This window comes from Elongatibacter sediminis (assembly GCF_037892215.1).
GTDB classification, from domain to species: Bacteria; Pseudomonadota; Gammaproteobacteria; order Xanthomonadales; family SZUA-36; genus Elongatibacter; species Elongatibacter sediminis.
This window is the reverse complement of record NZ_JAZHOG010000004.1, coordinates 1-57,671: the sequence shown is the minus strand read 5'-3', so window position 1 is coordinate 57,671 and position 57,671 is coordinate 1. Positions and strand designations below refer to the sequence as shown.

The following is a 57,671-nucleotide window of genomic DNA, read 5'->3' as shown; positions in this document are numbered from 1 at the left end:
GTCGGACCCGTCCCATTCCAGAGCGCAGGTCCGCATGTAATCGAAGGCCTTGATCACGGCCTCGCTGGATTCGATCAGTTCCAGCATCGATCCATTGTGGCCGCCCATATCCAGGTACGCAAAGCGCACGCCAGCGGCGGTGCGGCCCTGCTGCACGACACGCCCGTGCAGGTCATGCTGGCGCAAAACGCCGTCCACCTCTTCAACCATTGCGCCAACGTGCTGCAATCCCGGTGGATTGGATCCCAGAAAATCGGTGTAGATCGACGGCGCATCGTTGTGCTGCTGCACCAGCTCGATCTGGTAATTACCGGTGTATGCAATCCCGACGGACAGGTCGAGTTCCACGGCCTCGCCGCGATACTCGCACCAGTCGAATTCAATGTGCTCCATGGCGAAAAACGGCCCGACACCGTGCGCGTCCGACCATTGCGCCGCCGCGGCCCGCCAGTCCGGCACCGCGTATCCATTCTGCATGATGCGACCGAAGAAGCGGCTCACGAGCGGATCAGGCGCGCTGATCGAATCGCCGGCCGATCAGGGCACTGGCGATGTTGATTTTCTGGATGTCGATGGCACCGCCGGCGATGCCCCAGCCCCAGGCGTCACGAAAACGCCGCTCCACGGGGTATTCCTTCGAATAACCGTAGCCGCCCATCAATTGCAACGCGTCGCCGGTGACGCTTCGGGCGATCTCGTTGGCGTAGCACTTCGCGACACTCGACGCGCTGATACTGGGAAAGCCCTGCTCCGCATCCACGGCGGCGCGCCAGATCAACAGGCGTGCCGCCTCCACCTTCATCTGCATTTCAGCGAGCTTGAGTTGCACCGCCTGAAATTCCACGATCGGTTTGCCGAACTGCTGCCGCTCCTGAACGTAGGCGCACACGTCATCGAGCGAGGCGGAGGCCTGGGCCAGCGCCATGGTCGCGTTACCGCAACGCTCCAGGTCGAAGGCAGCCATCAGTTGTTTGAATCCGCCTTCAGGGACGACCACATTACGCCGCGGAACGCGGACATTGTCGAAGTACAGGTCGCAGGAAGGCACCCCGCGAAAACCCATCAGATGCTCGGGACGGCCAAAGCTCAGGCCCGGCTCGTCCTTTTCCACGTACACGGCACCAATGCCGCGGGCGCCGGGCTGATCCGAGAAACGGCACCACACGACATAGCCATCGGCATGCCCCCCCCCCGAACACCAGCGTTTGGCGCCGTTGATGATCACCGTGTCGCCTTCGACCGCGGCGCGCGTGGTCAGATCGGTCAATGCCGAGCCGGCCGCCGGCTCGGACATCGCGATGGCGACGATTTTCTCGCCCGCGCACACGGCCGGCACGACCGCCTGGACCAACTCGGGATCGGCGAAGCGCTCGATGGCCCGAACCGGGCCGACGCAGGACTCGAAAACGGGAAAACCGACCGCCGACGAAATCCGTCCCAGTTCCTCGATCACGATCAGGGCCTCGAGATTGCCCAGGCCCTGCCCGCCCAGTGACTCGGGAATGTTGATCCCGAGATAGCCCATGCCGGCGAATTCCTTCACCAGTTCGGCCGACGGTGCCTCGCCGCTGCGTTCGATTTCCCCGGCCACGACGGTCAGGCGCTCACAGGCATAGCGGCGCACGCTGTCGCGCAATTCACGCTGTTCGTCGCTGAGCTGAAAATCCATGGAGACTCCGCCGGGTCTGATACTCTGCCCTCGCACCGGTGTCGGTTACCGGCACCGGACGTGCCCGAGTATACTCGTCCACATCACAAACAAACAGGCGTGCTTGTTTTTTTATGAAAGCCATTCTCGAAGGTATTCGCGTTCTGGATTTCGGGCGTTACGTCGCGGGGCCGTACTGCGCCACCCTGCTCGGTTATCTTGGCGCCGACGTGATCCGGATCGAAAAACCCGGCGGCGGCGAGGACCGGTTCATCGCGCCATTCGAAGGTGTCGCCAGCGGCGGGCTGTTCATGCAGACCGGCTGCAACAAACGATCCCTGGTCCTGAACCTGCAGGCGCCCCGGGCCGGCGAAGCGGTACGGCGCCTGCTGGGCGACGCGGATGTCGTGGTCGCCAACCTGCCACGTGCGCAGTTGGAACGCCTGGGACTGGATTGGCCGGCGGTCCGCGAAACCAACCCGAGGGTGGTCCTCGCCACCCAGACCGCATTCGGCGAAAGCGGGCCGCTGGCCGGACGCGGCGGTTTCGATGGAGTCGCCCAGGCCATGTCGGGCGCGGCCTGGATGACGGGTACCCCGGGTGAACCGGTCAAGGCGGCGGCACCCTATGTCGATTTTTCGACCGCCATCTTCGCTGCATTCGGAGTGCTGGCGGCACTGCTCCAGCGTGCGGAAACCGGTCGCGGACAGCACGTCGAGGCCAGCCTGCTGGGCACGGCGCTGGCCGCCTTCGGATCGCACCTGGCCGAACAGGGAACCACCGGCGTGAACCGGTCGCCCAGTGGCAACCGGGTGCAGACGTCCGCGCCGTCCGATGTCTTCTCCACGCGGGATGGTCATGTACTGACTCATGTCGTGGGACAAGGAATTTTCCGGCGCTGCACGCTACTGCTGGGGCACGAGGAATGGCTGGATGAGCCGGCCCTCCAGACCGATCAGGGCCGCGGCGATGCCCGCGAGCGCCTGTGCACGGCGATGGCCGCCTGGTGCGCCGAGCGGTCCACCCAAGACGCCCTCGACCAACTGGCCGAAGCCGGAATTCCGGCCGGTCCCGTTCTGGATCTGCAGCAGGCCATCGACCATCCCCAGGTTCACGCCATGGAATGGCTGAGGCAGGTGACCTACCCCGGCGCATCCCGATCCAGCCCGGTGCCGGATCTGCCCCTGCGCTTCTCCGAGGCCGACGGCGGCATCACGTCTCCACCACCGAGGCTGGGCGAACACAGTGCGGAACTCCTCGCGGAACTGGGTTTCACCGCCGACGAAATCGCGCACCTGACGGGCGAACAAGCCGCTTGACGGCACTTGCCCGGCAAATTGGCGAATAAAACAAACAGTCATGACTGTTTATTTAAATCACAAGCCACTCTATAATCGGATGTTGGCGCAAAACCACCGCAAACCCGCGACCGGTTGAGCACTCCCGGCGGAACCGGGGCAAGGCAAAGGCATGGACCAGGCTTTCATCGACCGCGTTTACGACGGAATCGCCTACGAGCAGTCCCGCAAAGGACCGCCTGAGGATTTTCCCGCGCTTCCTCCGATACCCGGCGGCCGTTACACCGATCCGGAATTTCTGCGGCTGGAACACGAGTCGCTGTGGAAAAAGTCGTGGTTGTACGCGTGTCACGTCGACCAGGTGCCGGAGCCCGGCCGTTTTCTGCTGTGGAAAAACACCGGCTCGCCCATCATCATCGTGCGCGGCGCGGATCAGGCGGTGCGCGCTTTCTACAACACCTGCCGGCACCGCGGGGGGCCCCTGGTCAAGCAGGATTCGGGTGACACCGGCGGCGGGTTTACCTGCGGTTACCACGGCTGGGCCTACGATCTCGAAGGCAAGCTGAAAGGCATGCGTGACCGCCGCGATTTCGTCGATCTGGATTTTGACTGCCTGGGCCTGGTCCCGGTGCGCTGCGAGCGGCTGGGAAACTGGGTGTTCATCAACGAGGATCCCGAAGCCGCTCCGCTGACCGATTCCCTCGGGCCCATTGCCCGCCAGATGCAGCAGTTCGACCTGGAAACGATCCGGCACGTGGATACTCACGGCTTCGAAGTGGCCTGTAACGTCAAGGTGCTTCTCGACGCGTTCCTGGAGGTCTACCACCTCAAATCCATTCACCAGGATACCGTGGACCGTTTCCTCGACCACCGCGGAACGACCATCGTCCTGTGGCGCAACGGACATTCCCTGATGGTCACTCCGAACCGCCGGCCCGGCTGGGTCGATCCCGGCACTCGCGGCATGATCGAATTCCCGCATGTCACCGAATTGCCGGTAAAAACCAATGTGTCCTACAACGTTTATCCCAACCTGATTACACCGGTTGCCCCGACGGGCATGCCTTTCATAAATTTCTGGCCCATCAGTGAACGGTCCATGTACGTGGAATGTCACTGGTTTTCGCCGGACTGGGGCGAGAACGGCCGGCACGAACTGTGGGATACGCGCATCAACAACTTCGACCGTATTCTCGAAGAGGACACCCAGTTCGCACCGCAGATTCAGCAATCCGTGGAATCGCCGGGATTTCGCGGCATCAAGCTCAACTACCAGGAACGGCGCATCTATCACTGGCACGAAGAGCTCGACCGGCGCATCGGGCCCGAGCGCATTCCCGATCACCTTAGGGTCGCACCCCGGCTCGACGGGCTGGTGGAGGACTGACCAGCCATGTCGGCTTCGGGCAAAGACGGGGAATGCGGCATCCTGGCCTGCGCGGCCTATCTTCCGCGCGGCCGCATCGCCCGCGAAACCCTGGAAGAGGCCACCGGCTGGGTCACCGGCATGGGCCGGCGCTCCAGTGGCACGCGTCACTTCGCCAACTGGGACGAGGACAGCATCACGATGGCGGTGGAAGCAGCGCGTCATGCGCTGCAGCGGATGAGTGACGAGCCGACCTCCGAAGTTGCCAGCCTCAATCTCGCCACCACCACCGCGCCCTTCGCCGACCGCAGCAATGCGGGCATCGTACGCGAGGCACTCAACCTGAACGCCGACCTGTCGCCCGCGGACCGCGGCGGCAGCCGGCGGGCGGCGACGTCGGCGCTGATCGACCTGTGGGCGAGGCGCCAAAGTGGCCCCCACCTGTTGTGCGCGGCCGACTGCATCGACGCCCTGCCCGCCAGTGACGGCGAGCGCGACCTGGGACACGGCGCGGCCGCCGTCGTCATCGGCGCCGGTAATCCGGTGGCCAGGATCCGGGCCGCCGCCGCGCGGCACGAGGATTTCGTCGACCGCTACCGCGAATCCGGCACGCGTTTCGAGTACCGTCTGGAACCCCGCTGGACACGCGATGCAGGCACCGTGTCCCAACTGCACGACCTGATTGGCCAGGTGCTGGCGGAGGCGGATACCGCCGCGACGGACATCAAGGCTTTCCTGTCACCCCTGCCCCCGGATGCCGAACGTGCCGTATTGCGTGCCGCCGGGCTGACGCAATGCGTGACCGCAGCACCTCTGAGGGACTCCGTCGGAACCTGTGGTTCCGCGCACCCCCTGGTCATGCTGAGCTGGGCGCTGGAGTCGGCCGAGCCCGGCGACCAGCTGCTGCTGATCGGGGCCGGACAGGGTTTCGACGTATTGCTGATCGAAGCCAGCGGTGGAGCGAGTGACGACCCGATGTCCGTGGGCCGCCAGTTGGCCGCGGGGCGGACCGAGTCCAACTACGTCCGTTATGCCGCGCTGAGGGGTCTTCTGCCGGTGGAGACCGGCCTGCGTGGTGAACGCGACACACGCACCGCGCATTCGGCACATTACCGCCGGCACTCGGACCTGACCGGATTCAACGGCGGCCGCTGTGTTGCCTGCGGAAAACTCCAATTTCCGCGAAGCCGCATCTGTGTGCACTGTCATGCAGACGGCATGCAGACACCCGAGTCACTTGCCGGACTGACCGGGACGGTGAACTCCTTTACCGAGGATTGGCTGGCTTATTCGCCGCGGCCACCCCTGATGTTCGGCAACATTCATTTTCCGGACGGCGCGAACGTGATGATGGAGTTCAGCGATTTCCTGCCGGGAGAAATCGAAACCGGTCAGTCCGTACGGATGGCCTTCCGCATCAAGGACATCGATACCCGCCGGCACTTTCGGCGCTATTTCTGGAAGCCGGTACCGCTGGCCGGGGAGCAGTCCGGTGGCTGAAGGAATCCGCGACCGGGTAGCCATCATCGGCATGGGGTGCAGCCGCTTTGGCGAACGCTGGGACTGCGGGCCGGAAGAACTGATGCAGGAAGCGTTCCACGAGGCTCGCGAAGACGCGGGCATCGAACCTGCACAGATCGGGGCCGCCTGGCTCGGCGTCTTTTTCCAGGAACAGAGCACCGGAAAATCCGGCCTGCCGCTGAGCCAGGCCCTGCGACTGCCCAATGTGCCGGTGACCCGGGTCGAAAACCTGTGCGCGACCGGCACCGAAGCGCTGCGCGGGGCCGTTTACGCGGTGGCGGCGGGCGCCTGTGACATTGCGCTGGCCATGGGCATGGAGAAGCTCAAGGACACCGGCTACGCCGGCCTGCCCGAACGCACCCGGGGGTCGTTCGAGGATCTGTGGCAACCGGCTTCGACGGCGCCGGGCTCATTCGCGCAACTGGCCAGCGCCTACGCCCGCCGGCACGGCATTTCGATGGATGAAATCCGCCGTGCGATGGCCCACATTTCGGTGAAGAGTCACCAAAACGCACTGCACAACCCCAAGGCCCACCTCCACCGTGAAATCACCGAAAAGCAGGTACTCGAGGCCCCGATGGTGGCCTGGCCGCTGGGTGTTCTGGACTGCTGCGGCGTCAGCGACGGCGCCGCGTGCGCCGTCGTGACGACGGTCGACAACGCTCGAAAAATGGGTCATCGCGAACCGGTCGTGGTCAAATCCCTGCAACTGGCGCCAAGCAACGGCTGGGAACTCTCGAGCAATGAATGGGACGGTGCGCATACCGTCACCACTCGCCTGGCGGCCGAGCGGGCCTACCGGGAAGCCGGCATCACGCGCCCCCTGGAGGAATTGTCGCTGTTCGAGGTCCACGACTGTTTTTCCATTACCGAACTGGTGGTCATGGAAGATCTCGGATTGTCTGAACCGGGCCGGGCGGTCGCCGACGTACTCGACGGCCGTTACGACATCGACGGAGTCTTGCCCTGCCAGACCGATGGTGGCCTGAAGTGCTTCGGCCATCCGATCGGAGCCAGCGGACTTCGCATGGCCTATGAAATCTACCTGCAACTGTCGGGCCGCGCCGGCGAACGGCAACTCGACGCCCCCCGCCTGGGGCTGACCCACAACCTGGGGGGCGTCCCCAACCGCAACGTGGCCAGCGTGTCGATATTCGGGCACGCGGACGGTTGACGGGCGCATGAGGGAAACCAAGAAAATGAATGGATCACCTGAACGCGCACGACCCGCGGAAGACCCGGCCGACTGGGGCTTCTCGGACGAGGAACTGGCCCGTCACCCCACGGTATTCGCACCCGGACTTCTGGACGGCAAGGTCGTCGTCATATCGGGTGGGGGTACCGGCCTCGGCAAGGCGATGACCTTTCTGATGACCCGGCTGGGTGCCCAGGTCGTCATCTGCGGAAGACGCGAAGCCAAGCTGGCCGCGACGGCGCAGTCGGTCAAGGACCGGCTCGGCGGCCGGGTCGACTACGAAGCCATGACGATTCGCGACCCCGAGGCCGTGGAGAAATTCCTGCGCGAGACCCGCGAAACCCATGGCCGTATCGACGTGCTGATCAACAACGGCGGAGGGCAATTCCCCCAGGCCGCGATCGATTTTTCGGTGAAGGGCTGGCACGCGGTCATCGACACCAACCTGAACGGTTCGTGGTACATGATGCAGAACGCCGCCCGCCTGTGGCGGGACCACGATGATTCCGGATGCATCATCAACATCGTCGCCAACGTATGGCGCGGCATGCCGCAGGTGGCGCACACCTGCGCGGCCCGGGCCGGAGTCATCTATCTGAGCAAGACCCTGTCCACCGAATGGGCGCCGCTGGGCATTCGCGTGAACTGCATCTCTCCGGGAAGCATCGAGACCGAAGGTTTCGAAGTGTACCCGGACGGCGCCGCCGACCGTTTCAAGGATTCCAATCCCATGCGGCGCACCGGAGATGCCTGGGACATTGCCGAGGCGGCCGTCTACCTGGCAGCGCCATCCGGCAAGTTCATCACCGGCGAAGTTCTGGTCGTTGACGGCGGCAATCAGCAATGGGGGGCCGTGTGGCCGGATGGAAAACCGGACTACTTCAAAACCGACTGAACGGGAGCCGACCGCTTCCAGGGAGATCGACATGCCTGACACACTGCTATCACGGGTTCCCCCGGACCAGATGCCGGAAGGTGTGCGACTTGCCTGGGATGCATTGAACGAGCTGACCGGGGAAGCCACGTTCGTGGAGGTTTTCGCCAAGGCGCCCGAGCTGCTGGACTTCACCATGGTGAAGTTCTACCAGGAAATTTTCTTCAACGGCCGCGTCGACGAACGCTACAAGCAACTGGCCCGGTTGCGGCTGAGCATGAACCACGGCTGCCGCACCTGCAATCTGCAGAACCTGGCGGGAGTGGCAGAAACAGGCTACAGCCCGGAGCAAATTGACGCCATGTGGCGGCAGGACTACTCCGACTTCGGTGACGACGAGGCAGCCGTCATGGAACTGGCGGACGAAATCGCACTGAACAACGACCAGGGCAAACTCACCGAAGCCCTGCATGAAAAACTGCGGTGTCATTTCAGCGAAGAGGATATTCTCGAGCTCGGCCTGTGCCTGGCGGTGATTGTCGGCCTGGTCAAGCTTTCATTCGTATTCGGACTGGTTCAGAAGGAAGAATACTGCCGCTTCAGCACGCAATGATTGTCAGAGAGGTGTGAAAGATGTGGAAGAATCCCGTTGAATCCTGGCGGATCGATCCGGACGCGAATGCTGGTCATCCCGAAGCCAAGCAACCCTGGGTGGACAACGGACTCGACATCCACGATCCCTCCCGCTATTACGACCCGGCCTTCATGGAACATGAATGGAAGCACCTGTGGACCCGCTGCTGGCTGATCGCGGGCGTGGAGACGGACATCCCGGAGCCGGGCGATTACTCGGTATTCAGGCTGCGCCGCGAGAGCATCGTCATCGTCCGCCAGGATGACGGGTCGGTGCGGGCCTTCTACAACGTCTGCGCCCACCGCGGCAACCAGCTCGTTCTCAACGACCGGGGCAGCGTCGCCCGGTTCACTTGCGCGTTTCATTCCTGGCAATACGGCCTGGACGGAGTCTGCACCCACATCACCGACGAGGAAACCTTCAATCCCGCGCTGTTGAAAAACCGCCCGCGCATGGGCGAAATCCGCTGCGAGACCCATGCCGGCCTGGTTTTCATCAATCTGGATGACGAAGCACCACCGCTGGAGGAACGCCTGGGTCTGCCCGACGGCTACCTCGAAGCCTACGAGCTGGACAAAATGTATTGCGTGCGTCACGTGGTCAGTGAGTGGGCCGCCAACTGGAAAACCGGCGTCGACGCCTTCTACGAAACCTATCACCTGCATGCGGTGCATCCGGAAACCCAGGATGTGATGGACGACCTGGGCGTGCAGGTGGACCTCTACCCGCACGGTGGCAGCCGCATGATCGTACCCATTGGCGTCAAAACACAGCGCCAGCCGGACCCCCAGGCCATGAATGCGAGCCTGGAATACATGATGGCGGAGGCCAGCATGGACCCGTCGGAATATCCGGATGACGCGCGCGAGGTGCGCCGGGCCATCCAGCAGGCCAAGCGGCGACGCTCGGATACCTACGATCTCGGCTACGAACGCTTCACCGACAACCAGCTCACCGACAGCTGGGCCACCGGCATCTTTCCCAACGTCCAGATCGGCCTGCATGCCGAAGGGGCCTTTCTGATGCGCTTCATGCCGCACCCGACCGACCCGGAACGCTTTTTCTACGACACCATGACCCTGATTCGCCCGGTGGATGATCCGGATTACCGCACGCCCGGCTGGATGGGCCTGCCGGAAGACACCGACACCTCCGGCGAGATTCGGCCCGATACCGAATACGTACCGCTCGGCGAGCCACCGCACCTGGGCCTGGTGCTGGACCAGGATTCCGAACTGCTGCCCGTGGTGCAGCGTGGTGTGCGATCGCGGGGATTCAACGGCGCCATCTGGGGTGAGCAGGAACAACGCCTGCGCCATTTTCACCGCGAACTGCAACGCTATCTCGACGGCGAAAAGTGACTGCCGGACGCCATAAGCTGCCGACACCCCCGGCATCGTGACGGCACCGGAACCCCACCGCTACTGGGAGGACCTGGTCATCGGGGAGGAGTTCATCTCTGCACCGCGCGCGGTGACCCAGGAAGAAATCGTCGATTTCGCCAGCCGCTACGACCCACAGTACTTCCACATGGACCCGGAACAGGCGCGCTGCAGCCACTTCGGCGAGGTGGTCGCCTCGGGCATCCACATCCTCGCCCTCTGGCGCATCCTGGATCATGAAATCCTCGGCGACGTTCGCTGGATGTGCGGCATCGGCTGGGACAAGCTGCGGTGGAACCGTCCCCTGAAGGCCGGCGACACGGTACGCGCCTACGCGCGCTGCCTGGACAAGCGGCCGTCCGATTCCAACCCGGAACGCGGTGTCGCGGTCTACCGTTACGCCCTGCTCAACCAGGATGACGAGCGGGTGTATTTCTGCGACAGCACCAACCTGGTCGAGCGCCGACCGGCGGCCCGGGAGGAATGATCCGGGCAATGAAGGTAACAACGTTTAGCCGGCAACGCGTCGCGGCCAGCCCGCTTCGACCGGGCTGACCTCCCCGGGACCCCCGTGCGCCGGAGCGGAGAACCGCCCGGGAAACGGGTTGCCGGGCCGGCGTGAGAGCCGGCGCAAGAACCGGCCGTCGCGACTACCAGTCGAACCGGGCACCGAACTCCAGGCCATAGTATCGCGGCGGTCCGTAGGCCGACATGATCCACAAGGTCGCCACCGACAGGGAACCCGTCTTGTAACGCTCGTCGGTCAGATTCTGGCCCAGCAGGCGCACGTAGTAGCGGTCCTGCGGATCGCGGTAGGTGATGCTGGCATCAACCAGGGTACGTTCGTCGAGCAGGGTGTTGAACGCGGGATCGACGTCGGAATAGGCCTGCACGGATTCATCCTCGTAGGACACCCGCAGTTTCCATTCGATCTGCCCCCAGTCCAGGTTCTGGATGTAGGTTCCATCCATCCCCGCCATCCATTCGGGCGCGCGTGTCACCGGTTGGCCACTCAGATTGATGTCGATCACGCCATCGAAATTGGTGTCGGCCTCGAATTTGTCGAACTTGGCATCCATCCACGATGCGTTGTAGTGCAGAGTGAAATTATCCGATACGGCGAACGCGCCCTCGGCCTCGATGCCCTTGACCGTCATTTCCGCGGCGTTGAAGAACAGTGTTTCCTGCCCACCACCCGGGAACGACACATTGAAGGTGCGCTGGGCGTCGGTGTACTCGACGTAGAAGGCATTGAACGAAACGTTGGCGCGACCCTGCAGGAACGTGGACTTGATGCCGCCCTCGAACGAATCGGCGATTTCCGGCTCGGTAGGCTCGGCCGCCAGGTCGGTGATCGGATCGAGCTGGGTGCCGAGCTGATCGTTGTACCCGCCGCTCTTGAAGCCGCGCGAATATCCGATGAATCCGAACACCTCGTCGGTGAAGTCGTAGCCCAGGATCAGGCGGTAGGTCGGTTCGCTCCAGTCGTTGTCGTTATACACGACCCCTTCCGGGAATCGATCGAAATCGACCGCATCCAAGGGTTCGTCGAGGATATCGACCAGGGGCACGCCGTCGAGTGCGAAACGCATCGGGCGGCCGGCCCAGGCCTTGTCCTCCCAGGTGAAGCGCAGACCCGCCGTGATGTGCAGCCGGTCCGTCAGATCGTATGTGCCGTCCGCGAACAACGCCATCGCCTCGGCATCCTGACGGTTGCACAGGATTCTGGGGTTGGTGTTGAAAAAGTCGGGTGGCGTGCCGAGGAAAAATCCGTCCAGGAAGCCGACCACCTGGGCCACGCAGAATTCCGTGTCGTCCTCCTGGTAGAACGCGCCGGCCGTGAAATTGAAACGACCCGGCAGGTTGGACCCGATGCGCACCTCGATCTGGCTGGTGTCGCGATTGTCGTCGCGGGTCGCGTCGAAAATCGATATGGGTCCGGCCACGCCCCCATAGGAACTGGGCAGACGTGATTCCTGCTCGCGGTATCCGGCGTTGAAATACATCGTGTAATTTTCGTTGAACGCATAGTCGCCGTTCAGGTAGAAACCATCGATGTCGACCCGGTGACCTTCGGTCATCTTCAGGAAGAGATCGTCACGCAGCGTATTCCCGGCTCGATCCAGCGGATCGCCTCCGGTGACCGGAAAGCCCCACAGCGGCACGAAGTAACCGGCCTGGGAATCCTGCACGATGGGCGGCGAGTCGCCGTCGTCACGCACCATTTCGTACTGGAACAGCAGATTCAGCCGGTCATTGGGCGACCACAGCATCTTCGCCCGCCCGGAAAATACATCATCGCCACCCAGATCCCGGCCATCACCCTGGCCGGACTGCCCGGTAAACGTCGAGTTGATCGGCACCGGCGATCCGATGGGACCCCAGACCGCTCCGTTCTTGTAGTAACCATCCGAGTTCAGATACATGCCGGAAAATCGGAAAGCCAGCGTCTCGCCAGCCGCCAGGTTAAGCGCCAGGTTTGCCTTGCGCGTCCCCCAGTCACCGATCTGTCCCTGCAGATCCAGGCTGTTCTCTTCCAGCACCGGCCTCTTGGTGCGCACATTGATAACGCCGCCGGTGGTGTTTTTTCCAAACAGGGTCCCCTGCGGACCGCGCAATACCTCGATCGCTTCGATGTCGAACATCTCGAGATTGGAGGTCTGAATGTGCGGCACGACGAATTCGTCGATGGTCACACCGACCGGCGATTCCTTGTACAGGATAATGGTCGTTTCCGACACGCCGCGCATCGCGAACTGGGCCGACTTGAATCCCGACACCGTTCCCGACGACAGGCCCGGCACGGACACGGCGATATCATTGAGGTCCCGAATGGCATACTTGGAGACCTCATCACCGGAAAGAGCGGTGATCGAAATCGGCGTCGCCAGGATATCGGTTTCACCGCGACGGGTTGCGGTGACCAACACCTCCTCGAGGACACCCGGTGCTGCATCCTCGGTGGGACCGGATTCCTGGGCTGCCGCGGGGAGAACAAAGCTCAATGCGGAAGCAATCACGGCGACTGCGGGAACAGACCGATTCTTCATGGTGCCTCTCCAGGATATGTTGTCGTGTCCGGCTCATGGTCCGGACTGTTACCTATTACAACCTTGTTAAAACAAAAAATCAAGCCGTCCTGTTTTTTTTATATACCACCCGGGAAACGATGTCGCCGCGGGATTTCCTCGTCCCGATTGGCTAGAATTTTCCCGGCAGTCGCTCCGGCGGTTCCCGGCCGGCGCGCGGTGCGAGGGACAACGACATGAGCAAGCTGGCGAAAACCCTGGTCACTGACGTACTTTCACGGGCCGGTATCAGCATCGACGGGCCCAGGCCCTGGGACATCCGGGTGAACCACCCGCGTTTTCATGGCCGGGTCCTGACCGGCGGCTCGCTCGGTTTCGGTGAAGCTTACATGGACGGTGACTGGGATGTCGGGGAAATCGACGCCCTGTTCCGGCGCCTGATTCGCTCTGATGCCACCCGCAGTCCGCTGGTGCTGCTGAACCGCCTGTGGCTGGACATGAAGTCGCGGCTGACGAATCTCCAGTCGCGCCGCGGCTCCCGGGCCATCGCCGAGACCCACTACGATCTCGATCACCGTCTGTACGAACAATTCCTCGGCCCCCACAACCAGTATACGTGCTGTTTTTTCAACCGCGCCTCGACGCTGGCCGAGGCCGAGGTCGAAAAACTCGAAATGATCTGCGACAAGCTCGGACTCGAGTCCGGGCACGAGGTGCTGGATATCGGTTGCGGCTGGGGCGGTTTCGCCCGTTACGCGGCCGAAACCCGCGGCTGCCGCGTGACCGGCATCAGTATTTCCAGGGAACAGGTGAGCTACGCGAGGAAATACACGTCCGGTCTTCCGGTGAATATCATCGAGGCCGACTACCGGGACCTGAACCGCCTGTTCGATGACCGCCGCTTCGACCGGATCGTCATCATCGGCATGATCGAGCACGTGGGCTACCGCAATTACCGCCGACTGTTCGGCATCATCCATCGCCTGCTCAAGGACGAAGGCAGCTTTCTGCTGCACACGATCGGCAACAGCCATACCACGACCGTGGTCGACCCGTGGATCGAGAAGTACATATTCCGCAACTCCATGGCACCATCGACGAGCCAGCTCGCCGCTGCCGCCGAAGACCTGTTCACGGTGCACGACTGGGAGAACTGCGGGCACTATTACGCACCCACTCTTGCCGCATGGCAGCGCAACTTCGAGGCCAACTGGGAGAAAATCGCCGCCATCGATGCCGAGCGGCCGTTCGACGAGCGTTTCCGGCGCATGTTCAATTACTATTTTCTGTCGTGCAAGGCCGGGTTCGAAACCGAGAACATCCTGCTGTGGCATCTGGTCATGCGCAAGAAAGGGCTCAGCCCGTCGGTCTACCCCCGGGTGAACCTCAGGCAGACCGACGTTGCAAACCGTACTGAATCCGGCACAATCAGGCATTCCGCCCAATGAGTGAATTCCATGACTGATACCTGCGGCCTGGATGTCAAACCGGTCCTGGCGACTTTTGTCGAAAACGAAGCCCTGCCGGGCACCGGCGTAGAGCCGGCCGTATTCTGGCGCGGACTGGCCACATTGCTCGAGGAGTTCGGTCCGCGCAATCGCGAATTGCTTGAAATCCGCGACCACCTTCAGGAGAAGATCGACCTCTGGTTGAAGGACGAGCCCGGGGCCGGTCGCGATCCGGACCGCCAGCGGGAGTTCCTCACCGATTCCGGCTACCTGGTGCCGGAACCGGAATCGTTTGAAATCACGGTAGACGGCAATGACCCCGAAGTCAGCACCCTGGCCGGAGCGCAACTGGTGGTTCCCGCGAGCAACGCGCGGTATGCCCTGAATGCGGCCAATGCCCGCTGGGGCAGCCTGTACGATGCCCTCTACGGCACCGACGCCATCGACGAGGAAAACGGCGCGGCGCGCGGCGGCGACTACAACCCCGTCCGCGGCGCCCGGGTCATCGCGCGGGCCCGTGCCCTGCTGGACCGGGTGGCGCCACTGACGAACGGCAGCCATGGTGAAGCTCGTGCCTACACCGTGACCGGCGGAGCCCTTGGGGTCGAATTGCCAAACGGCACGTCGGCTCTGTCCGATCCGCAGACCTTCGCCGGTTACCGCGGCCCTGCCGCGGCACCCGAGGCCGTGCTGCTGCGCCACCACGGCCTGCACGTGGAAATCCGCATCGACCGCGAACACCCGGTCGGCGGCACCGATCCCGCCGGCGTGGCCGACGTTTACCTGGAGGCGGCGCTCAGCACCATCATCGACTGTGAGGATTCGGTGGCCGTGGTCGACGCCGAAGACGAGGTGGGCGTATACCGCAACTGGCTGGGCCTGATGCAGGGCACCCTGACCGCGGACTTCCAGCGCGGAGGCCAAACGGTTTCGCGCGAGGCCGCCCCGGACCGTGGCTACACCGCTCCCGACGGCGAGTCTTTCGAACTGCCGGGTCGCGCTCTTCTGCTGGTGCGCAACGTGGGTCTGCACATGTACACGGATTCGGTTCGCGATGCGGCCGGTAACGAAATCCCGCAGGGATTTCTCGACGCCATGGTGACCGTCGCCGCCGGCATTCACGACCTGAAGCAGACCGGCCGGCTGCGCAACAGCCGGCGCAACGCCATCTACGTGGTCAAACCCAAAATGCACGGGCCCGAAGAGGCTGCATTCGTCGCTTCGATGTTCAGCCGCATCGAGGAAATCTACGGCCTGCCACAAGGCACGGTACGCATCGGCGTCATGGACGAGGAGCGGCGCACCTCGGCCAACCTGGCCGCCTGCATCCACGCGGTCCGCGACCGGCTGTTTTTCATCAACACCGGGTTTCTCGATCGCACCGGCGACGAAATTCATACCGCCATGCACGCCGGCCCCATGGTCCCCAAGAACGACATCAAGCACACCGCATGGATTGACGCATACGAGGCGCGAAACGTGCAGATCGGTCTGCAATGCGGTCTCAGCGGGGAGGCCCAGATCGGCAAAGGCATGTGGGCCGCCCCCGACCGCATGGCCGACATGCTGGAGCAGAAAGGCGCTCAATTGAAGGCCGGCGCCACGACCGCCTGGGTGCCGTCGCCGACGGCGGCCACCCTGCATGCGCTGCACTACCACGATGTGGACGTGTTCGCCGTGCACCAGCAAATCGATCCACAAGCCCGGTCGCGGCTCGCGGACCTGCTCACGCCGCCGCTGGCCGACGATGACGATTTCGGAGAAGAAGCGATCCGGCGCGAACTGGAAAACAATGCCCAGGGCATTCTCGGCTACGTGGTGCGCTGGATCGACCAGGGCGTGGGTTGCTCCAAGGTACCCGACATTCACGACATCGGCCTGATGGAAGACCGTGCCACCCTGCGCATTTCCTCGCAGCACATCGCCAACTGGCTGCGGCACGGCATCGTCAGCCAGGAGCAGGTCCTCGAAGTTTTCCGGCGCATGGCGGCCGTGGTCGACCGGCAGAACGCCGGTGATCCGGCCTACCGGCCGATGGCGCCCGATTTCGACGGACCCGCGTTCAAGGCAGCCTGCGACCTCGTGTTCAAAGGCGCCACGCAACCCAATGGTTATACGGAATTCCTGCTGCGCCATTGGCGCCGCACCGCAAAAGCTGCCGCCGGGAACCACTCGTGAATTCTTCGGATCGCGCCATGATGAACGAGGATCCGCGCGTCATCCTGGACCGTTCGCCGATGAGTCGCATGCAAGTCGCCGCGGTGGCCATGTGCATCATGCTGACCGCACTCGACGGTTTCGATGTACTGTCGATCAGCTTCGCGGCGCCCGGTATCGCCGACGAATGGGGCATCAACCGCGCCGCGCTGGGCATCGTACTGTCCATGGAACTCATTGGCATGGCCTTCGGATCCGTGCTGATCGGTGGCCTCGCCGACCGTTTCGGCCGCCGTCCGGCCATCCTCGGTTGCCTGGGGCTGATGACGGTCGGCATGTTTCTGGCCGCGATGGCCGGAAACGTCATCACCCTGTCGATCTACCGGTTCGGAACCGGGCTGGGTATCGGCGGCATGCTGGCCTCGACCAGTGCGATGGCGGCGGAATTCTCCAACGCGAAGCGGCGCAACTTCTCGGTCATCCTGATGGCCGGCGGCTACCCGTTCGGCATTCTCATCGGCGGCACCTTCGCCTCGATGCTACTGGCGAGTTTCGACTGGCGCTCGGTGTTCGTGCTTGGCGGCTGCATCACGGCCGTGTTCATTCCGCTGGTCTGGTGGTTGTTGCCCGAGTCCATCAGCTACCTGATGCACCGGCGCCCCGGCAACGCGGTCGAGCGCATCAACCGGACCCTCAAGCGCATGGGCCACGCCGTCATCTCCCGCCTGCCGGATCTGCCCGAGACAACGGAACAGGCCCGCGGCGGCATCGTCGCCCTGTTCTCGCCCAAACTGGCGCGCACCACCATCCTGCTCACCGCCGGCTACTTCGGTCACATCATGACCTTCTACTTTCTGGTCAAGTGGATTCCCAAGCTGGTCGCCGACATGGGCTACGCGCCTTCGCTGGCCGGCAGCGTGCTGGTCTGGACCAGTGCCGGTGGGGCGGTTGGCTGCGTGCTGATCGGCTTCCTGGCCCTCAGGTTCAACGTCAGAAAGCTGGTCATCGGCTCGCTGATCCTCGCCGCCGGCTGCGTGGCCTGGTTTGGACAGGGGCACGAGGAACTCGCCACCCTGTCCCTGATCGGCGCGATCGCCGGTTTCACCACCAACGCGGCCGTGGTCGGAACCTATGCCCTGCTCGCGCGCTCTTTCCCGACCGCGCTGCGGGCCAGCGGCACCGGTTTCGGAATCGGGGTGGGCAGAGGCGGATCCGTGGTCGGTCCGGTGATCGCCGGCTTCCTGTTCCAGGCCAATTTCACCTTGTCGACCGTGGCGGTGCTGCTGTCGATGGGCTCGATACTGGCCGCGATACTGTTCGCCTTTCTACCCCCGCCGCCACAGGAAGGCGCCGCACCGGATTGACAGCGCCGCGGTGAACGCCGTCATTCCGGCGTGCAATCTCTGCACCGGGCGCCGGATCAGTTGAACGACGCGTAAGGCAGGAATTCGACCCGGTCACCCTCAGCGATGTCGGTATCGACCGGCTGGCGGACCAGACCGTCGCTGCGACTGGTCGACATCAGCACACCGCTGCTCTGATTGCCGAACAGTTCCACCCCGCCATCCGTGTAACGGGCACGCAGATAGCCCTCACGGGAGGAACCGGGGGTGTTGAACCGCGCAGGCAGCCAGGCCGGGATCGGTGGCGAAGCCGCCATGCCCTGCATTCGAAACAGAAATGGCCGGCCAATGATCAGCAGGGTTACGAATCCGGAGACCGGATTGCCGGGCAGGCCGATGAAGGGCTTGCCGCACACCGAGCCGAATGCGAACGGTTTGCCCGGTTTGATGGCAATGCGCCACAGATCCAGCGAACCGAGTTTCTCGACGACCGGCTTGACATGGTCTTCTTCACCGACGGAGACGCCGCCGGAACAGACCAGAACATCCGCCGCTTCGGCGGCCTCGCGGAACAGGGCTTCGATGCGGGCCGGATCATCGGGCGCCACCCCCAGGTCCACGACGTCCATGCCCCAGTCCTGCAGCAGGCCGGTCATGGTATAGCGGTTGGAGTTGTAGATCTGGCCCGGCCCGACCGGCTTCCCGGGCTCGACGAGTTCATCACCGGTGGACAGAACGGCGGCGCGCACGCGCCGGTAGACATTGATCGTGCCGAGACCCTGGGATGCGAGCAGACCCATGTCCTGGGGCCGCAGCCGGTGGCCGGCCGGCAACAGGGCATCTCCGGCCGCGATGTCCTGCGCCCGCGGCCTGATGTTCTGTCCGGGCTCCGGCATCTGGCGAATGATCACGTTTCCGTCTTCGGCGTCGCAGTTTTCCTGCATGACAACAGCGTCGGCACCCGGTGGAATCTCGGCGCCGGTGAAGATGCGCGCGGCCGTTCCGGGCTTCAGCGGTGACGGCGCTTGTCCGGCCGGGACGCGGGTACTGACCGGCAGGGTTCCTCCCGCCGCACGGGCGTCTTCCACGCGAACGGCGTAACCGTCCATGGCGCTGTTGTCCGCGGGCGGGACGTTCAGTACCGCGACCACGTCTTCGGCCAGCACCCGGCCGGTGGCCTGCAGCAAATCGATCCGCTCGCACTCCGGTCCCTCGAACGATGCCGACAACAGCCGTTCGATGGCCTCCTGAACCTGCAGCATGCTCACCGTGGCTTACCCATTGCCGTGCTGCCCGTGAACCTGGTGACCGCTGCCGGCACCGGTAACACCCACAAAATTGCAGGGCCGGTGCCGGGAATCGAGTTGTTCGGCCAGTATCCGGTTCCAGCCGGTGCGACAGGCGCCGGTCGAACCCGGCAGACAGAACACCACGGTCCGGTTGGCCAGACCGGCGACCGCACGCGACTGCACGGTCGACGAGCCGATCTCTTCGTAGGACACCTGGCGGAAGGTCTCACCGAACCCGTCGATAACACGATCAAAAAGCGGGATCAGAGCCTCGGGTGTGGAGTCCCTGCCGGTCAGCCCGGTGCCACCAGTGCTGATGATGGCATGGATACCGGGGTCGGCGATCCATTGCGAAACCACGGCACGCATCCGGTACACGTCATCCGGAATCAGCTCGCGCGCCGCCAGTTGATGACCGGCATCGGTCAGCAACTCGACCAGCGCGTCGCCGGACGTGTCGGTTTCCGGCGTGCGAGTGTCCGAAAGGGTCAGCACGGCGATGTTGAGCGGGGTGAATTCGGCGGCAACGGACATCATCAGTTCCTCGATCGGGAGGTATTCCCTTTCACATGCGGTCCGAATGGCGGCGGAGCAAGGCCTCGGCCCGTTCCAGCGCTTCCGGTGTGTTGATATTGAAAAATGGCGGCGGGTCCGACTCCGGCCAATCGACCGCCGGCAGTGGCACCAAGTCCAGAAACTGTTTGAACCCGCCCAGTCCCCGCTCCACCACGGCGCGCCGAATCTCCGGCTCCAGGCTTCGGTGCCACAGGGAAAAGGTCGGTTGCAGTTCGCCCTGATAGCGAGCCAACGCACCCGGCCTGCTCTGCTCGACGGCGGAGCGCAGCAACCGGCTGCCCAGGTCCGGCGGCAGAAAGGGCGCATCGCACGGCGCCAGCAGCAACCAGTCGGATCCTTCGGGCAGGCAGCTCAACGCGGCCAGCAGTCCGCCCAGAGGACCGCCGCCCCCGGGATTCGGATCGGGAACCTGTTCGAGCCCGAACCGCTCCAGGTTCTCGTCACGGCATTCCACCGACAACACCAGACCGTCGACCTGCGGCGCCAGCCGCTCGATCACGTGGCCGAGCAGCGGCTTTCCGGACAGCGACAACAGGGCCTTGCCGCATCCGCCCATCCGCCGGGCGCGCCCGCCGGCAAGAATGACTCCTGACAAGGTTGAAATCGCCGGCACCTCCGGTCAGTCGCGCAACTCGCGCACGGCCTCGACCACCGCGGCATCCAGTTTCGGAGCCTGTGAATCGACCCGCTCCAGTAACATTTGACGCATCGAAGGCGCCCAGAAACGCCGGATATGGTCCGCGATCCGTTCCACGCAATCGTCGTGAAACCGAAAATTGGCCGCGATCTGGTTCGCCATGCTGATCAGGTGTTCCGATTCATCCATGGATTCAATCCGTGATGCGCTGTTCGAAGGTATAAACGTTGTGGCGTCCCGGCCGCCCGAAGCCCACCAGGGTCACGCCGGCACGTTCGGCGAACTCGATCGCCAGCGTGGTGGGCGCCGATACCGCGACGATGAGTTCCATGCCGACCGCGGCCGCCTTGTAGACCATTTCATAGCTGGCCCGGCTGGACACCAGAACGAAACCGTTTTGCGGATCAAATCCCTGGCGTGCCAGCGCCCCGATCAGTTTGTCCAGCGCGTTGTGCCGGCCCACGTCTTCGCGCAGCAGGCCAATGTTTCCCTGCAAATCGCACCAGGCCGCGCCGTGTGTCGCGCCCGTCACGCCCTGCAGGGGCTGATGTTCACGCATCGTCGCCAGCGCCTGCTGCACCGCCGCATGGGTCACCCGAACCCGGTCACCCACCGGCTCCGGATAACGCAACGCCTGCTCGATCCGCTCCGCGCCACACAATCCACAGCCCGTTCGGCCGGTCAGGTTACGGCGCTGGGTGGCCAACCGGTCGAACCAAGGCTCGGTGATGCTCATCGCCACTTCGATTCCGCCCTCGCGGGGAATAACGCGAACCGCCAGCAGGTCATCGGGCGCCCCAATGAGACCTTCGGTCAGGCTGAAGCCAAGGGCGAAGTCCTCGAGGTCGGCCGGCGTGACCATCATGACCACGTGAGGCTGGCGGTTGTACGTCAGCGCCACCGGGGTTTCGACCGCGATATGATCGGTGCCACCCGTGTGCTCGGCCGGTTTCCAGTTGCGCACGGCAACAACGCGCGAAGTAGTCATGTCAGTCGCTCATCCCGACCGCCCCGCATCAGGCCCGGGCCTTGTCGAGAAGTTCCTCCTGCCGGTCGGCGAAAGCGCGATACTGTTTCTGCCAGTCCGAGCGTTCCGACACTTTTGCCACCTGAACCGCGGTGACCTTGTACTCCGGGCAATTGGTCGCCCAGTCGGAATTATCCGTGGTGATCACGTTGGCACCGCTGAACGGAAAATGAAACGTCGTGTACACGACCCCGGGCTGAACCCGGTCGGTCAGCAAGGCACGCAACACCGTGTCACCGGCCCGGCTGGAAATACCACACCAGTCACCTTCCGAGATGCCACGGGCTTCCGCGTCGAAGGGGTGGATCTCGAGCACGTCTTCGGCGTAGAACCGTGAATTCTCGGTCCGCCGCGTCTGCGCGCCTACGTTGTACTGGGACAGGATGCGACCGGTGGTCAGCAACAGCGGATACTTGCGGCTGCTGCGCTCGTCGGTCGGCACGAATCCGGTGATCGCGAAATACCCCTTGCCACGCACGAATTCATCCACGTGCATGGTCGGCGTGCCCTCGGGCGCAGCCTCGTTGCACGGCCACTGGATACTGCCCAGTTCATCGATTTTCTGATAGGTCACACCGGCGAAGGTGGGGGTAAGCCGGCCGATCTCATCCATGATTTCGGACGGATGCGAATAATTCATTGCGTAGCCCAGGGCGTTGCTCAGCAGTTGGGTGACTTCCCAGTCCTCGTAGGTCGCCATCGGCTCGACCGCCTTGCGTACCGGCGAGATCCGGCGCTCGGCATTGGTGAAGGTGCCGTTCTTTTCCAGGAAGGAAGATCCCGGCAGGAACACGTGGGCGAACCGGGCCGTTTCGTTCAGGAACAGATCCTGCACGATGAGACATTCCAGCGAACGCAGCGCATGTTCCACATGCTGGATGTCCGGGTCCGACTGGGCAACGTCCTCGCCCTGGCAGTACAGGCCCTTGAAGCGTCCGGAAATGGACGCGTCGAACATGTTGGGGATCCTCAGGCCCGGCTCCGCCTGCAGCTCAACCTGCCATTCCTGCTCGAACAGTCCGCGTACTCCAGGATCCGACACGTGCCGGTAGCCGGGCAATTCGTGGGGGAAGGAACCCATGTCGCACGAACCCTGAACGTTGTTCTGTCCGCGCAACGGATTGACGCCCACCCCTTCACGCCCCAGGTTGCCGGTCAGCATCGCCAGGTTGGCGATCCCCATGACCGTGGTGGAGCCCTGGCTGTGTTCGCTGACACCGAGGCCGTAATAAATCGCCGAATTCGGTCCGGCCGCGAACAGCCGCGCGGCGGCACGCAGTTCGGCTGCCGGAATGCCGGTAGCCTCCTCGGTCGACTCCGGTGAATTTTCTTCGCGCAGGATGAAGGCCCGCCATTTCTCGTAGGCTTCCCGCTCGCACCGCTCGCCGATATAAGCTTTCGCCTCCAGGCCTTCTTCGACGATGGTATGCGCCATCGCGTTGATGCAGGCGACGTTGCCGCCCGGGCGCACCGGCAGGTGGTGAGTGGCGCGAACGTGCGGGCCGGCCACGAGATCGATGCGGCGGGGGTCGATCACGATCAGCTTCGCACCTTCGCGCAACCGGCGTTTCAGGCGCGAGGCGAACACCGGGTGCGCGTCGGTGGGATTGGCGCCCATAACCAGGATCACGTCGGAGCGCTCCACCGATTTGAAGGACTGGGTACCGGCCGACTCACCCAGCGTGGTTTTCAGGCCATAGCCCGTCGGCGAATGGCAGACCCGGGCGCAGGTATCGACGTTGTTGTTGCCGAAGGCCGCACGCACCAGTTTCTGGACCAGATAGGTTTCCTCGTTGGTGCAGCGCGACGAGGTGATCCCGCCGATACTGTCCGGCCCGTATTGGCGCTGGATGTCGCGCAGGCGCCGCGCAGCGTAGGCGATGGCTTCTTCCCACGAAACTTCGCGCCAGGGATGGTCGATGGAATCGCGGATCATGGGAGTGGTGATGCGATCCGCGTGGGTCGCGTAGCCGTAGGCGAAGCGGCCCTTGATACAGGCGTGCCCCTCGTTGGCGCTGCCGTCCTTGTTCGGGGTCATGCGCACGACCCGGTCGTCCCGGATTTCGGCGTGAAACGAACAACCCACCCCGCAGTAGGCACAGGTCGTCGTCACGGAACGTTCCGGCAGACCGTGCTCGATGATGTCGTTTTCCACCAGGGCCGTGGTGGGACAGGCATTGACGCAGGCGCCGCAGGACACGCACTCGGAATCCATGAAAACCTCGGCCTGACCGGCCGTGACGACGGATTCGAAACCACGGCCCTCGACCGTCAGGGCGAAGGTGCCCTGGATGTCGTCGCAGGCACGCACGCAGCGGTAGCAGACAATGCAGGCGGCCGGGTCGAACGTGAAATACGGGTTGGAGTCGTCCCGGGGCAGGTCCAGGTGCCCGGCGCCGCCGCGGCCATAGCGCGGCGCATCGATGCCCATGGATTCGGCCATGTCGTGCAAGGCGCACTCACCGTCGGGCCGGCAGTCTTCGGGATGGTCTGACAGGTACAGTTCGACGATGTTGCGGCGCAGCATGCCCAACTTTTCCGACTCGGTCTTCACCGCCATGCCGTCCTCGGCTTCGGTGGTGCACGAGGCCGGATAGCCCTTGCGCCCTTCGATCTCGACCAGGCACACCCGGCAGGACCCGAAAGCATCGAGAGAATCGGTGGCGCAGAGTTTCGGTACCGTGGCGCCAGCCACGGCTGCGGCCCGCATGACCGATGTGCCCCGGGGCACGGTCACGTCCCGGCCGTTCACGGAAAGGGTCACGGGCTGTCCGATGGTGATCGGCACGGGCGTACCCATATCCGTGGAAGTGCGGGTATCGACAGGCAGGTCCATGTCCTGATTATTACGGGAAACCCGCGGAATGTCTAAGCCGCCGCCCCCCGGAATGCCATGAATTCGCGTCTCACATGACCCAGGTACCGGTCTGGCCGCTCACCGGACCGTCAGCGTTCGAAGTCCTCGGAAAAGTGCTGCAGCGCGCTACGCACCGGGTGCGGCGTCAGGCCGCCCATGGCGCAGAGCGATCCGTGGATCATGGTTTCACAGAGCTCGTCGAGCAGTTCGCGGTTCCCGGCGCGATTCACATTGGCGACGATGCGGTCGATCACCTCCACCCCGCGCACCGAACCCACCCGGCAGGGCGTGCATTTACCGCAGGACTCCACCGCGCAGAATTCCATTGCGAAACGGGCCTGCCGCGCCATGTCGACCGAATCGTCGAACACCACGATGCCACCGTGGCCCAGCATGCCGCCGGCTGCGGCCAGTGCCTCGTAGTCCAGCGGGGTATCCAGCAGGGCTGCCGGCAGGTAGGCTCCGAGCGGGCCACCCACCTGAACGGCCCGCAGCGGGCGTCCGGTGGCCGTTCCGCCGCCGAACTCCTCGATGAGCTCGCGCAGCGTATGGCCGAAAGCCAGCTCGATCAGACCACCGCGCGCGATATTTCCCGCCAGCTGAACCGTCAGGGTGCCGCGGGAACGTCCGGCGCCGAACTCCCGGTAGTATTCCGCACCGTGCGCCAGAATCGTCGTGACCGCAGCCAGGGACAACACGTTGTTGATGACCGTGGGCTTGCCCAACAGACCTTTAATCGCGGGCAGCGGCGGCTTGAACCGCACCAGTCCGCGCTTGCCTTCCAGGCTGTCGAGCAGGGATGTTTCCTCACCGCAGATGTACGCGCCGGCGCCGATCCGCAACTCCAGCCGGAAAGCCTTGCCACTGCCGGCGATGTCGGAGCCCAGCCAACCGGCGGCTTCAGCCCGCGCGATCGCCTCGGTGAGCACTTCGCGCGCCACCGGGTATTCCGAACGCAGATAAATGAATCCTTCGGTGGCCCCGACCGCCAGACCGGCGATGATCATGCTTTCGATAAGCTGGAAGGGGTCCGCTTCCATCAGCAGGCGATCTGCGAACGTGCCGGAATCGCCCTCATCCGCGTTGCAGACGATGTACTTCTGGTCCGCTTCGGTATCCAGCGCGGTCTGCCACTTGATGCCGGTCGGAAAGGCCGCTCCGCCCCGCCCGCGCAGCCCGGACTCCTTGACGGCATCGACAATCGCCTGCGGGGTCATGGCCAGCGCCCGCTCCAGGCCGTCGAAGCCGCCCAGGTCCCGATAATCCGCCAGCGACAAGGGGTCGGCCAGGCCGGCACGAGCGAATGTCAGCCGCTGCTGGCGCGCCAGCCAGGGAATATCCTCGGCGGGACCCAGGGCCAGCGGATGGCCGTTCGCCGCGGGAAAACCGGCATCGAACAGCGACGCCACGTCACCGGGCGCGACCGGGCCGAAGGCGCGGCGTCCGTTCGCGTCCTCGAACTCCAGCATCGGTTCGAGCCAGAACGCACCGCGCGAGCCGTTGCGTACGATGTTCACTTCGATACCGCGCCGGCCCGCTTCGTCGGCCACCGCCGAGGCCACCGCTTCGCCGTCCAGTGCTCGCGTGGTGGTGTCCAGGGGAATGAAAATTCGCGGCGTCACGGGGCGGCGTTCTCCAGTTCCGCGATCAACGCGTCGAACCGTTCCGGTGTCACGCGAGCGTGTATGGCGTCACCGATCCGTATCGAAGGAGTGCAGGCACAGTTGCCGAGACAGTAAACCGGTTCCAGGCTGAAACGACCATCCGGCGTGGTTTCACCGTAATCGATTCCCAGCCGAGCCCTGGCATGCCGTTCCAGTTCGGACGAACCCATGGCCTGACAGGCTTCGGCACGGCATAGCTGGACCACGTGGCGGCCGGCCGGTTGATCGCGAAAGTCATGATAGAAATGCATCACGCCGTGAACCTCGGCACGCGACCGGTTCAGGGCGCGGGCGATCAGTGGCACGGCTTCCGCCGGAACATGCCCCAGGCGCTCCTGGACACCGTGGAGCACCGGCAGCAATGCACCGATTCGGCCGGCATTTTCGCCGATGACCGTTGCGACGGTCTTTTTCAGCATTTCTTCTGTCGTTTCCACCGTTCAGCCCAGTTTGAAGTCCGCGAATTGCCGACGCAGGTCCAGCTTGCTGATTTTACCGGTCGCCGTGTGCGGAATCTCGTCGACGAATGCCACGTCGTCCGGCATCCACCAGTTGGCGATTTTGCCATCCAGGTACGCCAGCACCTCATCCTTGCCGACTTCGGAGCCGGGCTCACGCACAATGATCAGCAGTGGCCGTTCGCTCCACTTCGGATGCGGCAGGCCGATGACCGCCGCTTCGGCGACGCCGGGGCAGCCCACGGCGACGTTTTCGACCTCGATGGACGAAATCCACTCGCCGCCGGACTTGATGACGTCCTTGTCGCGGTCGGTGATTTGCATGTACCCGAGTTCATCAATGGTGGCGATGTCGCCGGTATCGAACCAGCCATCGGCATCCAGGATATCCTCGTCGTGGCGGAAGTACGCCGATGCGATGGCCGGGCCCCGGACCAGCAGGTGACCGAAACTCTCGCCGTCACGCGGCTGTTCCGCACCGTCACTGTCGACGACCTTCATTTCCACCATGAATGGTGTGCGGCCCTGTTTTTCCTTGAGCTTCAGCTGGGCCTCGTGATCGAGGCCCATCGTCGCCTGCTTCATTTTTCCGGTGGTGCCCACCGGCGACATTTCGGTCATGCCCCAGCCGTGGCAGACTTCAACGCCGAAATCCTCCTCGAAGCGGCGAATCAGTACGGGCGGACAGGCCGCGCCACCGATCAGCAGCCGATTGAGGTAGGGCAGTTTCTTCTGTTCCTGGTCAAGGTACTGCAACAGGCCGAGCCACACGGTCGGTACCGCCGCCGAATTGGTGACCTGTTCGGTATCCAGCAACTCGTACAGGCTGGCCCCGTCCATGCCCGCGCCCGGCAACACCATCTTGGCGCCAGCGGCCGGCGCGGAATAGGCGATCGCCCAGGCGTTGGCGTGAAACATCGGCACCACCGGAAGAATGGTGTCCAGCGAGGTGAGTCCCAGCACGTCGGGCTGGTTGCACATCATGCCGTGCAGCACGTTGGACCGGTGCGAATACAGCACGCCCTTGGGATGACCCGTGGTGCCCGAGGTGTAGCACAGTGCCGCCGCGGTATTCTCATCGAATTGTTTCCAGGCGTAGTCTTCATCCACACCCTCAAGCCAGGTCTCCATGTCCACGGCGCCCCTGAGCGGCGTTTCGGGCATGTGCTCCGCGTCTGTGAGGACGATGTATTTCTCCACTGTGGGCAGTTGGTCGGCAACGGCCTGCAGCACCGGCACGAAGGTGAGATCGACGAAAACGATCCGGTCTTCGGCGTGATTGACGATGTAGACGAGCTGGTCGGCGAACAGTCTCGGATTGAGGGTATGGCAGACCGCGCCCATGCCCATGATCCCGAACCACGCTTCCACGTGCCGGTCGGTGTTCCAGGCCATGGTGGCGATTCGATCGCCGGACTCGACGCCGTCCCGCTCCAGTGCCTTGGCGACCCGCAGGCTGCGTCGCCGCAGGTCGGCCAGGGTGTAGCGCCGGATCGGCCCCTCGACGGATCGGGTCACGATTTCACGTTCACCGTGATTGAGTGCGGCGTGGTCGAGAATTCTGGAAACGAGTAATGGCCAGTCCTGCATCAATCCCAGCATGTATTCTCCTCCGCGTTTCGGATGTCACCGGTCACCCGGCCGATCCAATTCATGATGGCATGAAATTCCGGGGGCTGCATCGCGGCGCCCGCCCCGGTTATCATGACGCGCCGCATCAGGAACCCGGCACCATGCGCATCGTCGTCGCCTCGAACAATCCGGTCAAGCTGCGCGCGGTCGAGCTCGCGTTCGGCCGGTGCTTCGCAGGCTCGGCCCTGGAGTTGCAGGCGGTATCCGTCGCCTCGGGTGTCAGCGAACAACCGATGAGCGACCAGGAAACCCGTCGGGGGGCGCGGAACCGGGCCGCGGCCGCCCGCGACGCCATGCCCGATGCGGACTACTGGGTCGGACTCGAAGGCGGCCTGGAATCCCTGGGCGATGCACTCTACGCCTCGGCCTGGATGACGGTGATCCGTGCGGACGGCGCCAGCGGCAACGCCCGCACGCCCACCCTGCCACTCCCACCGGCAATCGCGGATCTCATTGCCTCGGGCATGGAACTGGGCGACGCCAACGATGCCGTGTTCGGCACCACCAACAGCAAGCAGGGCAGCGGGGCCTTCGGCCTGCTGACCGGCCAGCGCCTGACCCGGGAAAGCGTTTACGCCGAAACCCTGACCCTGGCCCTGATTCCGCTGATCCACGAATTGTGGTCCGGCGGCACTGGACACCGGCGGGTACCGCCCCCATCCTCAGATACTGACGGGGTCTGATGGCCCTTTGGCGGTTTTCCGGAATGCATCTGCGAGGAGCACCCATGTACGACTGCAGCCGACACTTCATCAATGGCCAGTGGGTCGAGTCCGACTCCGGCGAGACTCACGACATTATCAATCCGGCCACCACCGAATCCGTGGGCCGGGTGGTCTTCGGCACCGCCGAAGACGTCAACCGCGCTGTCGGCGCGGCACGCGCGGCTTTTCCCGCGTTTGCCGCCTGGACGGTCGAGCAGCGCATCGAACTGCTCGAGCGGATCGTTGAGGGCCTGAAGGCGCGGCACGACGACATCGCCCGGGCCATTTCCGAGGAAATGGGGGCACCGATCCGGCTGGCGCGGACGGCACAGGCGGGTTCGGGACTGCAGCATTTCGGCGCCGCTCTGGAAGCGCTGAAAAACCTCGAATTCCACGAAAAAGTTGGCGATTCGATGATTTATCGGGAGCCGATCGGCGTGTGTGGCCTGATCACGCCGTGGAACTGGCCCATCAACCAGACCGCCGTCAAGGTGGCGCCCGCACTGGCCGCCGGGTGCACGATGATTCTCAAGCCCAGCGAGATCGCACCGGTGGACGCCACCATCCTGGCCGAGGTACTGGATGCCGCCGGCGTTCCGCCCGGTGTCTTCAACCTGGTCCACGGCGACGGCCCGGGCGTGGGTGCGCCGCTGTCCGCCCACCCGGACGTCGACATGATGTCATTCACCGGCTCCACCCGGGCCGGCGTCCTGGTGGCCAAGGCCGCCGCCGACACGGTCAAACGGGTCGCCCAGGAACTGGGCGGCAAGTCGGCCAACATCATTCTCGAAGACGCTCCGCTTGAGGAAGCGGTGACCGACGGCGTTCGCGCCGTCATGATGAATACCGGCCAGTCCTGCAATGCACCCACCCGCATGCTGCTGCCGGCCAGCCGCTACGAAGAAGCGGTGCGGATTGCCGCCGCGGTGGCCGATCAGACCGTCGTTGGCGATCCGGCCGATGAAAAAACCCACATGGGCCCGCTGGTCAGCGAGGCCCAGTTCGACAAGGTGCAGGGCCTGATCGAGGCCGGCATCGAAGAGGGCGCCCGGGTGGTGGCTGGAGGTCCCGGCCGTCCTGACGGACTGGAGCGCGGCTACTACGCCCGGCCGACCGTCTTCGCCGACGTGAACAACGACATGACGATCGCGCGCGAGGAAATATTCGGTCCGGTGCTGGTCCTGATCCCCTACGAAACGGTCGACGAAGCGGTCCGTATCGCCAACGATACCGTTTACGGGTTGTCCGGCTACGTCTGGGGCGGCAGCCGCGAGGCCGCACTGGACGTTGCGCGCCGTCTGCGCACCGGCATGGTCCACATCAATGGCGCCAGCCTGGATTCGCAGGCACCGTTCGGTGGCTACAAGCAGTCCGGCAACGGCCGCGAATGGGGTGGTCACGGTATCGAGGAGTTTCTCGAAACCAAGTCCGTGATGGGCGCCTGACCGCCACCCGAACCCACTGTGACCGAACGCGCGCCGACACCGGAATCACTGAACCTGCCGCCGGACTGGCGTATCGCGGTACTCACCGGAGCCGGCATATCCGCCGAAAGCGGTATCCCGACCTACCGGGGCAAGGACGGCTTGTGGACCACCGGTTCGCGGGACTACCGTCCGCAGGACCTGGCCACCCTGCGCGCATTCCAGGCCATGCCGCGCGACATCTGGCACTGGTATTTCTACCGCCGCTGCGGCTGTCTGAAAGCGCGGCCCAATGCCGGGCATGCGGCGCTGGCCGATCTGGCCCGCCGGCTGGGCCCGGACCGCTTCACGCTGGTGACCCAGAACGTTGACGGCCTGCACCTGCGCAGCGGCATCGATCCGGACGCGATGATCGAAATCCACGGCAGCCTGCACCGCATGCGCTGCACCCTGCCCTGCGGCCCGGAGCACTTTCCCCTGGGTGACGACCAGGTGCTGGCGGATCGGACCGAACCGCTGACAGACGATGCATGGTCACGCCTGAAGTGCCCCCGCTGTGGCGCGATGGCCCGGCCTCACGTGCTGTGGTTCGACGAATGCTATGACGAGAATCTTTACCGCTCGGAAACGGCTCTGGACCGCGTCGCCAACGCCCATCTGCTGCTGGTGGTCGGCACCTCGGGCGCCACCACCCTGCCGCTGATGATGGTACGTACCGCGCTGCGGCGGAACCTGGCCGTCATCGAAGTCAATCCGGAAGCCTCGGCGTTCACGCCGGCCGTTCGCGCGCATGACCGCGGGGTCTGGCTGGAAGAGAATGCCTCCACCTGCCTGCCCCGCCTGGCACAGGCACTGGCGCCGGTAGCGGAAAAACGGCCCGCAACCCCTTCACGGGCCGTTCGTCCGTGAACGACACCGCATCCGCCCAACAGGAAATGCCGGCGCGCACCACGGCCTGGAGCCCGTTGCGCATCCCCCTGTTCCGTGCCTTGTGGCTGGCCACCATCGCATCCAGCATCGGCACCTGGATGCACGAAATCGGCGCCGGCTGGCTGATGACTTCACTGTCGCCCACCCCGGTCATGGTGGCCCTGGTTCAGACCGCGACCACGCTTCCGCTGCTGTTGCTGGCCCTGCCCTCCGGAGCGCTGGCCGACATCATCGACCGCCGCCGCTACCTGCTGTTCGTGCAACTCTGGCTCGCCGCGGTCGCCACCGTACTCGGGGTCCTGACCGTAACCGGCATCACCACGGCCTGGATGCTGGTGATGCTCACATTCGCGATGGGCATCGGGGTCGCCATGATGATGCCGGCCTGGGCCGCGGTCACTCCGGAAATCGTTCCACGGGTCGAATTGCAGAACGCGATCGCGCTCAACAGCATGGGCATGAACGTGGCCCGCGCGATCGGTCCCGCGGTGGCCGGCATCATTGTGTCCCTGGCCGGCACCGGGGTGGTTTTCCTGCTGAACGCGGTCTCGTTCTTCGCCGTCATGGTGGTGCTGTATCGCTGGCGGCGTGACGTACAGGCCTCGAGCCTGCCGGGCGAGCGTTTTCTTTCCGCGCTGCGAACCGGCTGGCGCTTCGCGCGTCACCACGGTCCGCTGCACGGGGCGATATTCCGCGGCATGGGGTTCTTCGTGTTTGCCAGTGCGAGTTGGGCGCTGTTGCCGCTGATCGCCCGCGTGCGGGTCGGTGGGGGCCCCGATACGTTCGGCATTCTGGTGGCTTCGATCGGCGCCGGCGCCGTCGCCGGCGCTCTGTTGCTACCGCGGCTGCGACGGTCATTAAGCCGGGACGGGCTGATCACGGCCGGCACGCTGCTGTATGCGTCATCCATGCTGGCCCTGGCCTGGCTGACCCGTCTGCCGGCACTGGTCCCGGCGATGTTCGCCAGCGGCATTGCCTGGATCGCAGTGCTGTCCTCGCTGCAGGTCTCCGCTCAACTTGCGCTTCCGGACTGGGTCCGGTCGCGTGGCCTGGCCGTGTTCATGGCCACCTTCATGGGATCAATGGCACTGGGTAGCCTGGGCTGGGGCGCCGTTGCCCAGGCCAGCAGTATTCCGCTGGCTTTGACCCTGGCGGCCGCCGGCGCCATGGCGGCCGCGGCATTGACCCGCCGCTGGCCGGTCAGTGGCGTCGAGGACATCGACCTCAGCCCGTCCATGCACTGGCCGGAACCCAATGTCCACGGGGGTATCCGGCCTGACCGGGGACCCGTGATGGTTACCGTGCGGTACCAGGTGGACCCGGACAAGCGGGGTGCTTTTTTACGCTGCATCCGCGAAACGGGCCGGCGGCGGCAGCGCGACGGCGCTTTCGGCTGGGGCATCGTGGAAGACACCGAGCATCCCCATCTCTTCATGGAATACTTCATGGGGGAATCGTGGCTGGAGCACCTGCGTCAGCACGAGCGGGTGACCGGCGCGGACCGGGAGTTGCGCGACCGGCTGCACGCCCAGTTGAAACCGGGTACGGAACCGGTCATCGAACACTACATTGCACCCGATCGCGGTGAAGAATCGACCTGAGCAGATTTTCGGGGCGACCCCGACGCGAAACGGAATCAGGTCTCGTGCACCCGTGCCAGAAAGCTGTCGATCGCTCCGCGCGCCACCGGTTCGTCCAGCAGCGGCGTGTGCCCGCGATGCGGCACATCCACCGCTTCGAGAACGGGCTTTATTGCCCGCATGCGGTCGATGATGTCCGGGGTCAGCACGTCCGATAATTTACCGTGTATCACCAGGCAGGGCATGGTCACCGCGCGGAAGGCCTCCCACAGATTCAGCGGCACCCCGCCGACCCGCCGCACCAGCCCACGCCGGTATAAGCACTGAATGGCACGGGCCGCCAGCGGTGGATTGCGCAGCACGTCACCCACCGCCGGATCCACGTCCGGCTCCGGCCGGCCCGCGGAATTCTCACGCCAACCCTGGCGCGCATAGTCGTCCCAGAACGAGTCTGGCAGGTCGGGTAGCGCCAGTTCGTAAGCTTGTCGCGACTGCCGGGCGGCTTCGGCCCAGTCGGCCGCGGGGGGCGTTCGCCCGGCGTATTCCAGAATGCGGGCGGTCGCCGCGGGCGGCACTTCGGGACCAATGTCGTTCAGCACCAGGCCGCGCAATCTGCCGGCCTGCTGATTGGCCATGATCATGCCCATCAGGCCGCCCAATGATGTACCGATCAGTGTGAAGCGATCCACGCCGGCCTGATCCAGCAGGCGCCAGGCATCACGTACGTAAACCGCGGGCGTATAGCGGGCAGGTCGGCGGTCCCGGTCGGATTTGCCCCGCCCCCGAATATCCGCCGCCAGCACCCGGTAGCGCGCAGACAGATGTTCGGCGAGGTCGTGGAAATCCCGGCTGTTGCGAGTCAGCCCGTGCAGGCAAAGCACCACGTTCCCGCCGCTGCCGTAGTCCCGGTAGTAGAGCGACAGACCGTCCGAAGAGCGGAAATAACGTTCGCGAAAACTCACCGTTGGCGCCGAATCACTTCGCCGTCCAGCCGCCGTCAATGGACAGCACGGTACCGGTCACCGCACCGGCCGCGTCGGAGCACAGGTACAGCGCCATCGCCGCGACCTGCTCGATAGTGATGAGTTTTCGGGTTGGCTGGGCCAGCAGCATCACGTCACGCACCACTTCCTCCTCGCTGATGCCACGCGCACGGGCAGTGTCGGCGATCTGTCCGGTCACCAGCGGTGTCTCGACATATCCGGGCGCAATGGCGTTGACGGTGACTCCTTTCTCCGCGTATTCCAGTGCCACGGTCTTGGTCAGGCCGGCGACGCCGTGCTTGGCCGCGACGTAAGCCGCCTTGAACGGAGAGGCCACCAGCGCGTGCGCGGAGGCGACGTTGATCACGCGCCCCCAGCCGCGTTCCGCCATCCCGGAGATCGCGGCGCGGATGGTGTGGAACGAGGATGACAGGTTGATGGCGATGATGTCATCCCACTTGTCGACCGGAAACTCTTCCACCGGCGAGACGTGCTGGATGCCTGCATTGTTGACCAGGATATCCAGGCCACCGAACCGTTCGACATGCCCGTCCACCATCGCCTCGATGTCGGCTGGCCGCCGCATGTCGGCGCCATCGTAAGCGACTTCGACCGCGGCCTCGGCCGCCAGATCCGCACGTATGCTCTCGATTTCGGCGGCATCCCCGAAACCATTGAGGGTCAGATTGCAGCCCGCCTTCGCCAGCGCACGCGCAATACCCAGGCCGATGCCGGACGTCGAACCCGTCACCAGGGCCTGACGGCCCCGCAGCGACTGTTCCGCACCCATGTATCACTCCTCCCAGTCGGATTGAAGAAACCGCGATGCGATCAGAAACAGGATCGCCGCGATCACGTAGAAACTGGTGCCGCTCAGTATGGAATAGCGCAACGAATCGGCGCCGAAGCGCAGTTGCAGACCGTCGGACAGCGCACCGATCGCCCAGGTGCCCAGACCGATACCGATCAGATTGTTGATGAACAGGAACACGGCCGACGCGGTCGCACGCATGTCCGGGCGCACCAGGTGCTGGAAAGCTGCGATGACCGGTCCCAGCCAGACCAGCCCCAGCGCCGTGGGGACCAGCAGCACAAAAAAGCTGACCGTCAGCGACGGCGACAGGATTCCGAAACCGTAGAACGGCACCGTGGTCAGAAACGCGACAGCCGGGATGATGGCGTAGCGTGAACGCCGGGTCTGACCGAAGCGGTCACTGAGCCAGCCGCCCATCCAGATACCCGCCAGCCCGCCCACGAGCAGAATGGCGCCATAGAACAGAGAAGCGTCCAGCAGCGTGATGCCGTAGCTGCGGACGAAAAATGACGGCAACCAGAAGAACATGCCGTAACCCATCATCGACGAGAACGAAGCCCCGAAGGACAACAACCAGAAACTGGGCTTGGCGGCCAGAGTGCGAACGATCTTCGCAATGCCGGGCGGATCGGCCGGCGCGCGCTGCCGGTCGTAACCGCCACGCAGGGGTTCGCGCACCGTGAGCCGGAAAAGCGGTGCCAGGATGATGCCGGCGATACCCACGGCGAAGAACGCGAAACGCCAGTCGATGCGGCTGGCGATGATGCCACCGAACACGATGCCCAGCGCGCTGCCGATGGGAATGCCGAAGGAGTAGATGCTCAGCGCCCGCGCCCGCTGGTCCGGAGGGAAATAATCGGAGATCAGGGAATACGCCGGGGCGACGCCACCGGCTTCCCCCACGCCCACGCCCAGGCGGGCGAAGAACAGTTGCCAGAAGTTGGTGGCCAGTCCGCACACCGCGGTCATACCGCTCCAGATCGTCAACGCGACGGTCATGATCCAGGTGCGGCTGAAACGGTCCGCCAGCAACGCGATGGGTATACCCAGGCCGGTGTAGAACAGCGCGAACGCCAATCCGCCCATCAGTCCCAACTGCGTGTCGGTGAGTCCGAGATCCGCCTTGATCGGAATCGCCAGGATGCCGATGATCTGGCGGTCGATGAAATTGAAGGTGTACACCACCACCAGGATGAACAGGGTCCAGGCGCGGCTGCCGGCCTGGGGCGACGACGCCGGGGTGATTTCGGGATTCATCGACGAACGGTCAACTTCGGGCATTCACGCACGGGCAATCTCCGGTCGGCAGTCGAGAGGCGGGGCCTGCGGGTCGTTCGCGACATGGTAGCGAAAAATCCCGGTCAGGCCCCACTTCGGTGGTGCTGTCCCCGCCGCTCAGAACCAGCGGTACTGCACATCCAGCCAGTACTGGCGCGGATTGCCGTAGAACGCGGTGACCGTGCCTTCCAACCCCAGGGTCGGGAACGGGTAGTAGTAACCGGCCACCTTGTACTCTTCGTCCGTCAGATTCTTGCCGTGCAGGCCCACCTGCCAGTGCCCGCTGTCGTCGGACCAGACCAGGCTGACATCCCACAGGGTGTAGGAATCCTGGTCAAGAAAGGGATTGGGAATCTCGAACTGGCTGTGATCGTCGCGATACGATGCGGAGGTGACCACGTCGAAAGTGCCGCCCAGCCCAAACCAGTTGACCGGCGTGCTGTAGGTCAGAATGCCCGCCACGGTCCATTCGGGTGTGTTCTGGAACACCCGTTGATCGGCCACGTCCTCGCCGTTCACGTCGATGTACTCGTTGTATTCCGCATCGATGTAACCGATCGCCCAACCGAGACTGAGATCGGCGCCTGCACGGCCCAGATCCTGCGCCAGGATGGCCTGACCTTCCCATTCCACGCCGTTGATGTCCGCATCCGCCGCGTTGGTGGTGATGCCGATGAAGGAATCACTCACCCCATCACCGTCGGTGTCCTGGCCGATGGAGCCGGGAATCTGAACGTCCTTGTAGGAACCGAAGAACACGGCCAGGTTGCTGAACATGCGGCCGCCGAACAGGGTCGACTTGATACCGAATTCGATGGATTCGACTTCTTCGGGCTCGAACGCCATGAACTGGAACACTTCATCGTCGCTGACGACGCCGTCGCCATTGAAATCCGGGGTGGCCGTGGTCTGGCCGCGCGGATCGAAGCTGCCGCCCTTGAAGCCTTCACTCCAGGACAGGTACAGGCTGTGGTCCTCGTTGGGGCGCCACTGCACCGAGAAGCGCGGCGTGAACTTGTCGAAACTCTTCGAGCCGTTGAAATCGGACGTGACCGCGATCGGAATGGCGGTTCCACCGAACAGTTCGGACGTGCCGCCGATCATGGTCTGGCGCAGCACCCGCGAGGATCGCTTGTCGTCGGTGTAACGGCCACCGACCGACACACTCCACTGATCACTGATGTCATAGGTGAAGTCCGCAAACGCCGACCAGGTTTCGGTGTCGACATCGCCGGACGTGAAGGCATTCAGGCCCGGCAGGCCGAGCAGGTCGCCGGTGGTGGCCAGGATGACGTCGAAGCCGGTGAAGGCATTGGCATCGAGGTAGTACAGGCCGGCCACGCCGTTCCAGCGCTCACCGGTGAACACGGCCTGGAGTTCGATCGAATCCTGCTCGTTTTCGTACAGAGCCGGTACGTCAAGATCCTCCGTCGGCAGGCTGTCGAAGTCGATGGGCGTCCACGAGGTGTCTTCGCGGTGGGCCAGGATGGCGCGCAGTTGCACCTTCTCGGTGGCCTGCCATTCGGCCAGCAGCGAGATACCGCTCGCCTCCACGTCCTGTTCCGGATTGTTCAGCCCGGCCCGGGTGTCGAACACATCATCGAGAATCGGTGCGCCGCTTAACTGACCGACGGTCAGCCGGTGACCCTGCCTGGGGTCCGAGTCGTCCTGCACCCAGTCCGCCGAGAGACGGAAGAACAGGTCGTCGGCGGGTTCCCACTCGGCGCTGATCCGCGCGCCCCAGGAATCCTTGTTGTAATTTTCAAGGCCGGGTAAATTCAAATTATCGCCAAATCCATCCCGGTTGAAACTGGCGAAGGAACCGCCGATGCGGAACGTATCGCTGAGCGGCACGGAGCCGGTCGCCGTGAAGTCCAGCATGTTGTAATTGCCGGCCCGGCCGCGCAGCTTGAACTCGGGGGTGTCGCTGAGCCGCCGCGTCACGTACTTGATCGCGCCGCCGATGGTGTTGCGGCCGTACAGGGTGCCCTGCGGACCCCGCAGCACCTCGATACGTTCCACGTCGTAGATGTCGAGCACCGCCGCCTGGGGGCGGTTCATGTACACGTCATCCAGGTAGATGCCCACGCCGGACTCGAAACCGGCCACCGGATCCTGCTGGCCGACACCCCGAATGAATGCCGTCAGGGTGGTGTTGGTACCGCGCGAAACCTCCAGGGTCGTATTCGGCGTGACCTGGCTGAGCTGGATGATATCCAGCGCACCCATGCGGTCCAGGTCGTCGCCGGTGAATGCCGTCACGGCCACGGGCACATCCATCAGGCTTTGTTCGCGGCGCTGGGCGGTCACGGTGACCTCCTCCAGCAGGCGTGTTCCCTGGTCGGTGGATTGAGCCAAAACGGCGCCAGGCGCCGCAGCGGTCAGGGCCAGCGCGACCGCCAGCGCCAGCCGCGTCGGGCGCAGGCTGGCTTGGCGACCGGTTTCATGGGATTGCTGAGTCATTCTGCTGTACCTCCATCAGGTCAGTCGAGGCCGGTCTCCGCCGGCTGCAAGGTGATTTCAGGGTGGTTCTCGATCACGCTGTCGGCGAACTCCGACAGTACGGTGTTGAAGTGGTCAGGTGCTTCGAGATGCGGTGCGTGCCCGGCTCCGGGAATGACGGCGGTGCGAGCATGGGGCATCTGTGCGGCGACCCATTCGCAGGCCGCCACGCTGTACAACTGGCTGCGTTCGCCACACACACACAGGGCCGGCACCTCGATGGTCCGCAACGCCCCGCGCAGATCTTTCTCGACCATGCGTTTCCAGATCGTGATCTGGCTTTCGGGGTCGTTGGCGCGGGCGATGGCGCGGGTCTGTTCCAGCCGACCGCCGGGGCCGTCATCGAAACCGGGCGCGAATATCCGGGGGACAAACAGTTCGGCGTATGCGTTCCAGTCGGCGCGCATCGCCTCGAGGTCGCGGCCGAAGGCGTGTGAGTCGCTGCCTTCCCGCAAACCGTGTGACCAGGCGGCGTCGTTGAGGACGTGCGGCACCATGTCGATGGTGACGAGACCCGCCACGCCCAGGTCGCGGTAACGCAACAGCAGATCCCAGGCCACCAAGGCGCCGAGCGACCAACCCACGACCAGCGGGTGTTGCAGTTCCAACTCATCGATCAGGGCGGCGAGGCTGTCCGCCAGCAGCGAAAACGGGGCATGTTTCGGAAACGGCCCGGAGGCGCCATGCCCCGGCAGGTCGGGCACGATCAACCGGTAACGCGGCGCGAGCGCGTCGATCTGAGCTTCGAACAAGGCGCCGGAGACGCCCCATCCGTGAACGAGTAACATGGCGGGACCGCTGCCCTGATCCCGATATGCCACCTGGGAATTCGTTGCCTGTTTCAGTGCCGTCTCCGTGTGGCCCGGGTCGCCGCGATCCTTGTGTCAGCAGGTGTCGCGACGGTGCATCAATGGATCGATCCGGGCTTGTCTTCGTGACCGCAGTATGCAAGATTATGAAACATGAATCAAGATTCAACTTCTAGCGCGAAACTGCCCAAAACCGCCCGTGGCCGGCGCACCCGCGAGAAACTGCTGGGCGCAGCCGAGGAGGAATTCGGCGCCCGGGGCTATCACGCGGTGGCCATCAACGACATTACCCGCCGGGCTGGCGTGGCGCTGGGCACGTTCTACGTGTACTTCGAGAGCAAGGAAGAAATCTATCGCGCGCTCGTTCCGTACATGAGCAGCCGCGTGCGCAGCTACATCGCCGAGCGGATCGCCGACGTTCCGGACCGTCTGACGGCCGAACGCAAAGGCCTGGAGGCCTTCCTGGAATTCGTGCGCGAACACAAGGGCCTGTACCGCATCATTTCCGAAGCCGAATTCGTCGCCAACGACAAGTTTGTCGAGCATTACCGGGTTTTCGCCAAGGCCTACCGCGACAACCTGGCGAATGCGGGCGACCGCGGCCAGATCCGCGAGGGCGACTACGAAGTATGGTCGTGGGCGATCATGGGCATGGCGGTATTCCTTGGAATGCGCTACGGCGAAGGGGACCGCGATGCGGATCCCGAGCGCATCGCCGACGTCGTGGTCGACCTGATGGCCCACGGCATCGGTCGCCCGGCTGAAAACGAGGAACAGAACTGAACCCTGCACCATGAGCTTCATCCTTCCCGACATCCTGGCGTCCCGGGCCCAGCTGGCCCCGGGCCGGGTGGCCATGGAACACGCCGACGGCAGTCTGCGAGTGTCCTACGCGGACCTGGACGAACGCAGCGGCCGCCTGGCGGCCCTGCTGCGCGAATCGGGCATCGCGGTCGGCGATCGGGTCGCCATCCTGTGCCGCAACCGAATCGAGTTCTTCGAACTGCTGTTCGCCTGCGCACGCCTCGGCGCCATCGCGGTACCGCTGAACTGGCGCATGCCGGCGGCCGAACTGGCGCCCCTGATGAATCACTGCGGCGCCCGGTTGCTGATCCACGGCGCCGAAGATGCCGCGGCGGCCCGGACCCTGGAAACTGCCGACATCCGGCTGCTGGACCTGGACGAGCCGGGGCCGGACGGACTGGCGGCCCGGCGCGACCGGCTGCCACCCGTTGATGGTGACGGCACCTGGCCGAGCGACCGGACCTGGTATTTGCTGTACACGTCCGGCACCACGGGACAACCCAAGGCGGTGATCCAGACCTTCGGCATGGCGCTGGCGAATTACGTGAACATCTCGCAGGCCATGGGCCTGCGCGGTGAAGACACCACGCTGTGTTTTCTGCCCCTGTTTCACACCGGCGGCATCAATCTGACGGCCCTGCCGATGCTGATACTGGGCGGACGGGTACTCACCACGCCCGGCTTCGATGTGGAGCGGACGGTTGAATTGCTGGACGCCGGCGAACTGGATACCTTTTTCGGGGTGCCAGCCGTTTACCAGGCCATTGCCCTGCATCCGCGGTTCGGCGAGCTGGACCTTACGCGGGTCCGCTGCTGGGGCTGCGGTGGCGCACCGCTGCCCGACGAATTGTTCCGCCAGTTCGCAGCGCGCGGCGTCACGGTGCTGAACGGCATGGGCATGACCGAAACCGGCCCCACCGTGTTCCTGATGGACGCGGCCAACGCGGCCCGCAAGGTCGGTTCGGTGGGCAAGCCGCAAGTCCTGTCCCGGGTTCGCCTGGCCGGGCCCGGCGGCCGCGACGCGGCGCCCGGAGAAACCGGTGAAGTCTGGTTTTCCGGGCCGGGAATCACCCCGGGCTACTTCGCGGATGAGGAAGCGACCGCCGCGGCCCTGACGGCGGACGGCTGGCTGCGCAGCGGAGATCTCGGGCGCCGCGATGAAGAAGGATATTTTTATATCGTAGGACGCCTCAAGGACATGTACATCTCGGGCGGCGAAAACGTGTATCCGGCTGAAATTGAAAACCAACTGGCCGAACATCCCGACGTACTGGAGGCCGCGGTGACCGGCGTGGCCGACGAACGCTGGGGCGAAGTCGGCTGTGCTTACGTGCTGGCCCGCCCGGGTCAAACGCTTTCCGGGCCGGACGAGCTCCGGGCCTGGCTGCGCGAACGGCTGGCTGCCTACAAGGTGCCGCGATATTTCGTCAGCCTGGACGATTTCCCCCGCACCGCGGCCGGCAAGGTCCGCAAGCACCTGCTTCCCGCGCCTCCCGTCGAGGCCAGACTTCCATGAATCTCCCATCCACGGTCCGGCTGGAACGGCGCCTGACCCAGGCGGATTTCGATCGCTTCGCCCGACTTTCCGGCGACGCCAACCCCATCCACATCGACCCGCGGTTCGCCGCCGAAACCCGTTTCGGGCGAACGGTCGCCCACGGCCTGTTGCTGGTCAGTGTGCTGCGCGGACTGATTGAACAGCTCGCGCCGGGAGCGCGGCTGGACAGCCACGAGGTCGTGTTTCCGGCGCCGACTTTCGCTGACGAGCTGATGAGCTTCAGCGCCGGGTTCGATGGCAACGACGGCAACGACGCCCACGGGAAGGAAATCCGGCTCGAAGTGGCCCGCGTCGCGGACGGAACCGTCACCTGCCAGGGCACGGCCCGCATCCGCCCATGAAGATCGGCGATCAGGCCCGATTGCAACGGGCATTCAGCCCGGCCGATGTCACCGATTACCGGGCCGTGTCCGGCCACGAGGTAAAACGCGATGGAAATCGTGCCGAAGACGTGCCCGAAGTCGTGCCCGAGCCCCTGATCGGTGCCCTGTTCTCCTGCCTGCTCGGCATGCACCTTCCGGGAATGGGTACCAAGTACCTGAAGCAGGAAACCCGATTTCATGGCGAGGCCCGTGCCGGCGAAACCCTGACGGCCGAGGTCCGCATCACCCGTATCCGTCCGGACAAGCACCTGGTCGACCTGGAGACCAGTTGCACCGGCGCGGACGGACGGTCGATCGCCAGCGGCCGGGCCCTGGTGCATGTCTCGGATGTCACGGATGTCACCGGACCGGCGCCGGGCAAAAACGATGACTGATCCACTGATCCTGACCCGGCGAGTGGAAGGTGTTGAACACATCACCCTGAACCGGCCACACCGCCACAACGCTCTGGTACCGGAACTGCTGCGCCCTTTGCGGCAAGCCCTCGAGGCCGCGGCCGAATCCGAAGCGGAGGCGGTGCTGCTGCGCGCCGAAGGACGCTCGTTCTCGACCGGCGGTGACTTGCTCGGTTTCCGCCAGCACCGGAAGAACATCGCCGACTACGCCGATGAACTGGTGGGGTTGCTCAACGACTGCATCATGGCCCTGAACGGCCTGCCGTGCCCGGCGGCCTGCGCGGTTCAGGGTCAGGTCACCGGCGGCTCACTGGGCTTTCTACTGGCCTGCGACCGGGTATTCATGAGCCGGCAGGCCAGCATCACGCCGTTCTACACGATGGTGGGATTCAGCCCGGATGGTGGCTGGACCGCACTGCTGCCCAAACTCATCGGCCGCCAGCAGACGATGCACTGGCTGCTGACGAATACCCGCCACGAGGCCGGCACCTGCCGGGAACTGGGCATCGTGCACGAAGTGGTGGGGCACGACCCCACCGCGGCCGCGGGGCAGTGGATCGCCACATTCTGCACCACCCGGCCGGGCGCACGCCGGCGGGTCCGCGAGCTGCTGTGCAACGACGCGAACACGCTGCGCGCGCGCCTCGATGCCGAGCGAGAATCCTTCGTCGCCCAGATCCAGAGCGCCGAAGCGCTGGAGGGCATCGATCACTTCCTGGGGAATAACTGATATGCCTGCCAAATCGCTTTGTATTAGAACCATATGCACGAAACTGCCCGCTGTGTTTCTGGTGGCCATACCGCTGTCGATTCTGCTGTCGGCATGCTCGGACGGGGTTGACAAAACCGTGGCGACTCCCGCATCCACAACCGGGCCGGCTCCGCAACAGGCTGACACCGGTCCGGCCACTGTGCCGCCGGCCACTTTCCCGATTGACCCGAACCGCATCACGGTTTCGGGCATTTCAGCCGGTGGCATGATGGCCCACCAGTTGCATATCGCCTACCCCGACCTGTTCTCCGGCGCCGCGGCGATCGCCGCCGGCCCCTACGGCTGCGCGGACGGCTCGCTGGCCACCGCCATGGCGCGCTGCATGGCCGATGACGCCGGCGGACTGCCGGTGGCTGAATTCGCTGAACGGATACTGTCCGACGCCGCGGCCGGCCGCATCGGCGACCCGGCGGACCTCACCGACGATCGGGTCTGGCTGTTCCACGGCACCAACGACCGGCTGGTGGCCGCCGGGGTCAACGATGCCCTGGCGGACCTTTATGCTGATTTCCTCCCCGCCGGGCAGATTCGCTACGTCAACGACATCCCCGCCGCCCACCATTTCCCCGCCGCCGGGCGGGGGCATGGCTGCGATGAATCGAAGCCGCCCTTCGTCGGCAACTGCGATTACGACGCGGCCGGCGCCCTGTTGCAATTCCTGTATCCGGGGTTGACCACGCCGCCAGAGACCACCGATCCCGAACCGGCATTGCGGGAAGTGACCCTCCCGGGAGCGGCGCGGGCAGGACTGCGCGAGACCGCCTACCTGTACGTTCCTCCGGCCTGCCGGGATACCGTGAACACCCCGGCCTGCGGACTCCACCTCGTACTGCACGGCTGCGCGCAATCGTCCGTCCAGGTCGATACTGCCTTCATCGAACAGAGTGGCTACCTGCGCTGGGCCGGGATGAATAATCTGGTACTGGCCTTCCCGCAGGTCGATGTGGGCGCGGCCAACCCGTATGCCTGCTGGGACTGGTGGGGCTATACCGGAGCGGAATACCGCTGGCGAGACGGGGCGCAGATGGCGCTGATCGCCGGCTGGATTCGCGAACTGGCTGGCATCACGACTCCGTGATGGCCAGTATCGACGCGATGCGCTGACGCAAACGAGGAAGCAGTTCCGATTCGAACCAGGGGTTGCGGCGCAGCCACAAATTGTTCCGCGGACTGGGATGCGGCAGCGGCACCACCACCGGCCAACCCGCTTCCCAGTTTCGGACCACCTCGGTGACCGGCCGCCGCGGACCGGGCAGGTGCCAGACCTGGGCATAGGCGCCGATGACCAGGGTCAAATCCAGTCGCGGCAACCCGGCCAGAAGTTCATCGCGCCAGGCTGGCGCACATTCCGGGCGCGGAGGCAGATCGCCGGACGGCCCGGTGCCCGGATAACAAAACCCCATTGGCAGGATTGCGATGCGGCGCGCATCGTAGAACACATCAGCGCCGATGCCCATCCAGTCGCGCAGGCGCTCACCGCTGGGATCATCGAATGGTTTGCCCGAGGCATGCACGCGGCGCCCCGGCGCCTGACCGGCCACCAGGATCCGGGCATCGGCGTGCGCCTGCACCACCGGCCTCGGCCCGTGCGGCAGGTGTGCTGCGCAAAGGGTACAGGCACGCACCCGCTCGAGCGTGTTCTTCAGAGTTGTCATCGTCATTACCTCGTGCAGCATAGCCCGTCCCGGTGCGATATGGTGCCAGGGGAAATCACGCACCATCAGACCGGCGCCCTCGGTCGCAGATTCCATTGCTATACTGGTTGGGAGCCCATCGGGGTTGCCGGGGGGGATGACGCCGATTCCACTGGTCTTCATCCGGAGGAGATACCACGATGCGCCTTCCCGCCACCCTGCTTGCGGCCGCCGCGACGTTGCTGCCCTGTGCCGCCGCCGCCGAGTCCCCGGAACTGCCCGCCACGCCACGATCGGCGATCGAGTTCGGTCCTTCCACCGAGCGCGCCTTCGACCGCTCCGGGGACTTCGTGACCCTGGAACAAAAACCGGACGGTGCGCTGAATGCGCGTCAGAACGGCAGTTTCCAGAACGTTTCGGTCGCCCGTGTCGGACCTGGCGGCAAAATCGAGACCTATTGCACCACCGACGCGGGCCGGGCCCGGGACTGGATGGCCCGTTTGGACGGCCGGCCGGCCAATGTCGAGGCGGCGCCGCCAGCCAGCGGAGATCCCAAATGAAGGCCGTGACGGCCGGCATCTCAACGGTCCTGCTGAGCCTGGGACTCTCAGCATTCTCGCCCCTTTTAGCGGCCACGATCGTCATTCAGAACAACGACGGTCCGGGTGAGGGTTTCAACGAAACCGATTCCCCACCCAACGGCAACCAGGTCGGCAACAATCCCGGCGCGAACCTGGGCGAGATGCGGGTCAACGTATTCAACGCGGCGGCGCAGCGCTGGGGCCAGTTGCTCAATAGCGCGATCACGATCACGATCGCCGCCGAGTTCAACGATCTGTTCTGCAGCCAGAACAGCGCCGTGCTGGGTCAGGCGGCGGCCACCGGCACGGCGGCGAATTTCGGCGCCGGCGCCGCCAACGTGGCTTACCATATCGCGCTGGCTGAAAGCCTGGCAGGCTCCAACCTCAACGGCGGCAGTACTGAAATCACCGCCACGTTCAACAGCGCCGTGGACTCCGGAAACGTCAACTGTCTGGGCGGCGGCGGCTTCTACTACGGCCTGGATGGCAACGCGCCGGATGGCACCACACCCCTGTTCGTGGTGGTGCTGCATGAACTGGCTCACGGTCTGGGATTCAGCCAACTGGCCGACGTCGGCCCCGGCGGCACCGGGGCATTCACCGGCACCGGCGGCTTTCCCGACCCCTTCAGCCGCAACCTGCATGACCTGGAAACCGCGAAATCCTGGGACACGATGACCAACGGCGAACGCCTCGCGTCGGCCATCAACGACCCGGACCTGGTGTGGGAAGGCAGCCAGGTCACGGCCCAGCGCACCGCGTTCCTGGATCCCGCCCCCGAGGTGGACATCAACGCACCACCCGGCATCGTCGGCACCCACCCGGCCAATCTCGGCGAGGAACCCACCATCGTCCTGCCAATGGGCGGAGTAACCGCCGACGTGGTGGACGGCGATGCGCTGGTCGCCGACCCCTGCGCCGATACCTCGGGCGCCATGTCCGGGCGCATCGTACTGTACGACCTGCCGGCCGGATGCAGCGCCGTGTTCCCGGCCTTTCTCGCCGAATTCAGTGGCGCGGTGGGCGTCATCATCGCCAACACCAGCGCGGGCGGATTGCCGGACATGAGCGGGCAGATCACCAACCAGGATGTGACCATCCCGTATGTCGGGGTCATGCAGCAGGTCGGCGCGGATCTTCGCGCCAACATCGGCAGCGCCAACGCCACCATTGGCGAAAGCGACACAGTGTTGAGCGGCGAAAACCAGGGCATGCTGCGCATGTTCGCGCCCTCGCCTTTCGTCATGGGCTCATCGGTCAGCCACTGGGCCAGCGAGGCGCGCCCCGACCTGCTGATGGAATCGTCGCGCGGAGATCTCGGCTTTAACCAGGTCGACCTCACCCTGCCCGCGATGAACGACATCGGCTGGTCGGTCAACATCGACCTGGGTGAGATCTTCTTCATGCACGGCTTCGAGGATCCCTGAGGCGGAACAGAGCCCGGAAACCGCGGAACCGGAGAACAGGGAAAGAACGAAACGGAGAAACGGGAAACGGGAAACAAGGGAACGGGGAATCAGGCAGCCGAAAAATCAGGAAGCCGGGCAACCGAAAAGCAGGCAGTGGGCGCGGAATTCTGCTGGAATACGGGGCCAAGCCAAGTAGCAGAGAGAATGCTCCGATGCCCCAATACCCATCCGTACCGCTTCTGGCGGTGTGCCGCCCCCGCCATTTTCCATGGCTTGCCTTGTTGCTGGCGGGCATGGCCAGCACCGCGAACGCGGCGGGCGCGGAAGCGGAGGTCCAGCGCACCCACACCGGTCCGGTGATTGAAAACCTGGGCCCCGTCTACGATATCCCCGGCGCCTGGAACCTGGAGTCCGGCGTGCACTACCGGGCCGTGATGGATGTCGCGGAAGGCCCCGAGGATGCCACCGCACTCAATCGCGGCATCGAATCGGCGGCGCGCTTCCTGAACATGCACGTGCGTTCCGGCATTGAGGCGGACCACCTGGAACTCGCCCTGGTGCTGCACGGCAAGGCCACCCGGGCGGCACTCAGCCCGGCCGCCTATCGTGCCCATTTCGGCGTGGACAACCCGAATGATGGTCTGCTCCATGCACTGCGGGCCGCGGGCGTGCAGATTTTTCTGTGTGGCCAGTCAGCCCGCCACAACGGCTATACCGACGCCGAACTGCACGAATCGGTCACCCCGGCCCTGTCGGCCATGACCGTACTCACCCGCCTGCAGGTCGAAGGCTGGGCGTTGCTGCCCTGATGCCCCCGGCCGACAATGGCACAATAGACGAATGCACCGCGCCCTGATCCCCATTGTCGCCTTCAACGCCGCCTACCTGCTGGCGGCAATCGGGTGGGTGCTGGCCAGCGGCAACTACGAATTTCTGGCCTACATCGCCGTGGTTCTGGTGATCGGTGGTGTACTGCTGCTGATCCACCGCCGGGTGGGCCTGCCCCTGGCCCTGTTGTGGTGCCTGAGCAGTTGGGGGCTGCTGCACATGGCCGGTGGCCTGCTGGTGGTGCCGGCCAACTGGCCGGTCCAGGGCGGCAGCCATGCACTGTATAACTGGGTGCTGCCCGGCGGCTGGCTGAAGTTCGACCAGGCGGTGCACGCCTGGGGATTCGGCATCACCACCTGGCTTTGCTGGGCGGGCCTGAAATCGCTGCTCGCCGAAGCCGGCCGGCCGGTACGGCCAGGCCTCGGCGCCATGACCCTTTGTGTCGCCGCTTCCACCGGGCTGGGCGCGCTCAACGAGGTCATCGAGTTCACCGTCACCCTGCTGGTGCCCGAGAACAATGTGGGCGGTTACGTAAACACCGCCCTCGACCTCGTGTACAACCTGGTGGGCGCCATCATCGCGGCGTTGATCATTCGCCTGTCGCATCGTCGGCGCACGGAACCACAGTAGCAGCCATACGCGCATCGGAATCGCACGCGGGACGGGCACGGCCAGGCAGATGTGCTGCCCGCGAATCCTCCAGCACTGACCCGACCTCGTCACTATTCAAACCTTGCGGGGGCGTGCGAAAGCCGCGCCAACAAAAGATCTAGCCCCCTGTTTCAGCTTAATTTTCGGCATGCCTCAGGACGTTTTCATCCGGTTGCATTCGCGATTTACCCTAATAAGAACTTGACTAATGACTACGTCTGTAGTCTTATTGATTACATGTGTAGTCTAGAGTGCATCACCCGGATCTGCCTGCCATGAGCGTCGACATCACCGATGCGGAACTCGCCGTCATGAAAGTGCTGTGGGAACAGAGTCCGCTCAACGCCCGGCAGATCACCGAGCAGCTGTCGCGCGAGAAATCATGGCACCGCAAGACCGTCAACACACTGCTTAGCCGGCTGGAAGGCAAATCCGCGATTGCAGCCCGCAAGCACGATGACGGTGTGCGGTATTTCACGCCGCGGGTCGACCAGGACTCGTACGGCCAAGCCGCCGCGACCGAACTGGTCGACAGCGTGTTCAACGGCGAACTGGCGCCACTGATAGCCTGTTTCGCCCGCAACCGCCGGCTCAGCAGAGCGCAGATCGACCAGCTGCGGCAACTGATCGAGGAGATCGACGATGAAGATGCCTGAACTCCTGGGCACGTTGCTGTCCGATCCGCACGTGCTCGCCTCAGGCCTGGGGATCACACTTGTCTGCAGCCTGTGGATGGGGCTGGTCCTGGCCGTGCGCCGACCCGTTACCCGGCGACTGGGAGCGCGATTCGCTTATGCCCTGTGGCTCACACCGCTGGTCGCACTGGTTTTCGCCGTCATACAGAAATTACTACCCGAATCCCTTCCCGGCGCAGGACTGGCTTTACTCGAACTGCCCAGCCTGGATCTGCTGATCAAAGGCACGGCCAATGCCGTCGGCGCGCTGGAAGCTTCTGCGAGCGCCAACGCCACACCCAACTTGCCCGGGATTACCGCCGTGTTGAGCCTAATCTGGTTGCTCGGGACAGTGACTGCGTGGACGCTGCTGGTGGTGCACTCCTCCCGCTTTTCATCGGCGATCGAGCGCGACAGCCGCCCGCTCGACCCCGGGCACTCCCGTTTGATGCACACGATCGGTAACGTGTCCGCCACCAAGCCGCGGCAGGAACCACGAGCGCCATCATTTCCAATCGCCAGCCTCCCAGCGAAGCTCGATGTTCGGTTGTCCCGGCACGGCCCGGCCGTTGCCCGCCTGTGGCACCCGGTGCTCCTGCTGCCCGAAGACTTTTTCGAGCGGTATTCGCCCGCACAGCGAGCGCTGATCCTGCAGCACGAACTCCACCATCTGCGCCGGCACGACCTCGCCTGGCTGATGCTCGCCCGCCTGTACCGCGGCCTGTTCTGGTTCAACCCCCTCGCCTGGCTTGCCGAGCGCACGGTGCAACTCGACCAGGAACTGTCCTGCGACGAATACGTACTCAGCCGCCGCGACAGTGCCACCCGCCGCCTCTACGGCGAAACCCTGCTGGATACCGTCGGGGCCCTGAGGCCGTTGCCACAAGCGCCCTACCGGCCCACATTCAGACAATTAAAGGAGCGAACCCAAATGCTTAAACATCACTGCCGCGGCGCGGGTCGCCGCCTGCTCGGAACTCTGCTTGTTTCCATCACCGTACTGATCAGTGCAGCCTATGCAGGAGTGCAGCCCGAAACGACTGCGCCTGTCGTGGAGTTGCGCGCCGAGGTTTTTGCGGTGCTCAAAGACATACAGACCCGGATTTCGGAGCAGATCGAAACGGACGAAACGGATCGGGCTGCCTTCGCCGAACTGCTCACGGAGCTCGAAGCACAGACGTCCACCTTCGATCCCAACTCAGTCAGCGACTACGAACTGGCCCAGATCACCAACCTGTCCGGATACCTCGCCTACCTGATGCAGGATTACCGGCTCGCCATTGATTCGTACCGACCGATCCTCGACCTGGTGCCCGAAATCGTCGGACTGCAAAGCGCCACTCTGAAGACCATCGCCCAGCTTCACTTCACCCTGGACGAGTACGAGGAGGCTATCGTCTACCTGGATCGACTCGAGGCCCTGAGCGACGGCCGCGCCGATGTGCTGATGCTGCAGGGGCAGGCTCGCTATCAGCTCAACGCCTACGCCGCTGCAGCCGACTATGTCGATCGGGCCATCGCCCGGGTGGAAACCGACGGCGAGGTACCCCGGGAACAGTGGCTGCAACTGCAGGTTGCCACCCACGATGAAATCGGCGATGCAGAAGGCGCGCGCCAGGCATTGATAAAGCTGAACCGGCTGTATCCAAAGCCCGACTACGGCCAGCGACTTGAGGCGCCGTAAGGCGTGACAAGGGGGTCGGACCTACGCATAGTGTTGTGCTTGTGGGAAATAACCAGAAGAACAACGTTGAAAACGGGCTTAAACAGTGCTTTTGGGTTGTACTTTGGCCAATTTAAGGAAACCTGGAAAAGTTGGCGCGTAAAAAGCCCCTCCTAGCAAGCGAGATTGATCAGCCAAGCACGGAAGAACAACAGTCTGTTGGTATAAAACGCTTTATTTCATGCGGTTATGTTGCTCCAAACCCCAAGGGCCATGGTCACCCCGGGCTCAACTTCGCTTTTTCACTGGCGATTTCCCCTCATAAAAAAACCCCGCGGTTTTGCAACCGCGGGGTTTTTTCAGATCGTCACTTCCGCCCACCATTGGCAGGCAGATTGGTCAGCGATCAGACAAAGCGACGGAATCCAACGAAGCCGACACCCGCCATCAGCAGGGCCAGGATGGCCAGGCCGTAGTGGCTCAGGGTCGGGATGCCTTCGTAGAACACGGTGTTGGTGACCGTGCACGAGTCGCCCTGGCCGATACCGACGGTCAGGTTCTGACATCCGGAATCATCGGATTCGATGGCGCTGTCGTAGACGTCTTCGTCGATATCGCAGGTACCGCCTTCCCAGGTCGGACGAACCGAGAAATCGTGGGATCCGTTACCATTGCTGTCCCAGTCATCGGAACCAATGATTTCGATGTTCTCATCGCAGTCGAGATCCAAATTGAAGGAATCGCTGATCTCGTTGCCGTTGTTGTTGGCGTAGATCCATTCCTTGGTGACCGTGATGGTGACCGGTTCCGGCTCGTTGGTCACGACGCAGAAGTTCTCGTCGGCATCCACGACATCGTCGAAGTGGCAACCGGGGTTGTCGACCAGATCGTCTTCGTATGCACTGTCGCTGCCGGAGGCATCGTAGGTCGCGGCGTAGCCGGACAGGCTGCCTTCAACCACCGAGCAGTCCAGTTCTCCGCTATCGAAGTCGACAACGACGAATTTCACGTGCTCCGGGCTTTCCTTGATCATTTTGGTCTGCTCGAGTGGCAGGCCGGTGTTACAGGTGATCGTGACGGCAACTTCACCAGGATTGTTGTCGGTGAAATCCTTGTTCACGTAAAAGGTCGCGCGGGTCTGAGTCTGTGCCAGGGCCAAGCCAGGCAACAGGAGCAGCGCGAACATCAATGCGATTGCGCGTTTGCAGGTCATGTAAATCTCCTTGTCGTAAGTATACGTTGCTGATGCCATTCGTTGTTCCGGACTTTAACCAGACCGGTTACACGGTTAGTGCATCCATCACTCCATTCGGGAGCGGGCGCATTCGTCCACCCGACCCACAATGCGGGATGGCCCCCGTCATACATGCGACGGAAGAGCGAACACTGCAAGCCGCAAGTGCCATCCAGTAAGCCTATTATCCAGACTTTGTAAATTCACGTCAATACCTGCGTGTAGGGCCGAGCTGCGCCCCGGAGTTGCGATGGCGCCGCGCGCTCCGTAGACTGCCGGCACGCTCCGCACGAGCCCCTGCGCCATGATTTCATATGGAAACAACCGCCCGACCATTGCAGGGCTCCCAACCAGTTACGCAGCTGGCAGGCCTACGTCTCTCAGAGTCCGCCCGTGAACAAGCCACGCCGCGGCCGTCGTCACTCACCCTCCCGCCGCCGCTCTCCGTCCGGACGAACTGACCCGCGGAACCGCGGCACGGCTAAACCCAGTGGCGCAAGCACGCCGGGCCGCGCCTGGCCTCCTCCGGGCGCGGCCCGTTTGTTACTCGCATGCATTGCCGTCGCCGCCTTCGCCAATGCCTGGCCGGACATGCTGACCTATGACGACCGGGTGTTTGTCGATCATGTCCGTTTTTCGGGAATCGGGCTCGGTGATATTGGCCGTTTTTTCGTCGAAGACCTGTGGGCCGCCAGCGGCGTGGAATCCGGCCTGTACCGCCCTCTGCTACTGATCTTCATCTCTGTGCAAGCCTGGCTTTTTGATGACTGGCTCGCTGGCTATCATGGCGTCAGCATTCTCCTTCACGCCCTCGCTACCTTGCTGGTACACGGACTGGTCAGCCACGTGCTGGAAAACAGCGGTGTGCGACGGGCTGTCGCCACCCCCTCGGCCTGGCTGGCCGCGGTGGTATTCGCGGTACATCCGGTGCATGCCGAAGCCGTCAATTCGGTATTCAACACTTCGGAAATCCTGGTGTGCATCGGACTCACGGGCGGCCTTGCCTGGTTTCTGCGCCGACTGGATCAGCGCCCGCTGACCGCCTGGACCGGGCTGAGCCTGATCTATCTGCTGGTGCTGCTCTGCCGGGAAAGCGGCGCCGCGCTGCCGGCGCTGGCCGTGGCGTTGATCTGGCTGACACGTACCGATCCCTGGCCGTCCCGGCTGCGCACATGTCTGCCGGTGTTTGTGCTGCTCATTCCCCTGGGGCTTTACCTGGGGCTTCGCGGCCATGCGCTGGCACCCCCGCCGCCAGCCCCAAAAGCCGTATCGGCTGAAATACAAAACGCGGTCCCGGCAAATGAAACCGGGAAAACCACGCCCGACCGAACGGACTCGGAGCGCTCGAGGCCCGGGCTGCCTTTACGCCCCTCCGGCATCGCCTTCCAACCCGACCGGATGGCTTCCGCGGTGCGGCTGTGGTTCGCGTCAATCGAACACCTGCTGTGGCCCCATCCACTTCTGGTGGAGTACGAACCACCGGATGCGCCTTTATGGATCGCGATTCTTACGCAGCTTGCATTGGTCGGTGCGGCGTTTTGGCTGTTTCTGCAGCGATCCCGTCCGGCGCTGCTCGCCGGACTCACGTTTTTTTACCTTGCCCTTCTGCCTTCGAGCCGAATCTTCGGCCAGGCTGATTTCGCACCCGGACTGGCGGACCGCATCCTGTATACGCCGTCGGTGGGCATGACCCTGGCGTTGGCGGCCGGGATCGCCTGGATCCTGCGTAACCGAACCCCGCGGGTGGCAGTCTCCGCGATAGCCGTCCTGAGCCTGGTGCTGGTGTCGTTGACATGGGCGCGAAACACCGAATGGACCAGCGATACGATCTTGCTGGAAAGCGATTACGCCAAATCGGCCAACAAGCGGCGCCTGCTCAATTCCCTGATTTCCGCTCAACTGCGCGCGGGGAATGACGCGCGTGCCCGGGAAATCTGCGATGTCCATGCCCAGGCCCTGCTGGAGAAGGCGAGTTGGGGCGTGCAATGCGGAATGGCCTACGGTCGTTCGGGCCGTTTCGCCGATGCCGAAAAAGCTTTCCGGGCGGCAACCCGGCATCGCGACTCCCGGGCATTCGCCCATGCCAACCTGGCCATGCTTCTGGCCCACCTGGGTCGCCAGGACGAGGCCGGAACTGAGTTCGACCGGGCGGTGGCAACCGAGAAAGTGCCCTTTCTGCGCGAGTATTTCGCGGCTCTGAAGCTGATCCGGCTGTACGCCTCGGACCGCACCCGGCTGGAGGAGGCCCGTGCGCACCTGCTGCGATCCCTGGAACTGCAACCCCAGCACGTGGCAGCCCGCGAGGAGTTGGAGCAACTGGACGCCCGCCTGGGACTGCGCGGGCGCGAGGGCCGCTAATCGCACCCGTTCACTGCGCGCGATCGCTGGATGCGCAACGGGCCGATTATCGCCAAGCGTCTATCCGTTCAGCCACAAAATCGCGGTCATAAGTCGTCACTTCGTGATAATTGCCCCAGGGATCACTGAAATACACGGAATAGGCCAGTTCGTGATCTGCCAGCCGCAGCTCCAGTCCCTTGCGCTGCAGGTGGGACTTCCATTCGAGAAAATTTGCGCCATCCGTACCGAATGCGATGGAAGATTCGTTTGCCGGGCCGGGCTTCTCGAAGATGGCCAGGTGAATGCGGCCACTGGCATCTTCCAGCGTCATCGGCCCGTTCGGAGTGTCCCACGCCTTGAGACTTTCAACCGGAGCGAACCCCAGCACATCCTGGTACCAACGCCGGGCCTCATCTTTGCTTCCAACGTTCAGGTGTGCATGGTCTATGCCGGCCAATCGTGGCTTCGTCATTGCTGTTCTCCTTGCATTGAAGTTTAGAAAATAGTCCTGGCAAGCCTGATCATGCACGATGCAACTGGAAGATAATCAATGCCAAATGGTCTAATATTTAGACCATGTATGATCTCCCGGCCAATGCGCTCAAAGTTATTGCGGCAGTGTTCGATGCAGATGGTGTCCGGGCCGCAGCGCGGAACCTTCGGGTTTCTCACTCATCGGTGAGCCGGCACATGAGGGTCCTGGAAGACTGGCTCGGTGTTGAACTTTTCGAGCGGAACTCGGGCCGCGGCAGGCTGGAATTCTCACCCCAAGGCAAAGCGCTGGGCCAGGCAGCTCTGGAAAGCTTTGAGGAATTATCAAAGGCGGTTCGCTCGCTGAGAGAGACACCACATCCCAATACGGTCAAGCTGTCGACAACGCCTTCGATGGCTTCTCTGTGGCTGCTGCCTCGACTCGTCCGATTTCGAGAAGCGCACCCGGGATTGGAACTGTCATTGATTGTCGAGCAGCGATTGGTGGATCCCGCAAGGCAGGAAACAGACGCAGCCATCCGGATGGGGAAAGGACCGTGGCCAGGGCTGGTGTGCCAGCCACTGATGGATGACGCACTCTTCCCCGTCATGAGCCAACGTTACTGGGAAGATGCCGGTCGCCCCTCGGAACCGAACGAGCTGCGACACCTGCAGCTTCTCCATGACCGCGACCCGAACACCCCCTGGGACCTCTGGATCGAAAAATTCTGTTCCGTGGACATAGACACGAAGGCGGGGCCGCGCTACACCTCTTCCGATCTCGTTTTGAGGGCGGCCTCTCAGGGGCTGGGCGCTGCACTGGCTCGCTCCCGGCTGGCCGAGGAAGCCCTGAATGTCGGTTCTCTGATCAGGCCTTTCGGAGAACTTTCTATTCACCTTCCAGACGCCTACTGGATCGTCAGGCCACCCGGGAAAGAGCGGACGGCCGTGCGCACGGTTATGTCCTGGCTCAGGTTTCAGGCAGAGATACCAGGGCTGTAGCGCTGCTTGCAAAAACAACAGTCGGCGACCACCCCCGCTATCGTCGCTCGATCATCGCCTTCGTAAGGCTGCCATGAAGCCGCCGGCCGGCAATGGCACAATGAGCGGATGCGCCGCGCTCAACGAGGTCATCGAGTTCACCGTCACCCTGCTGGTACCCAAGAACAATGTGGGCGGTTACGTCAACACCGCGCTCGACCTCGTGTACGACCTGGTCGGCGCCATCATCGCGGCACTGGTCATTCGCCGAACGGATCATCGGCGCGCCTTGAAATAACATCATCAAACCGGGGAGCACAAATCATGCGTCAATTCAGGATCATCACCTTTGCTTGCGCTGTGGTGCTCACGCTCACGGTTCAACCGCGACCCTTTGGAATGGTAACGGTAGTGATGGCACAGGGCTTTTCCGGAGATCTTTCCCGGGTCTCGGCAGCATCGCCTTTTTCCGCTGACTGCAATGGTCCCGATTTCCCCATTACGGCCGCCTACGTCAACGCGGAAAGCGAACCGTATATTGCGGTGAACCCCCGCGATCCTGACAATCTGATCGCTGTGTACCACGTAGACCGGTATCACAACGACGGCGCCAATGGCGCCCTGGCCGCCACTTCGTTCGACGGCGGACAAACCTGGCATATTCCGGAACTCAGGGATCAACCGCAGTTTTCGAGGTGTGCCGGGGGAAATGAAACAAATGGCGGCAACTTCGAGAAGGCAAGTGATCCGTGGGTCGACTTCGGACCCGACGGTACTGCCTATTTCGCAGTAGCGTCCTGGGACGCTTCGAACCCGGACAATACCGCCCAGATGGTATCGACATCGACTACGGGCGGCCGCACCTGGGACCGTCCGGTAGCCGCGATCCGCGCAAATGACCCGGAAGTGAGCAACGGATCACGCGCCGCGGTAACGGCGGACCCGAAGCGTGACCGCACGGCTTATCTGGTATGGGCCTGGCAGCGCTTCACACCACAGAACAAGGCCGGTGGCGCCTCCGCCTTCAGCCGCACTACTGACGGTGGAAAAACCTGGAGTGAAGCACGCCATATTTACGAAACGCCCCCTGGCTTGCAAACCTCGGCAAACCAGATCGTTGTGACACCCAACGGAGATCTCGTCAACGTTTTCAACGAATTGAAAATGGGCGCTGGATCCGACCACCCACGGCATGACCGCATTGCGGCAATCCGCTCGACCGATGGCGGACTCACCTGGACAGAATCCACCACTCTGGCGAAATCCTTTGTGGCCGGCGTGACGGACCCGAACACGGGTACCCGTGTCCGCGTAGGAGATTCCTTCACCGACATCGCAGTCGACCCACGACCCGGCACCAATAACATCTATGCCGTGTGGGGAGATGCCCGGTTCAACGAAAGTCGAACCCAGCAGATTGCATTCGCCAAATCAGTCGACGGCGGTCGCAGCTGGAGCGAACCCGTTGCGGTCTCGACAGATTCCGGAGAGCAAACATTTATTCCTTCTGTCGCCGTTAACGATAAAGGCGAAGTAGCGGTCTCCTATTACGGCTTTTCCGCCAGGAAATCCGGTTCAAGAGCCCTCATGACCCACTACTGGATCACCCGGTCGCTGGACCAGGGGCGAAACTGGACACCACGGCAGCAAATGACTCGTGAACCTTTCGACCTGCGAACAGCCCCCTACAACAGCGGCTTCTTTTTTGGCGAGTACCAGGGTCTGGCCGGCGCAGGCCCTTCTTTTGTCGCCGTCGCGACATTCACAAACGGGCGCAGCCTCGACAACCGGACGGATATATTTTTCTGCTCACTGATTCCAGACAAGCCTGAAACCGGTTTGTTGACAGGTTCTGCGGCCGGCGCATCTACACCTACTGACGAAGCGGCCCGACTTTGCCGTTAAGCGTGATCTGAACCACACCATTGAGGCCTGGTGGCGATGAGCAGGTTTTTGGATGAGTACGCCCCAGAGGGTGGCGACCTCTTCCTCTTCAAGGCCTGCCCACCTAGTGAATAGCGCCGTCTGCCAGAACGTAACCAGAATAACAGCCCCTTTGAGTCGGGATTTGGCAATTGAAAGAAGCCTTGAAAAAAGTGACGCGTTAAAAGCCGCTTTTTGCACACCAAATTGAGCAGTTTAGCAGGCAAAAACTACGCTTGGATTAAACCCCGAAGTGCAACGCCACTGATGTGGGAAGAGCGGGCGAGGTGAAGTAGCCTGTGCCGCTCTAA

The 57,671-nt window shown here is 63.7% G+C and carries 51 protein-coding genes (1 of these 51 running past the window's edge); 31 read left to right on the top strand and 20 right to left on the bottom strand.

What is annotated here, in order from left to right:
• Together V3330_RS06960 and V3330_RS06955 are read right to left on the bottom strand one after the other, a co-directional pair.
• Positions 1-501 carry the 5' portion of a VOC family protein gene (locus tag V3330_RS06960; protein WP_354694683.1) on the bottom strand. It extends 15 nt beyond the left edge of the window, so the window shows 501 of its 516 coding nt (coding positions 1-501); it begins with the start codon at positions 499-501; the stop codon falls past the left edge of the window.
• Between the two features lie 7 nt (positions 502-508).
• A complete protein-coding gene (locus V3330_RS06955; RefSeq protein WP_354694682.1) occupies positions 509-1,669 on the bottom strand; it encodes an acyl-CoA dehydrogenase family protein in 1,161 nt (386 codons plus the stop codon).
• A 113-nt stretch (positions 1,670-1,782) separates the two neighbouring features.
• Here V3330_RS06955 and V3330_RS06950 point away from each other — a divergent pair, with 113 nt between their 5' ends.
• The 8 genes from V3330_RS06950 to V3330_RS06915 all read left to right on the top strand — a co-directional run bounded on the left by V3330_RS06950 (position 1,783) and on the right by V3330_RS06915 (position 10,405).
• Positions 1,783-2,967 carry a CaiB/BaiF CoA transferase family protein gene (locus V3330_RS06950; protein ID WP_354694681.1) on the top strand — a complete coding sequence of 395 codons (1,185 nt, stop codon included), beginning with the start codon at positions 1,783-1,785 and terminating at the stop codon, positions 2,965-2,967.
• A 151-nt stretch (positions 2,968-3,118) separates the two neighbouring features.
• On the top strand, positions 3,119-4,333 hold the full coding sequence (locus V3330_RS06945; protein ID WP_354694680.1) for an aromatic ring-hydroxylating oxygenase subunit alpha: 1,215 nt from the start codon (positions 3,119-3,121) through the stop codon (positions 4,331-4,333).
• Between the two features lie 6 nt (positions 4,334-4,339).
• Positions 4,340-5,812: a zinc ribbon domain-containing protein gene (locus V3330_RS06940; RefSeq protein ID WP_354694679.1), complete on the top strand. Its 1,473-nt coding sequence runs from the start codon at positions 4,340-4,342 to the stop codon at positions 5,810-5,812.
• Positions 5,805-7,007: an acetyl-CoA acetyltransferase gene (locus V3330_RS06935; RefSeq protein ID WP_354694678.1), complete on the top strand. Its 1,203-nt coding sequence runs from the start codon at positions 5,805-5,807 to the stop codon at positions 7,005-7,007. Before V3330_RS06940 ends, V3330_RS06935 begins: the two co-directional genes overlap by 8 nt.
• Before the next feature lie 25 nt (positions 7,008-7,032).
• Complete coding sequence (locus tag V3330_RS06930; protein WP_354694677.1) at positions 7,033-7,923, top strand: SDR family oxidoreductase; 891 nt, start codon at positions 7,033-7,035, stop codon at positions 7,921-7,923.
• A gap of 31 nt (positions 7,924-7,954) precedes the next feature.
• Positions 7,955-8,515 (top strand): carboxymuconolactone decarboxylase family protein, encoded by a 561-nt coding sequence (locus tag V3330_RS06925; protein WP_354694676.1) that lies wholly within the window; start codon positions 7,955-7,957, stop codon positions 8,513-8,515.
• A gap of 20 nt (positions 8,516-8,535) precedes the next feature.
• A complete protein-coding gene (locus V3330_RS06920; RefSeq protein ID WP_354694675.1) occupies positions 8,536-9,897 on the top strand; it encodes an aromatic ring-hydroxylating oxygenase subunit alpha in 1,362 nt (453 codons plus the stop codon).
• A gap of 37 nt (positions 9,898-9,934) precedes the next feature.
• On the top strand, positions 9,935-10,405 hold the full coding sequence (locus V3330_RS06915) for a MaoC family dehydratase (RefSeq protein WP_354694674.1): 471 nt from the start codon (positions 9,935-9,937) through the stop codon (positions 10,403-10,405).
• A 163-nt stretch (positions 10,406-10,568) separates the two neighbouring features.
• On the opposite strand, the gene V3330_RS06910 is transcribed toward V3330_RS06915, so the two are convergent.
• Complete coding sequence (locus tag V3330_RS06910) at positions 10,569-12,968, bottom strand: TonB-dependent receptor (RefSeq protein ID WP_354694673.1); 2,400 nt, start codon at positions 12,966-12,968, stop codon at positions 10,569-10,571.
• Between the two features lie 215 nt (positions 12,969-13,183).
• On the opposite strand from V3330_RS06910, the gene cfa reads away from it, so the two are divergent.
• The 3 genes from cfa to V3330_RS06895 are packed head-to-tail and all read left to right on the top strand — an operon-like array spanning position 13,184 to position 17,916.
• Entirely contained in the window at positions 13,184-14,395 is a 1,212-nt protein-coding gene (gene cfa, locus V3330_RS06905) for a cyclopropane fatty acyl phospholipid synthase (RefSeq protein WP_354694672.1), read from the top strand.
• Positions 14,396-14,404: 9 nt separating this feature from the next.
• Positions 14,405-16,573 carry a malate synthase G gene (locus V3330_RS06900; RefSeq protein WP_354694671.1) on the top strand — a complete coding sequence of 723 codons (2,169 nt, stop codon included), beginning with the start codon at positions 14,405-14,407 and terminating at the stop codon, positions 16,571-16,573.
• Positions 16,570-17,916 carry an MFS transporter gene (locus V3330_RS06895; protein WP_354694670.1) on the top strand — a complete coding sequence of 449 codons (1,347 nt, stop codon included), beginning with the start codon at positions 16,570-16,572 and terminating at the stop codon, positions 17,914-17,916. Before V3330_RS06900 ends, V3330_RS06895 begins: the two co-directional genes overlap by 4 nt.
• Before the next feature lie 56 nt (positions 17,917-17,972).
• Here V3330_RS06895 and V3330_RS06890 read toward each other — a convergent pair whose 3' ends face one another.
• The 9 genes from V3330_RS06890 to V3330_RS06850 form a co-directional block, all read right to left on the bottom strand.
• Positions 17,973-19,157, bottom strand: coding sequence for a molybdopterin molybdotransferase MoeA (locus V3330_RS06890; protein ID WP_354694975.1), 1,185 nt, complete (start codon positions 19,155-19,157; stop codon positions 17,973-17,975).
• A gap of 12 nt (positions 19,158-19,169) precedes the next feature.
• Positions 19,170-19,718: a molybdenum cofactor biosynthesis protein B gene (gene moaB, locus V3330_RS06885; protein ID WP_354694669.1), complete on the bottom strand. Its 549-nt coding sequence runs from the start codon at positions 19,716-19,718 to the stop codon at positions 19,170-19,172.
• A gap of 31 nt (positions 19,719-19,749) precedes the next feature.
• The gene (mobA, locus tag V3330_RS06880; RefSeq protein ID WP_354694668.1) at positions 19,750-20,355 is read right to left on the bottom strand and encodes a molybdenum cofactor guanylyltransferase MobA; all 606 of its coding nucleotides are present in this window, start codon (positions 20,353-20,355) and stop codon (positions 19,750-19,752) included.
• A 24-nt stretch (positions 20,356-20,379) separates the two neighbouring features.
• Positions 20,380-20,586 (bottom strand): formate dehydrogenase subunit delta, encoded by a 207-nt coding sequence (locus V3330_RS06875; RefSeq protein ID WP_354694667.1) that lies wholly within the window; start codon positions 20,584-20,586, stop codon positions 20,380-20,382.
• A 4-nt stretch (positions 20,587-20,590) separates the two neighbouring features.
• Complete coding sequence (fdhD, locus tag V3330_RS06870) at positions 20,591-21,385, bottom strand: formate dehydrogenase accessory sulfurtransferase FdhD (RefSeq protein ID WP_354694666.1); 795 nt, start codon at positions 21,383-21,385, stop codon at positions 20,591-20,593.
• Positions 21,386-21,413: 28 nt separating this feature from the next.
• The gene (fdhF, locus tag V3330_RS06865) at positions 21,414-24,260 is read right to left on the bottom strand and encodes a formate dehydrogenase subunit alpha (protein ID WP_354694665.1); all 2,847 of its coding nucleotides are present in this window, start codon (positions 24,258-24,260) and stop codon (positions 21,414-21,416) included.
• Positions 24,261-24,370: 110 nt separating this feature from the next.
• Positions 24,371-25,903: a formate dehydrogenase beta subunit gene (locus V3330_RS06860; protein ID WP_354694664.1), complete on the bottom strand. Its 1,533-nt coding sequence runs from the start codon at positions 25,901-25,903 to the stop codon at positions 24,371-24,373.
• Positions 25,900-26,364 (bottom strand): formate dehydrogenase subunit gamma, encoded by a 465-nt coding sequence (locus V3330_RS06855; protein ID WP_354694663.1) that lies wholly within the window; start codon positions 26,362-26,364, stop codon positions 25,900-25,902. The genes V3330_RS06860 and V3330_RS06855 overlap by 4 nt, the downstream gene beginning before the upstream one ends.
• A gap of 21 nt (positions 26,365-26,385) precedes the next feature.
• Positions 26,386-28,005 (bottom strand): long-chain-fatty-acid--CoA ligase, encoded by a 1,620-nt coding sequence (locus tag V3330_RS06850; protein WP_354694662.1) that lies wholly within the window; start codon positions 28,003-28,005, stop codon positions 26,386-26,388.
• Positions 28,006-28,064: 59 nt separating this feature from the next.
• Here V3330_RS06850 and yjjX point away from each other — a divergent pair, with 59 nt between their 5' ends.
• Genes yjjX through V3330_RS06830 form a run of 4 tightly spaced genes read left to right on the top strand, consistent with a single transcriptional unit; the run spans position 28,065 to position 32,694 of the window.
• Complete coding sequence (gene yjjX, locus V3330_RS06845; protein ID WP_354694661.1) at positions 28,065-28,718, top strand: inosine/xanthosine triphosphatase; 654 nt, start codon at positions 28,065-28,067, stop codon at positions 28,716-28,718.
• Positions 28,719-28,762: 44 nt separating this feature from the next.
• Entirely contained in the window at positions 28,763-30,184 is a 1,422-nt protein-coding gene (locus tag V3330_RS06840) for an aldehyde dehydrogenase family protein (RefSeq protein ID WP_354694660.1), read from the top strand.
• Positions 30,185-30,202: 18 nt separating this feature from the next.
• Entirely contained in the window at positions 30,203-31,072 is an 870-nt protein-coding gene (locus tag V3330_RS06835; RefSeq protein ID WP_354694659.1) for an SIR2 family NAD-dependent protein deacylase, read from the top strand.
• Positions 31,069-32,694 (top strand): MFS transporter, encoded by a 1,626-nt coding sequence (locus V3330_RS06830; RefSeq protein WP_354694658.1) that lies wholly within the window; start codon positions 31,069-31,071, stop codon positions 32,692-32,694. Before V3330_RS06835 ends, V3330_RS06830 begins: the two co-directional genes overlap by 4 nt.
• A 35-nt stretch (positions 32,695-32,729) precedes the next feature.
• On the opposite strand, the gene V3330_RS06825 is transcribed toward V3330_RS06830, so the two are convergent.
• From V3330_RS06825 to V3330_RS06805, 5 genes are all read right to left on the bottom strand, one after another.
• Complete coding sequence (locus V3330_RS06825; protein WP_354694657.1) at positions 32,730-33,635, bottom strand: alpha/beta fold hydrolase; 906 nt, start codon at positions 33,633-33,635, stop codon at positions 32,730-32,732.
• A 13-nt stretch (positions 33,636-33,648) separates the two neighbouring features.
• Entirely contained in the window at positions 33,649-34,446 is a 798-nt protein-coding gene (locus V3330_RS06820; protein WP_354694656.1) for a 3-hydroxybutyrate dehydrogenase, read from the bottom strand.
• A gap of 3 nt (positions 34,447-34,449) precedes the next feature.
• Positions 34,450-35,751 carry a spinster family MFS transporter gene (locus V3330_RS06815; RefSeq protein WP_354694655.1) on the bottom strand — a complete coding sequence of 434 codons (1,302 nt, stop codon included), beginning with the start codon at positions 35,749-35,751 and terminating at the stop codon, positions 34,450-34,452.
• Positions 35,752-35,865: 114 nt separating this feature from the next.
• On the bottom strand, positions 35,866-38,211 hold the full coding sequence (locus V3330_RS06810; protein ID WP_354694654.1) for a TonB-dependent receptor: 2,346 nt from the start codon (positions 38,209-38,211) through the stop codon (positions 35,866-35,868).
• A gap of 20 nt (positions 38,212-38,231) precedes the next feature.
• Positions 38,232-39,038 carry an alpha/beta fold hydrolase gene (locus V3330_RS06805; RefSeq protein WP_354694653.1) on the bottom strand — a complete coding sequence of 269 codons (807 nt, stop codon included), beginning with the start codon at positions 39,036-39,038 and terminating at the stop codon, positions 38,232-38,234.
• A gap of 174 nt (positions 39,039-39,212) precedes the next feature.
• Here V3330_RS06805 and V3330_RS06800 point away from each other — a divergent pair, with 174 nt between their 5' ends.
• Genes V3330_RS06800 through V3330_RS06775 form a run of 6 tightly spaced genes read left to right on the top strand, consistent with a single transcriptional unit; the run spans position 39,213 to position 44,049 of the window.
• Positions 39,213-39,842 (top strand): TetR/AcrR family transcriptional regulator, encoded by a 630-nt coding sequence (locus tag V3330_RS06800; RefSeq protein ID WP_354694652.1) that lies wholly within the window; start codon positions 39,213-39,215, stop codon positions 39,840-39,842.
• 10 nt (positions 39,843-39,852) lie between these two features.
• Complete coding sequence (locus V3330_RS06795; RefSeq protein WP_354694651.1) at positions 39,853-41,379, top strand: class I adenylate-forming enzyme family protein; 1,527 nt, start codon at positions 39,853-39,855, stop codon at positions 41,377-41,379.
• A complete protein-coding gene (locus V3330_RS06790; RefSeq protein ID WP_354694650.1) occupies positions 41,376-41,762 on the top strand; it encodes a MaoC family dehydratase in 387 nt (128 codons plus the stop codon). Before V3330_RS06795 ends, V3330_RS06790 begins: the two co-directional genes overlap by 4 nt.
• Positions 41,759-42,178, top strand: coding sequence for a hotdog family protein (locus tag V3330_RS06785; protein ID WP_354694649.1), 420 nt, complete (start codon positions 41,759-41,761; stop codon positions 42,176-42,178). Before V3330_RS06790 ends, V3330_RS06785 begins: the two co-directional genes overlap by 4 nt.
• Positions 42,171-42,929 carry an enoyl-CoA hydratase/isomerase family protein gene (locus V3330_RS06780; protein WP_354694648.1) on the top strand — a complete coding sequence of 253 codons (759 nt, stop codon included), beginning with the start codon at positions 42,171-42,173 and terminating at the stop codon, positions 42,927-42,929. Before V3330_RS06785 ends, V3330_RS06780 begins: the two co-directional genes overlap by 8 nt.
• 1 nt (position 42,930) lies before the next feature.
• Entirely contained in the window at positions 42,931-44,049 is a 1,119-nt protein-coding gene (locus V3330_RS06775) for an extracellular catalytic domain type 2 short-chain-length polyhydroxyalkanoate depolymerase (protein ID WP_354694647.1), read from the top strand.
• Here the strand turns inward: V3330_RS06775 and V3330_RS06770 are convergent.
• Complete coding sequence (locus tag V3330_RS06770; protein ID WP_354694646.1) at positions 44,036-44,626, bottom strand: uracil-DNA glycosylase family protein; 591 nt, start codon at positions 44,624-44,626, stop codon at positions 44,036-44,038. The two genes, V3330_RS06775 and V3330_RS06770, sit on opposite strands and share 14 nt — an antisense overlap.
• Positions 44,627-44,805: 179 nt before the next feature.
• Here V3330_RS06770 and V3330_RS06765 point away from each other — a divergent pair, with 179 nt between their 5' ends.
• The 6 genes from V3330_RS06765 to V3330_RS06740 all read left to right on the top strand — a co-directional run bounded on the left by V3330_RS06765 (position 44,806) and on the right by V3330_RS06740 (position 50,432).
• Entirely contained in the window at positions 44,806-45,165 is a 360-nt protein-coding gene (locus V3330_RS06765; RefSeq protein WP_354694645.1) for a hypothetical protein, read from the top strand.
• Positions 45,162-46,613: a PA domain-containing protein gene (locus V3330_RS06760; protein ID WP_354694644.1), complete on the top strand. Its 1,452-nt coding sequence runs from the start codon at positions 45,162-45,164 to the stop codon at positions 46,611-46,613. Before V3330_RS06765 ends, V3330_RS06760 begins: the two co-directional genes overlap by 4 nt.
• 194 nt (positions 46,614-46,807) lie before the next feature.
• Positions 46,808-47,404, top strand: a complete 597-nt coding sequence (locus V3330_RS06755) for a DsrE family protein (RefSeq protein WP_354694643.1) — start codon at positions 46,808-46,810, stop codon at positions 47,402-47,404.
• A gap of 31 nt (positions 47,405-47,435) precedes the next feature.
• Entirely contained in the window at positions 47,436-48,053 is a 618-nt protein-coding gene (locus V3330_RS06750; protein ID WP_354694642.1) for a DUF2238 domain-containing protein, read from the top strand.
• Positions 48,054-48,349: 296 nt separating this feature from the next.
• The gene (locus V3330_RS06745) at positions 48,350-48,730 is read left to right on the top strand and encodes a BlaI/MecI/CopY family transcriptional regulator (RefSeq protein ID WP_354694641.1); all 381 of its coding nucleotides are present in this window, start codon (positions 48,350-48,352) and stop codon (positions 48,728-48,730) included.
• Entirely contained in the window at positions 48,717-50,432 is a 1,716-nt protein-coding gene (locus V3330_RS06740) for a M56 family metallopeptidase (RefSeq protein ID WP_354694640.1), read from the top strand. Before V3330_RS06745 ends, V3330_RS06740 begins: the two co-directional genes overlap by 14 nt.
• 385 nt (positions 50,433-50,817) lie before the next feature.
• On the opposite strand, the gene V3330_RS06735 is transcribed toward V3330_RS06740, so the two are convergent.
• On the bottom strand, positions 50,818-51,663 hold the full coding sequence (locus V3330_RS06735) for an IPTL-CTERM sorting domain-containing protein (protein ID WP_354694639.1): 846 nt from the start codon (positions 51,661-51,663) through the stop codon (positions 50,818-50,820).
• Positions 51,664-52,185: 522 nt separating this feature from the next.
• Here V3330_RS06735 and V3330_RS06730 point away from each other — a divergent pair.
• Positions 52,186-54,003: a tetratricopeptide repeat protein gene (locus tag V3330_RS06730; RefSeq protein WP_354694638.1), complete on the top strand. Its 1,818-nt coding sequence runs from the start codon at positions 52,186-52,188 to the stop codon at positions 54,001-54,003.
• A 46-nt stretch (positions 54,004-54,049) separates the two neighbouring features.
• Here the strand turns inward: V3330_RS06730 and V3330_RS06725 are convergent, their stop codons facing one another.
• Positions 54,050-54,457 carry a VOC family protein gene (locus V3330_RS06725; RefSeq protein WP_354694637.1) on the bottom strand — a complete coding sequence of 136 codons (408 nt, stop codon included), beginning with the start codon at positions 54,455-54,457 and terminating at the stop codon, positions 54,050-54,052.
• 104 nt (positions 54,458-54,561) lie between these two features.
• Between V3330_RS06725 and V3330_RS06720 the strand changes: the two genes are divergently transcribed.
• The 3 genes from V3330_RS06720 (at position 54,562) to V3330_RS06710 (ending at position 57,342) form a co-directional block, all read left to right on the top strand.
• Positions 54,562-55,458, top strand: a complete 897-nt coding sequence (locus V3330_RS06720; RefSeq protein ID WP_354694636.1) for a LysR substrate-binding domain-containing protein — start codon at positions 54,562-54,564, stop codon at positions 55,456-55,458.
• Positions 55,459-55,558: 100 nt separating this feature from the next.
• Positions 55,559-55,735 carry a DUF2238 domain-containing protein gene (locus V3330_RS06715; protein WP_354694635.1) on the top strand — a complete coding sequence of 59 codons (177 nt, stop codon included), beginning with the start codon at positions 55,559-55,561 and terminating at the stop codon, positions 55,733-55,735.
• A gap of 26 nt (positions 55,736-55,761) precedes the next feature.
• Positions 55,762-57,342 (top strand): sialidase family protein, encoded by a 1,581-nt coding sequence (locus tag V3330_RS06710; protein ID WP_354694634.1) that lies wholly within the window; start codon positions 55,762-55,764, stop codon positions 57,340-57,342.
• The last annotated feature ends 329 nt before the right edge of the window (positions 57,343-57,671 follow it).

What these genes read in the sequence shown, in the direction of transcription:
- V3330_RS06955 (WP_354694682.1), bottom strand. Translation starts at nt 1,669, where the DNA reads ATGGATTTTCAGCTCAGCGACGAACAGCGTGAATTGCGCGACAGCGTG.
- V3330_RS06950 (WP_354694681.1), top strand. Translation starts at nt 1,783, where the DNA reads ATGAAAGCCATTCTCGAAGGTATTCGCGTTCTGGATTTCGGGCGTTAC.
- V3330_RS06945 (WP_354694680.1), top strand. Translation starts at nt 3,119, where the DNA reads ATGGACCAGGCTTTCATCGACCGCGTTTACGACGGAATCGCCTACGAG.
- V3330_RS06940 (WP_354694679.1), top strand. Translation starts at nt 4,340, where the DNA reads ATGTCGGCTTCGGGCAAAGACGGGGAATGCGGCATCCTGGCCTGCGCG.
- V3330_RS06930 (WP_354694677.1), top strand. Translation starts at nt 7,033, where the DNA reads ATGAATGGATCACCTGAACGCGCACGACCCGCGGAAGACCCGGCCGAC.
- V3330_RS06925 (WP_354694676.1), top strand. Translation starts at nt 7,955, where the DNA reads ATGCCTGACACACTGCTATCACGGGTTCCCCCGGACCAGATGCCGGAA.
- V3330_RS06920 (WP_354694675.1), top strand. Translation starts at nt 8,536, where the DNA reads ATGTGGAAGAATCCCGTTGAATCCTGGCGGATCGATCCGGACGCGAAT.
- V3330_RS06910 (WP_354694673.1), bottom strand. Translation starts at nt 12,968, where the DNA reads ATGAAGAATCGGTCTGTTCCCGCAGTCGCCGTGATTGCTTCCGCATTG.
- cfa (WP_354694672.1), top strand. Translation starts at nt 13,184, where the DNA reads ATGAGCAAGCTGGCGAAAACCCTGGTCACTGACGTACTTTCACGGGCC.
- V3330_RS06900 (WP_354694671.1), top strand. Translation starts at nt 14,405, where the DNA reads ATGACTGATACCTGCGGCCTGGATGTCAAACCGGTCCTGGCGACTTTT.
- V3330_RS06890 (WP_354694975.1), bottom strand. Translation starts at nt 19,157, where the DNA reads ATGCTGCAGGTTCAGGAGGCCATCGAACGGCTGTTGTCGGCATCGTTC.
- moaB (WP_354694669.1), bottom strand. Translation starts at nt 19,718, where the DNA reads ATGTCCGTTGCCGCCGAATTCACCCCGCTCAACATCGCCGTGCTGACC.
- V3330_RS06875 (WP_354694667.1), bottom strand. Translation starts at nt 20,586, where the DNA reads ATGGATGAATCGGAACACCTGATCAGCATGGCGAACCAGATCGCGGCC.
- fdhD (WP_354694666.1), bottom strand. Translation starts at nt 21,385, where the DNA reads ATGACTACTTCGCGCGTTGTTGCCGTGCGCAACTGGAAACCGGCCGAG.
- fdhF (WP_354694665.1), bottom strand. Translation starts at nt 24,260, where the DNA reads ATGGACCTGCCTGTCGATACCCGCACTTCCACGGATATGGGTACGCCC.
- V3330_RS06855 (WP_354694663.1), bottom strand. Translation starts at nt 26,364, where the DNA reads ATGCTGAAAAAGACCGTCGCAACGGTCATCGGCGAAAATGCCGGCCGA.
- V3330_RS06850 (WP_354694662.1), bottom strand. Translation starts at nt 28,005, where the DNA reads ATGCTGGGATTGATGCAGGACTGGCCATTACTCGTTTCCAGAATTCTC.
- yjjX (WP_354694661.1), top strand. Translation starts at nt 28,065, where the DNA reads ATGAAATTCCGGGGGCTGCATCGCGGCGCCCGCCCCGGTTATCATGAC.
- V3330_RS06840 (WP_354694660.1), top strand. Translation starts at nt 28,763, where the DNA reads ATGTACGACTGCAGCCGACACTTCATCAATGGCCAGTGGGTCGAGTCC.
- V3330_RS06820 (WP_354694656.1), bottom strand. Translation starts at nt 34,446, where the DNA reads ATGGGTGCGGAACAGTCGCTGCGGGGCCGTCAGGCCCTGGTGACGGGT.
- V3330_RS06815 (WP_354694655.1), bottom strand. Translation starts at nt 35,751, where the DNA reads ATGCCCGAAGTTGACCGTTCGTCGATGAATCCCGAAATCACCCCGGCG.
- V3330_RS06810 (WP_354694654.1), bottom strand. Translation starts at nt 38,211, where the DNA reads ATGACTCAGCAATCCCATGAAACCGGTCGCCAAGCCAGCCTGCGCCCG.
- V3330_RS06805 (WP_354694653.1), bottom strand. Translation starts at nt 39,038, where the DNA reads ATGTTACTCGTTCACGGATGGGGCGTCTCCGGCGCCTTGTTCGAAGCT.
- V3330_RS06800 (WP_354694652.1), top strand. Translation starts at nt 39,213, where the DNA reads ATGAATCAAGATTCAACTTCTAGCGCGAAACTGCCCAAAACCGCCCGT.
- V3330_RS06795 (WP_354694651.1), top strand. Translation starts at nt 39,853, where the DNA reads ATGAGCTTCATCCTTCCCGACATCCTGGCGTCCCGGGCCCAGCTGGCC.
- V3330_RS06790 (WP_354694650.1), top strand. Translation starts at nt 41,376, where the DNA reads ATGAATCTCCCATCCACGGTCCGGCTGGAACGGCGCCTGACCCAGGCG.
- V3330_RS06785 (WP_354694649.1), top strand. Translation starts at nt 41,759, where the DNA reads ATGAAGATCGGCGATCAGGCCCGATTGCAACGGGCATTCAGCCCGGCC.
- V3330_RS06780 (WP_354694648.1), top strand. Translation starts at nt 42,171, where the DNA reads ATGACTGATCCACTGATCCTGACCCGGCGAGTGGAAGGTGTTGAACAC.
- V3330_RS06775 (WP_354694647.1), top strand. Translation starts at nt 42,931, where the DNA reads ATGCCTGCCAAATCGCTTTGTATTAGAACCATATGCACGAAACTGCCC.
- V3330_RS06770 (WP_354694646.1), bottom strand. Translation starts at nt 44,626, where the DNA reads ATGACAACTCTGAAGAACACGCTCGAGCGGGTGCGTGCCTGTACCCTT.
- V3330_RS06765 (WP_354694645.1), top strand. Translation starts at nt 44,806, where the DNA reads ATGCGCCTTCCCGCCACCCTGCTTGCGGCCGCCGCGACGTTGCTGCCC.
- V3330_RS06760 (WP_354694644.1), top strand. Translation starts at nt 45,162, where the DNA reads ATGAAGGCCGTGACGGCCGGCATCTCAACGGTCCTGCTGAGCCTGGGA.
- V3330_RS06755 (WP_354694643.1), top strand. Translation starts at nt 46,808, where the DNA reads ATGCCCCAATACCCATCCGTACCGCTTCTGGCGGTGTGCCGCCCCCGC.
- V3330_RS06750 (WP_354694642.1), top strand. Translation starts at nt 47,436, where the DNA reads ATGCACCGCGCCCTGATCCCCATTGTCGCCTTCAACGCCGCCTACCTG.
- V3330_RS06745 (WP_354694641.1), top strand. Translation starts at nt 48,350, where the DNA reads ATGAGCGTCGACATCACCGATGCGGAACTCGCCGTCATGAAAGTGCTG.
- V3330_RS06740 (WP_354694640.1), top strand. Translation starts at nt 48,717, where the DNA reads ATGAAGATGCCTGAACTCCTGGGCACGTTGCTGTCCGATCCGCACGTG.
- V3330_RS06735 (WP_354694639.1), bottom strand. Translation starts at nt 51,663, where the DNA reads ATGGCATCAGCAACGTATACTTACGACAAGGAGATTTACATGACCTGC.
- V3330_RS06725 (WP_354694637.1), bottom strand. Translation starts at nt 54,457, where the DNA reads ATGACGAAGCCACGATTGGCCGGCATAGACCATGCACACCTGAACGTT.
- V3330_RS06720 (WP_354694636.1), top strand. Translation starts at nt 54,562, where the DNA reads ATGTATGATCTCCCGGCCAATGCGCTCAAAGTTATTGCGGCAGTGTTC.
- V3330_RS06715 (WP_354694635.1), top strand. Translation starts at nt 55,559, where the DNA reads ATGAGCGGATGCGCCGCGCTCAACGAGGTCATCGAGTTCACCGTCACC.
- V3330_RS06710 (WP_354694634.1), top strand. Translation starts at nt 55,762, where the DNA reads ATGCGTCAATTCAGGATCATCACCTTTGCTTGCGCTGTGGTGCTCACG.